The organism is Mycobacterium sp. (assembly GCF_965229105.1).
In the GTDB taxonomy this organism is placed as follows: Bacteria; Actinomycetota; Actinomycetes; order Mycobacteriales; family Mycobacteriaceae; genus Mycobacterium.
Window position 1 is genome coordinate 1,812,492 of the sequence record NZ_OZ245858.1, and the last position, 57,161, is coordinate 1,869,652.

The following is a 57,161-nucleotide window of genomic DNA, read 5'->3' on the forward strand; positions in this document are numbered from 1 at the left end:
ATGAACTGGGGATGGCGACGGTATGGGCCGGCCATTCCGGGGAAACGCGACGACCACCCTCGTGGGCCTGGACGCACGCATTGCGCGGACTGGCCGGACAGGTCGGCCACCAGGTCAAGGATCTGGGGTTGACCACGGTTCCGCCACCCGATGAGGCAACTGCGAGTTTCGAGAAGTCGGCCTTCGAGATTGCCCAGGCCACCGCGACGGCAGTGACTGAACTGTCAATGAAATGGCCTGCGGTCATCGTGCTCGACGACCTGCATCGCGCTGATCGGCTGACCCGAGATGTGTTGGAACTGCTGGCCGCATCCGTGCATCGCACACCACTGCTGATACTGGCGACCTGGCAGGACGGCGGGGCAGATCGACCGGTCCGGGCCCGCGCCTTCGACCGGTTGCTGAGCCGTTCGGACGTCTCCACGATCACGCTGCGCGGGATTGACGACGAGGCGACTGCGGCGCTGATCGAGGATCTCTGCGGTGCGGTGCCGCGACCGGAGTTTGTCGCCGCCGTACGATCGCGGACCGGTGGAAACCCCTTCTACATCAGGGAATTGACGCGTCTGCTGCACGATGACGGGCGCCTGGATGACACCACCTGCGAGATCGACGGCGATGACGTGCCTGATGCGGTATCGGGGATCATCCGGCGGCGGATGGCCGATCTGCCCAGGGCCACCAGAACCGTGTTGACAGCGGCGGCGGTGCTCGGGATCGAATTCGGCACGTCCCGATTGGCGGCGGCCCTGCACACCACTGTGGTGGCCGTCGCGATTCAACTCGAGGCGGCGCTGGTGGCCGGATTGATCGGCGAGACAGCGGATCATCCCGGCCGCTACCGTTTCAGCCACGGGCTGGTCCGCGATGCCATCGCCGCGCAACTGACCAGCGTCGCGCGCGCGAAGATGCATGCCGATTTTGCCACGGTCTATGCCGAAGACGCCGCCGCGACCACCGCTCAGGACGCCGTCGATGGCGCAGAGCACGCCTGGCGCGCCGGTGCTGAGCTGGATGCGGGTATCTCGCTGCTCCTGGTCGAGCGGGCCCGCAACGATGCCTGGGGCCGCTCGGCGTATTCGGATATCGCCGAGCTCGATCGGCGTGCCCTCGATATCTGTACCCGGCTGCCCGCCGGGGCGGAACGCGTCGACCGTGAGTCCGATCTGCGGCTGCAATTGGCCTCGGTCGAGGCCGTGGTCAATGGGCAGAGTTCGGTCAAGGTGCTCGACGATCTACGTCGCTCGTCCGAAATTGATGCTGATGCAGATCAATTCACGACGGTGGTGGCGATGGGCTGCCTTGAGGCGTGTGGTTCGGGTCGGTACCACGAGGCGACGATCCTCTCGGACGGACTGATCGCGTTCTATGCCAAGACCGGCGATGCGCTGTCCGGGTCCGCCGGGTATTACATCAGGGCGCTGAGCGAGTTCATGCGTGGGCGGTTGGACTCGAGTCTGAAATCACTTGCCGCACTTCATGATGAGGTGCCTGCAGTGGACTGGGAGAAGTACGGGGCGCTGGCGTCGTTCACGGTGATTTCCCACGGCGTGGCCGGCCATGTGCATGCCTTGCTGGGTGATCTGGACAGTGCCGCAGCGTCGATCTCAGCGGGGATCACCCTTGGTGTGGGCCGGCGGGACGCTTTCGGTGTCGCGGTGGTCCGCACCGCCGATATCCAACGCTGCGCGATGCTGGGGGAGTCCGCCGGCCTGGCGCAGCGTGCCGATGAGGTGCTCGAGGAGTTGTCCGGGCTCGGTATCGACCAGTTCGTGCCGGGCGCCCGCATCATCGGGGCCTGGGCCCGCGGAGTGGGTCCCGGCGGGATAGACACCACCGACGAGATGCGGGCCGCGATGGCCGTGCATTCCCAGGGCGGCAGGCGGATATTCTCGCCGCTCTACTATGCGTTGCTCTCCGATATCGAAGCTGCACACCGTGATTCGGGCGCAGCGCGGGCGTCCTTGCGTCAGGCCGAACACATCGCGAGAGCCACCGGGGAAAAGGTCTGGGATACGCAACTGTCGGCGCGCAAACTCAGATTGCGCGCCGACAGTATGCGGTCAGATTCGGTCAGGGCGTGATCTTTGTCTTATCGTCGATGATGTTTGTCGCATCGCCCATGATGCCGGCTTCCGATTCATCGGCAAAGGCGTTGAGCTGCAACACATATACGGCGCCGTCAACGGGAATCACCACAGTTTTCTGGGCGACCATACCGGTTTTGCCGCCATCGGTGTAGGTGCCACCGAGTTGAACCGCATCGAAACCGCTGAGCTTGTCCCGCTCGCCCTCGCCGCCGTTGTAGCCGGGCAGGTTCTTGAGCTCACCTGGGGCCAGCGTCAGGATTTCCTCGGGGTCGACATCGCCGGTCAGTTTGGACAGGATCGCCAGAATCCGCGGTGGGTTGTCCGGCACAGCGCTCTTGGGATAGACGATCGCACCGTAGGGGGCCGACGGCAGACCCTCCTTGGGTTCCCAACCGTCGGGCAACGGTAGGTCGATCGTCGGGCCGGGATCGCCGCGCTTCACATCCACCGCGGTGATCTTGTTCTCTTTGATGTAGTCGACGATCGTCTTGTTGGGGCCGGATGCCTCCGCCGAGGTGGTGGGTTCTTCCTCGGACGTCGTGGTCTCCTCGGCTGACGACGGTGCCTTCGACGAAGACGTCGTCGAGCTGGAACTGGAGGTGGTCGTCTTCTCATCGGAGCCACAGCCCACGAGCGCCAGGCTCAGCGCGAGGACGGTGACTCCCGCACCGGTAGCTGCTGTCAGTTTGTTCATCGGCGGTGTCTCCTTAGAGGGCGTGTTTTATCGCGCAGTCACAGCCGGCAAACTGCCGACGGAAGCCAAACGCAGGCGGAGCCTAGTGGCGTGCGGTTGGAAAGTGGTTGGAATGGCGTGCGCGCGCCCAGAATCAGGGCGTGATGACGGTCTGCGCCCCGATGATATTCATCGCGTCGTTGAGGGCGGGCGCCTCTGACTCGTCGGCGAAGCCGTTGAGTTGCAGCACGTAGACGGCATCGCCGACCGGTATCACGACGGTTTTCTGGGATACCGTGCCCTTCTTGTCACCGTCGGCGAAGTTGCCGCCGAGCTGAACGGCGTCGTAACCGGAGACCTTGACGGGGTCACCTTTGGGATTGCCGGTGAAGCCGGGCAGGTTGTTGAGCTCGCCCGGGGCGTACTTCAACACCTCGGCGGGATCGACGTTGCCGGTCAACTGCGAGAGCACCGCGAGGATCCGGGGCGGGTTGTTCGGCACGGCGCTCCTGGTGTCCACGATCGCACCGTAGGTACCCGCGGGCAGGGCGCCTTGTTTGGCGCCCCAGCCGTCGGGGAGTGGCACGTTGATATTCGGCCCGGGATCGCCGCGTTTCATGCTGATTTCGGTGATCTTGTTCTCGGCGATGTAGTCCGAAATGGTTTTCTGGGCGCCTGCGGCCGGTGCTGAGGTGGTCGGGGCTGCCGCGCTCGAGGACGCCGTCGAACTGGCCGAGTCAGATGAGCTCGATGAGCTGGCTTTGTCATCGGAGCCGCAGCCCACCAGCGCCAGGCTCAGCGCGAGGACGGTGACTCCCGCACCGGTAGCTGCTGTCAGTCTCTTCACGAGCGGTGTCTCCTTTGAAGTGTTGGTCGCCAGGCGCAGCCTACGGTCGGCAAACGGTCGGTGGAAGCCAAAACGCGGGCGGTTCCATCTGGTGTCCGAATGGAAACCGGTTGGAAATGCGAACTTCAGTTGCGTCGAGCAACCTTCTCGACCGACGCCGATCGGCAAATCGGATGGTGGCGGGGGCAAACGCAATGTTATTGCGTTCGCAATCATTCTCGAGTTTCACGCGATCCCTCCCTGATAACGACGTGAACTCCCCCTTGCGTGATGCATTATGCAGCGGTGCAGCGCGTTCAGCACCCCCAGCCTCGGCAAGGTCGTCACACATGTTTTTGAGAATGCGCTGGCTCGCCGTGGTGTCGCTGGCACTGGCGGTACTGGTTGGGCTGGCCTGCTCGACCTCGATGCCCGTCATCGGACTGGTCGCTGCGACGGTATTCATCATGGGTGGCACCGGCAGCCCCCTGGTCAATTCGCACACCATCGATCCGGCATCGCCGGGCAGCTACGTCCTGTACAACTACGACCTGTTCGAGGGACAGGCGACCATCGACTACGTCAATGCGGTGACCGCGCGTTACCTGGTGTCGACCGGGGTCGGCGACTACCACCGCGTGGCCGTTCATACCCCAGAAGAGTTCTGGCCCGTGTTCGGACCGCGCACGTTCGACGCCTCGGTGGCTGACGGCGCGCACAACCTGAGCAACTGCGTTGTCGGCCGGAATTGCATCGCCCACGCCGTCGACCCAGCAGTGGCGCCGGGCACCGGTGACTACATCGTCTTCGGTTACTCGCAGAGCGCCCGCGTCGCCACCGTCGAGAAGCGGAATCTCATTGCGCAGTACCGCAATCCGGATGGCACCTGGCAGCCGATGATCGATGCGGCAGGCGACGAGATCGACGCATCGTTCGTCTTGATCGGAAACCCCAATCGGCCCAACGGCGGCATCCTCGAACGCTTCAACGGGCTCTACCTGCCGATCATCGACGTCACCAACGATGGGGCAACCCCAACCGACAGCTGCGATGGAACCGTCTGTCACCTACCGACCGTCGACATCTCCCGGCAGTACGACGGATGGTCCGACTTCCCTGTCCGCCCGCTCAACGTGCTGGCCACGCTGAACGCGATCGCGGGAACCGCCCTGATCCACACCGACTACACCAGCGCCGCGGTCCCGGACATGCAATACCAGGGCACCACCGGTGATACCACCTACTACCTGATCCCGACGAAGCTGCTCCCGATCCTGATGCCGTTGAAGATGATCGGCATCCCGTCGCCGATCCTCACCGCGCTCGACGCGCCGCTGCGGGTCATCGTCGAGTGGGCCTATGACCGCGATATCGCGCCAGGGGTCCCGACGATCGCGCAAGTGACCGGCCCGCGTGACCCGCTGGCCGATCTCGGTGCCGTCGTCGCGGCAATACCGGTCGGGTTGGACGACGCACTGTCGGAAATCGCCGCCGACGAAGACTTCCGGCCGTTCCACACGACGAAGGTGAACAGTCCATACGGTAATCAGGGCAGTCCGCTACCCGCGGCACCCAGCACCGCGGTCGCCACGCCGATTCCTCATCAGGCCGGCGGCTCGGTCGCGGTGCAGCGCAAAGCGACTCGGTCAGCCGGCCGCCCGGCCGCGGAGTCTCGATCCCAGCCCCGGGCCGCGGCGGCCAAAAAGCCACATGGCGGCGTGAGCGGGCCTCGGCGTGGGTAGTTTGGAAGCATGCGTCTGCCTACCTTGCTCGGAACTGGTCTAGCCACCGCGAGTGCCGCGGTCATCGGAAGTGTGGCAAGTAAGTCGGGTGTCGAAACCTGGTACCGAACGGTAAAAAAGCCGAGCTATGTCCCGCCGAATGCGGTCTTCCCAGTGGCGTGGACCACCCTTTACGCCGACATCGCCGTCACGTCGGCGTCGACGATCGACCGCCTGCGCGCCGAGGGTGACGATGCGAAAACGCGGGCCTACATCGCCGCCCTGGCGTCGAATCTGGTCCTCAACGCCAGCTGGAGTTGGTTGTTTTTCGCCCGCCACAAGCTCGGCGTATCTGCCGTGGCCGCCGGGGTGCTGGCGGCCAGCAGTGCTGACTTGGTCCGGCGGACCGCCCAGGTCAACCCCAAAGCCGGTTTGTCCCTGGCGCCCTATCCGCTGTGGTGCAGTTTCGCCACGGTGATGTCCACCGATATCTGGCGCCTCAACCGGTAGCGCCGGTCAGAAACCCACCTGCTGGGGAGCGAACCTCGCGGTGACATCGCCGACCATCGTCTCGTCGTAAGGATCGATCGCCAGCGGTTCGCCGCCGTCGGGAAGGTCGAGTTCGTCGAACCGCACCCAGATGATGTTCGGGCTCGTGGTCAGCTCGAAGAAGTAGATCCGATTGGTCAGGTCGCAGACCGTGCGGTACTCGGTGTTGTAGACACCGAACTCGCCGTACGGCGCCCCAAACGGCACCGAGACATTGCGCATGATCGCCATCACACCGGCGACGGCCTGGCGGTCGGTTTCGGGCTTGGGTAACAGGTTCGAGTAGTAGGCGGCGCGCTGGAAGCGGTCGACGGCATTGACATTGCCCGGCAGCGGCATATTGCGGTCGGGATGTGAGAAGTCCTGCTGCGAGAGCAGTTCGAGCTGTTCGTCGTAGGTCGGGTCATTGGTCATCAGGGTGTACTCGCGGCCGTGATGGATGACCTGCTTACCGTGGTCGAACTCGATGATGGCCGAGTCCCCGCTGCTGTCCTCGAGCGCCAGATGAATGGTCGCGTCGTGGCCGCGGGCGCTGGCCATCACCACGTCGATATCACCCATCAGTGCCAGCGCTTCGGCGACGCTGCCGGCCTGATCAAGTAGGTACTGCACCCACAATCCCGCGTGCAGGCCCGGCTTGGAGGTGTCCCGGGGGCCGAAATCCGTGGTCTTGAGATACAGACCGTGTACGGCCAGGCCCCGCTCGTTGAACCCGTCGATTCCGCCGAGGCCGTACACCGAGGTGACCACGGTGGCGTAGCGGCTGGTCCAGCGCAGCGGGTTGTCGCCGACGACGTTCGTGCCGGCCAGGGTGCCGCCGTCGCGGTGCTGGCCAGGTGGAAAGGCGATCAGCAGTGGATCGGTGGATTCGGGCCAGTCCATGCTGCGGCCGGTGAGGATGGCAAGGGCGTTGGTATTCCAGAGAACTCGGGTGCACACGGCTCTCAACATAGAGAAGGGGCGCCCTTGAGGACGCCCCTTTGCCTACGTGTTGTCGTGTCTAGCAGTTGACGATCAGGTAGATCGGCTCCAGCACCATCCTGTTGGGCCGCAGATCTGTGGTGTGGTTCGGGCGAACCGAATCAACAGTGCACAGCTCAAGGGGCGCGGCGCCGACCTTGTTCTCCAAGACGGGGTAGCCGTTGCTCTCCAGTGAGCTGCCGGTATCCATGGTGGGTTCTGCTTCCGACGGAGCCGCCAGCGCCAGTGCCGCGGTTCCCGCAGTCAGGCCGAACAGGCTGCCTGCAACTGCTGTAGCTAATATCAACTTCTTCATCTTTTCCTCCGACTTTGTAGCTCCCAACCCGCGCGTAACCTGCGGTTTACATGGGATGCCAGTTGTAACGTCGCAGGTAGTAAGTTTTCTTCCGCATGATTTCATCGTCCTCTGCGCCATCTCTTGGCAGCGTCTAAGGTTTTCTTCAGCGGCCGGCCAAGCGAGCGAATGTGTGAACACAGCAATGAAATTGGCGTGATCTTGAGCTAAGTTGGCAGCGCTGACGGGAATAGTTCAGGATCGGCGTCCCCGCTTTTGTGGCACGCCTGTGATATCAACGGCCCGTGTGGCGACTGGCGCTGAGCCTGATGGTGGTCGCGCTGGCCGCTGGGTGCGGACAATCCGCAGGTCCGACCCCAGCGACGACCGCGCCGACGGCGGCGACATCGCCTTCGCCCGTCGCACTCGCACCTGTCGACCCCGAGCGGATCAAACGTGTCCGCGGCGATCTCCCGGCGGATTACGAAGTGGCCGATATCACCGGGCCCGCATCCTTGTCGGGGTTCTGGGGCTTTCGGGTCGGCTGGACCGCCGAACCAACGCAGTGCGCCGCACTGGTCGAGTCGGCGGCAGACCCGGCGCCACAGGTACGTGGCCTGTCGGGCTCCGGTGCCGGGGGCATCGTCTACGTGGTCGTCCAGACGCCGTCGTCGGGGGCATACGTCTTCGATCCGGCACTTGTCGACCAGTGTGCCCAGTGGACGATGGCCTACGGCCGGTCGTCCGCGTCGGTCAGCTTCGTCGACGCCCCGCCCATCGACGGTGCTGCGACAGTCGGAATGGTCACCGCAATCAGAACGGTCGTCGAGTCCGGAACCGAGACTGACGCACAGGCCGACACCTTTTCGGCCTATGTCGACGGGCACTTCGTCTTCGTGACAGTGGTGACCGACCCGGGATTGCCTGCGCCGCCGCTGCCACCGCAGTTTGCCGCCGAGCTGTTGGTGAAGACGGTGTCAGCGTTGCGCGGCAGGTAGATTGGCCCCCGATGTTCATCACCAGGGCGCCGTTCGTCATCGCATGCGCCGGCTTGGCAGCCGCATGCTCCGCAAGCCAACCGGCCCCTTCGGCGAATCTCGCCAAGGTCGCCGACGTGAAATCGTCGTTCGGTCCGGAGTTCACGGTGACCGACGTCCCCACGACGGGGATTGACCCCAAGGTGCTGGCCGGCCAGAAGTTGCCGGAGGGACTGAAATTTGATCCCGCCGATTGCGCCAAATTCGCCGCAGGTCAGGCCATGCCCGCGGACCTGAAGGGCAATATGGCCGCTGTCAGCGCCGAAGGTGCCGGTAACCGCTTCATCACCATCGCTATGGAGACCTCGGAGCCCATCCCTGTGACCGACCCCGGTGCGGGTTGTCAGAAGGTCGGTTTCACCGGGGGTGCGATGCGCGGTGTCGTCGAGATCGTCCCGGCGCCGCAGATCCCGGATGTCCAGACCCAAGGTGTGCACCGAATTCTGCAGACCACCATCAACGGCGAACCGCAGATCGGCGAGATCTACAGCTATCTTGCGCATTTCGGCAACTACCAGGTGATCGTCAGCGCAAACCCGCTGGTGCTCCCCGACAAGCCTGTCGCACCCGTGGACACCAAGCGCGCCGAGGCACTGTTGACCGCGGCCGTCGCGGCGATCAAGGGCTGAGTCAGCGCACGTCGCGGGGCCGGAACTGGATGCTGATCCGCGGCCCGGTCGGCCTCGTGGTTTTCGGGATCGCATGTTCCCAGGTGCGTTGGCAGGAGCCGCCCATCACCAGCAGGTCGCCGTGGCCGTGTTTGATGCGCAGCGATGCCCCGCCGCCGCGCGGTCGCAGGGCGAACGTGCGGGTGGAGCCCAGGCTCAAGATGGCCACCATGGTGTCCTCGGTGCTGCTGCGGCCAACGGTGTCGCCGTGCCAGGCGACGCTGTCGTTTTCGTCGCGGTACAGGCACAGCCCTGCGGTGGTGAACGGTTCGCCCAGCTCACCGGCGTAGATGTCATTGAGCCGCCTGCGCAATTGTTTGAGCGCGCTATGCGGGACCGGTTCGGTGAGCAGATCGTGGAAGCTGACCAGGCGAGGGACGTCGAGCACGCGGTCATACATCTGCCGCCGCTCGGCACGCCAGGGGATATCGCTCATCAGCTCGTCGAACAGGGTTTCACCGTCGCCGAGCCAGCCTGCTCGCACGTCGATCCACGCACCGCCCGCGAGATGCCGGCGTTCGGCGTGGTCGAACAGCGAACCCTGGACCGCCAGTGACACGTCCGCGAGTTTATCGCACAGACGTTCGATTCTATAGGCGCGCGGCGCCGGGTCCTTTTTCGGCGAGTACATCGCCGGGGTTGGACAGCGTGCAACTCTTCAGGCTGAGGCAACCGCAGCCGATACAGTCCGCCAGGTTGTCCCGCAGGCGCTGCAGATGCAGGATGCGGTCGTCGAGATCTTGGCGCCAGCCGGCGGACAAGCGCGCCCAGTCCTTACTCGTCGGGATCCGATCTGCCGGCAGCGTGCCCAGCGCCTCACGCACCCTGGCCAGTGGGATACCCAGGCGCTGCGACATGCGGATGAAGGCCACCCGACGCAGCGTCTCGCGGGGGTAGCGCCGTTGGTTGCCGCTGGTGCGACGGCTGCTGATCAGACCTTCGCGTTCGTAGAAGTGCAGCGCCGAGACCGCGACGCCAGCGCGTTGCGCCAGGTCGCCCGGGGCCATTTCGAGTTCGTACATAACACCTGAACCATAGTTGAGGTGATGGTCCGGGATACGGTGCTTACTGTGACTGGCATAGCGCTTGGCTCGAATTCCGAGGTGGGAACGTTGCGGGTGGTGATCCTGCACCGCCCTGGCGCCGAGTTGCAGCGACTGACCCCCGGCAACAACGACAAGTTGTTGTTCGACGGTTTGCCATGGGTGGCCAGGGCGCAGGAGGAGCACGATGCGTTTGCTGCCCTGCTGCGCTCGCGCGGTGTCGAGGTGCTGCTGTTGGGCGAGCTGCTGACCGAGGCTCTGGCCAGCGGCGCCGCCCGGATGCACGGTATCGCAGCGGCGGTGGACTCGCGACGGCTCGGTCTTCCTCTGGCGCAAGAGCTTTCGGCTTATCTGCGCACCCTGGAACCGGCCCCGTTGGCGCGCTTGTTGATGGCGGGCATGACCTTCAACGAACTGCCGATCGACGGTGAACTGTCATTGGTGCGACGGATGCATCACGGCGCGGATTTTGTCATCGACCCATTGCCCAATCTGTTGTTCACCAGAGACTCGTCGTTTTGGATCGGGCCACGGGTGGCGATCACCTCGTTGGCGCTGCCTGCCCGGATTCGCGAGACCTCGCTGACCGATCTGATCTACGCACATCATCCGCGGTTCCTCGGCGTGCGCAGGGCCTACGAGTCGCGCTCTGCACCGGTCGAGGGCGGTGACGTGCTCCTGCTGGCGCCCGGTGTGGTGGCGGTCGGGGTCGGTGAGCGAACGACCCCCGCCGGCGCCGAGGCCCTGGCCCGCAGCCTGTTCGACGATGGTCTTGCGCACACTGTCCTTGCGGTGCCAATCGCTCAGGAGCGCGCCCAGATGCACCTCGACACCGTCTGCACGATGGTCGATGTCGACGCTGTGGTGATGTATCCGAACATTGTTGATTCGTTGTCCGCGTTCACCATTCACCACACCGGCTCCGGGGTGCGGATTGATCGGGCCGCACCGTTCGTCGCCGCCGCCGCGGACGCCATGGGGATCGACAAGCTGCGGGTCATCGACACCGGACTCGACCCGGTTACCGCCGAGCGCGAACAGTGGGATGACGGGAACAACACGCTCGCCCTGGCGCCGGGAGTGGTCGTCGCCTATGAGCGGAATACGGAAACCAATGCTCGCCTTGGCGATTCGGGCATCGAGGTGTTGACGATCTCAGCATCCGAACTGGGTACCGGTCGAGGTGGGCCGCGCTGCATGTCATGTCCGGTGGCGCGCGACCCGCTGTAACCTTCTTACGCCGAGATTGCGTCTAGGGTCGCGATTGCAATGAGATAGCAGCCCTAGGCGCAGTTTCGACGGAAGTTGACGGGGTCCCAGCCCCGTTGGCGCCACGCCTGTCGAGTCCTCTCGACGATGAATCGCGGCGAATGCTCTGCGACGACGCGTAGATCGACCCAACCTTGGCCGGTGATCAGCTCGTACCGACCGATATCGTGAACATAGGTGGTGCGCTGACGGTGATGGTCGCCCTCGTAGTCGAGGCCGATCTTCGGCCCCTCCCAACCCATGTCGAGGTAGGTGTCGGTGAACCCATCAGTGACGTGGATCTGGGTCTGGGGCTTCGGAAATCCGGCGTCCATGAGGACCAGCCGCAACCAGCTCTCTTTTGGTGACTGCGCGCCGGCATCACAGTGAGCCAGCGCTGAGCGGGCGCGCGCTACACCACGGGCGCCCGCGTACCGGGTCGTCATGGCCAGCGCGTCGCCGAGGTCAAATGCGGTCGCCCGCGCCAGTGCATCGAGGTTGACGACGGCAGGTAGGCGCTGTTGGTGGCGGCCCAGGTCCAGCGCTGTGCGCGCCGGTGACGTGACGGGAAGGCCGTCAATGTGCATAACCTCGTCGGGTTCGATCCGCTCGTTGCGGGTGATGATTCCGCTGGGTGACCGTGGTGCGCAATCGATCAAGTCGATGGGCACGGTCTCGTCGATCCACAAGGCCCCGTGCAGGGCCGCCGCTGCACGACCCGCCACGATTGCCTGTCTGTCCGACCACAGCCATGCGGCCACTGTTTTGGTCCGCAGCGTCAGTGGTTGGTCTTTCGCAAGGTAGACACCTGGATATATCTGGCGGTAGTTCCACCGCAATTGGCCGCGAGTAAGGGAGCGACGGCCGAGTGCCTCGGTCCCGATGAACGGTCCATGCATGCGGGTGAGCGTGACGCAACGTGCGCCGCGAGGATTCCCGCCGGCCCGAAATTGCTGCCAGGGCTGTGGATAACCCCATCGAAGCAGCCCTCAAAGCAGTCTCGCGCGAAGCGGACTTCAGCGCCAGCTGGGCAGCCAGATCTCCATATTCCAGGTGCCGTGCGAGATGGGCGTACCGGTGAGCACCGGGAACAGCCAGGCGAAGTTCGTCACCACCAACGCGAGGTAGAAGCAGACGACCAGCATTCCGAGCGTTCGTCGTTCGGCGTTCTGTCCCGGTTTGTACAGGATGTCCCCGCAGATCAGGGCTATGGCCATCACCAGGAACGGAGCCATGGTGGTCGCATAGAAGAAATACATCTGCCGGTCGATATCGGCGAACCACGGCAGCCAGCCCGCGCAATAACCGACCAGTACCACCGCGTAGCGCCAGTCGCGGCGGACAAAGGCGCGCCAGGCGGCGTAGAACAGCACCGGCACCGCCAGCCACCACATCGCCGGGGTGCCCACCAGCATCACGGCCTTGACGCAGGACTGTGCGCCGCAGCCGGGCACGTTGTCCTGGTCGATCGCATAGAGCACCGGGCGCAGCGACATCGGCCACGTCCACGGTTTGGATTCCCACGGATGGTGATTGCCTGCGGCGTTGGTCAGGCCGGAATGGAAGTCGTAGGCCTTGCTTGTGTAGTGCCACAGCGACCGGATGGCATCGGGGGGCTGAAACCACTGCCGCTCCCCGATGGTCTGACCTACCTCGTAACGGTCGACGGCCGTCTCCGAGGCGAACCACGGGGCGTACGCGGCGAGATAGACGCCGAACGGGATCAACAGCATCACATAGGCGGTCGGTCCGACATCTCGGCGGATAGTGCCCAGCCACGGCCGCGGCACCCGGTACTGCCTGCGCGCGGCGATATCGAAGGCCAGCGACATCGCGCCGAAGAAGATGATGAAGTACAAGCCAGACCATTTGGTGGCGCAGGCCAGCCCCAGCAGCACACCGGCGCCGAACCGCCACCATCGCACGCCGAGGCGTGGCCCCCACGGTGTCTCGGCGATCCGGCCGTCCAGGAGCGCGTTGTGCATTCGCTCCCGGACCTGGTCGCGGTCGACGATCAGAGCTCCGAACGCCATCACGATGAAAAAGGTGAGATATCCGTCGAGCAGCGCCGTGCGGGCCGTGACGAAGGTGACCGCGTCGGCGCAGAGCAGCAGGCCGGCGATCCCGCCGACCAGCGTCGAGCGACTGATCCGCCGCACGATGCGTGCCACCACCGCGATCAGCACCACGCCGAGCAGCGCGCCCATGAAACGCCAGCCCAGCCCGTTGTAGCCGAAGATGCCCTCGCCGATGGCCATCAGCTGCTTGCCGACCGGCGGATGCACCACCAGACCGAAACCGGGATTGTCCTCGACAAAGTGGTTGTGCCAGACCTGCCAGGCTTGGGGTGCGTAATGCTTCTCGTCGAAGATCGGCGTACCGGCGTCAGTGGGGGACTGCAGGTTGATGAACCGGGTCACCGTGGCCAGCGCGGCGATCACCGCCGTCATCGCCCAGCCCTGGAGCCGATCAAGGGGGCCGAAATCGGTGACGGGGACAAGCGGGCCGGGGCTGATCACAGGTACGGCGCGCTCCGTCATCACAGAGCTGGGAGCGGTCATCACAAGAATCGTAAGCTGGATCGTAGGCTTGCCCACATGAGTGGTGGTCGACTGTTGCTGGGCGCCACCCCGCTGGGACAACCCGGTGACGCTTCGGCACGGCTGATCGAGGCGTTGGCCTCGGCCGATATCGTCGCCGCCGAAGACACCCGCCGGGTTCGCACGTTGGCGTCTGCGCTGGACGTCCGCATCGCAGGCAAGGTGGTCAGCCTGTTCGACCAGAACGAGGCGGTCCGGGCCCCGGCCCTCGTCGAGGAAATGCTCGCGGGTGCGACGGTGCTGGCGGTGACCGACGCGGGGATGCCATTGATCAGTGATCCGGGCTACCGGTTGGTGACCGCCTGCGTCGCCGCGGGGGTGTCGGTCACCTGTCTGCCGGGGCCGTCGGCGGTGACGACCGCGCTGGCCATCTCCGGCCTGCCCTCGGAGCGGTTCTGTTTCGAGGGTTTCGCCCCCCGCAAGGAGTCCGCCCGCCGGACCTGGCTGGCGACACTGGTCGGTGAGCGGCGCACGAGCGTGTTCTTTGAATCACCGCGCCGGCTCGAAGCCTGTCTGCGCGACGCGGTACTTCAGCTCGGCGGGGCCCGCCGCGCCGCGGTGTGTCGGGAGCTGACCAAAACCCACGAAGAGGTCATCCGCGGCACGCTCGACGAACTCGTCGAATGGTCACAGGGCGGTGTGCTCGGTGAGATCACCGTGGTGCTTGCCGGTGCGACGCCGACCACCGATATCGACGAGTTGGTGGCGGAGGTGGCGGCACTGACCGAGGAGGGTCTCGGAGTCAAAGAGGCGTGTCTGCGGGTGATCGAGTCCCATCCCGGCGCCCCGTCGCGCCGGGAGCTCTACGATGCGGTACTTCGGTCGCGGCAGTGACGCTAGGGGAGAGCTCGATCGTCGGCGCCGCCTTGTGTAGGCACTCCTGCCATTCGGCGTCGGGGTCCGAGTCGGCAGTGATCCCGCCGCCCACCCCAAGCAATGCCGCACCCGTGCTATCGAACTCGACGGTGCGGATCGCCACGTTCAGTTCGGTACCGGCCATCGGGGATGCCAAACCGACTGTGCCGCAATAGACCCCGCGTCGATGCTGCTCCCACTGCGAAAGCAGTTCGCGGGCCCGGCCTTTCGGGGTGCCGGTCACCGAGGCCGGCGGGAAGGTGGCCGCCAATAGGTCACGGTTCGTGAGTTCGGCAGGTACCCGGGCCGATACCGTCGACACCAGATGCCAGACGCCAGGCGCGGGTCGCACCGCCAGCAACTCGGGGACGCCGACCGATCCTGTCACCGCGACTCGGCCGAGGTCATTGCGGACCAGATCGACGATCATGATGTTCTCGGCGACATCCTTGACCGATGCCCGCAGTAGGGCCGGGTCGGCGTGCAGCGGTAGCGTGCCCTTGATCGGGCTCGACAGCACGGCGTCGCCGCGCCTAGCCAAGAACAGTTCCGGTGACAGCGACGCCACCGCGCCCCACCGCCCGGCCACATAGGCGGCCCGCGCGGGCGCCGTGCGCGCAACGGCATCAGCGAAGAAGTCGACGGTGGCGCCGGCGATCGTCCCGGTGAACTGGGTGCAGACGCAGGCTTGATAGACCTCGCCGGCGGCGATCGCCTCCAGACAGGCCAGCACAGCGGCCCGATGCGCCTCGCGGTCAGGGGCCGACCAATCGATCTGCCAGGACCGTGCCGGTGCGGGCTGGCCCAATGCCTCGCTCAGCCAGTCCGGCATCGATACACCGGAAAGGCTTTCATACCACCATATTTCGTCGTGGTCCTGACGGAGGACGCAGTCGGTCCACCCGCCAGCCGCCTCAGGGATCCGCCCTGGCAACCCGCCGGCGCCCGCGTCGGGATAGGACAGGTAGCCGAGCCAGCCGCCGCCTACCGCTGCGGAACGCCCGGCGCCACCGGTATCTGGTTTAGCGGCAAAGACTTCCCCGAGTGCGGTCGGATCCGCCTGCACCGACGGTGCGATCACGGCCAGCGAGCCGAACCAATCGCCGATCAGCGCCGCCGGTGGCGCCATCGCGCGGCTTTCCGCTGCCCGCGCGACGGACCGCAGCACCTGGGAGGCTGACCCCAGGGCGCCGAGCCGGTCGATCCGCATCGGCATAGCTTGTCAGACCGGGCTCTGACACCTAGCGGCCGATCTGACGCGGCACCTTCACCGTCGAGAGCTTCTCCGGGTTGCGCATCGCGTAGAAGTTGGTGATCTTGCCGTCGATGACCTCGATGGTGATCACCCCCTCCAGGCTGTCTCCGAGGTAGAGCACCAGCGCGGGCGCGCTGTTGTAGATCGCGGGCTCGACGCGACCGTCGTTGCCGCCCAACCGAGTCAGACCCATCAGCAGCTTGGCCACCTTCTCGGCGCCCACCACCGGTCTGCGGGCGGCGCTGGCCTTACCGTCGCTGTCGGCGGTCCACACCACATCCGGCGCGAGCATCGCCAGCAGCCCCGCCATATCACCGGTAGCGGCCGCGGTGAAGAACTGAGTGGTCAGTGCGACGGACTCCACCGGGTCGACGGGTTCGAAGCGTTTACGCCTGGCCTGCACGTGTTCGCGGGCACGATGGGCCATCTGACGCACCGCGCTTGCGGATTTGCCGACGGCGGAAGCGATCTCGTCGTAACTGAAGCCGAAAACCTCGCGCAGGACGAACACCGCGCGTTCGTCCGGGCTCAGCGTTTCCAGTACCACCATCATCGCCATCGAGACCGACTCCGCGAGCACCACATCGGTGGATGCATCCTGCTCGTCGAGCAGCAGCGGCTCCGGCAGCCACGGGCCGATGTATTCTTCGCGCCTGCGCGACTCGGCCCGCAACGCGTTCAGCGACTGCCTGGTGACCAGTTGCGCCAGGTAGGACTTGGTATCGCGCACCTGCCCCAGCTCGACGTCCGCCCATCGCAGGTAGCTTTCCTGCAGCACGTCATCGGATTCGGTTGCCGAGCCAAGTATTTCGTAGGCGATGGTGAACAGCAACGGCCGAAGCAGGGTGAAACGTTCGGCATGCTCAGCTGTGCCGGTGGTCATTGCGTCGCCGCATTGGCGGCTGCGGCGGCGAGATGCTGTTGGCGCTTGCCGCCTTTGAGCCAGAAGTAGGCCCCTGGTTTGCGGGCCTCCCGCATCAGGAACGAGATGGTGCCCTTGCATACCGCTTCCTTGACGGCGGCGGCCGCGCGGCCGCCGATGTACAGCGGCAGCACGGTGTCGTCGGTCTTGGCCATCTGGATAGTGGCCCCGGTGCGGCCCACGCTGATGCACTGACCGGTGAACGCCTGGTTGATGACGGCCGGCTGCTCGCCGGCGATGCGGCGCAGCACCGTATTGGCGGCCTGCGCACCGAGCGGGAGCGCGGCCTGGCAGCTCATCCGCAACGGTTGGCCCGACGGGGCCGACGCGTCACCCGCCGCGACGATGCGGGGGTCGTCGACGCTGGTCAGGGTTTCGTCGGTGAGTAGACGGCCGAGAGCATCGGTGGTCAATCCGCTGCGGTCCGCCAGGTCGGGCACGCCGAAACCGGCGCTCCAGATGGTGACCGCGCTGGGCAGCTCCCTGCCGTCGGCGAGCGTGACCGCATCCTCGGACACGGCGGTGACGGTGGCGCCTGGCCCGTCGAGGACAGTGACGCCCAGCTTGGTCAGCCGGCGCGCGACGGAGCGCCGGCCAGGCGTGCTCAGGTAAGGGCCGAGCACCGAGCCGCACACCAGGGTGACTTGGCGGCCGATTTCGGCCAGTTCGGCCGCCGTTTCGATACCGGTCGGGCCGGCGCCCACCACCACCAGTGGCGCTTCGGCCGACAGCGCGGCCACGGCGGCGTGTAACCGCTGAGCGTGTTCGAGATCTGAGATCGGGTACGCGAACTGCGCGCCCGGCACCGATGGCGTCGCTCCGGTGCTGCCGACGGCATAGATCAGATAGTCGTAGGCCAGAGTGTCGCCCGAAGCGAGCGCCACGGTGCGGGTCGCGGCGTCGATATGTGTCGCGCTGTCGACCACCAGGCGGATGCCGTCGCCCAGCAGGGTCTGGTAGTCCACCACCGCGTCATCGGAACCGGTCACCAACTGGTGCAACCGGATTCTCTCGACGAAGGACGGGCGCGCATTGACCAGCGTGATCTGGACATCGTCGCGCTGTCGCAGATGGTTGGCTGCCAGTACACCGGCGTAGCCGCCGCCGAGGACGAGGATCTGGGTCCTGGGATGAGAGGGGGTCATCTCAACTCCTTTGTTGGTTGGTGACCTCAAGACACCGACCACGCAGAGAGTGTGACAGGACTTCTCGATATGTGGCGGAGATCACACCGCCTTGGCATTGGCGATAAGGGTCTGCCACTTCGCCAGGGTGTTCGCGTCGAGGGCGGCGATATTGCCGATCTGCAGCTTGCTCAGCGTCACCGCGTTGAGTGTGTAGGTCTGATTGTTGTCGACGATGGTGATGATCGTTGACCCGTTCTTCTGGGTGACGGCGAAATTGCCGGGTTGCATCCAGACGAAATCCAGTTTGTCCTTGGTTACGTCGAAATTCAGCACGGTATTGGTTCCCCAGTGCCATCCCAGGGTTGTGGTGGTACCGCCCTGGATCGGCGTGCCGCCACCACTGCCACCGGTGCTGCCGCCGCCCGAGGGGTACTTGACGACATTGACAGTGCCGTAGTCGCTGTAGACCTTGCTGAAGCTCCCGGCGGGGCTGCTGAGCCCCGAGGCGTTGTGCGATGCCTGGCCGAGCGTGCCGGGGTTGTCCCGCTCCAGCGACCACATCGACAGCATCCCAATACCTTTGGAGCGGGCGAAGTCTTCCAATGCCTGGGCGTCTGCGACGGTGAACACCTCGCTCTGGATGTCGTTGACCCCGAGCATCGCGGTGACGCCGATCTGGCTCCAGACAAACGTCTTGCCGTACTTCGTGTACACCGACGACAGTTGGGTGTACGTCGACTGCGCAGACCTGATCGCATAGGTGCCCATCGTCTGGGCGTTGGCTCCGGTGGTGGGTGCAGCAGATTCGCCGTAGTCCATCGCCATCACGTTGACACCGGCGATGTTGACTCCGGCCTTGACGGCCGACTCCACGACGTACACGCCATCGGCCGTCAGCCCGGTGGGCAGTACCGGCAGTGTGTACCAGATCTTCACCTGCGGGCGGTCCTGTGCAAGGAGCTTGAGTGCCTGGTTGTTCAGATCGACGGCAGCCTTATTGGCGATCGCTGCCCCTTCGATATCGAAGTCGAGATGGTCGACACCGTAGGTGTCGACCACGCTCTTGTAGGTGTTGGCCAACGCTTGCGCGCTAAGACCTTTCGCGGAGTAATACTCCGCCAGACTGGTTCCGGCCTGCCCGCCGAAGGAGATCATCACATCGCCGCCGGCCGCGCGAAACGATGCGATCGAGTCGTTGATCGCCTTGGCCTGGACATCAGTCGACGCGGGCTCCAGCGCGGTAAGACCGCCCCATGCGGGCTTTCCGTTCGGGTCTACCTGCAGGAAGCCCAGCGTCATCAGTGTGGCGCCGGTGGCCTTGGACATCTCGATGAGATTCGGCACGGGCCACCCCGCCATATCCACATACGGTGCGAAGAAGGCGTTGCCCCACTGGGCGGTGGTCCCACTCGGTGGCAGTGTGGCGACGTCGTCGTTGACGATGGTGCCGGTTGCGGTGGTGCTGCCGAGGGTGGCGCCGGTGGGGCTGGACAGGGTGACGGTCAGTGTTTCGTTGGATTCGACGGTGGTGTCGCCGGTGACGGCGACGGTGATGACCTGGGTGGTGACGCCGGGGGCGAATGTGATTGTGCCCGAGGTGGCTTGGTAGTCCTGGCCGGCGGTCGCGGTGCCGTTGGCGGTCACGTATTTGACGGTGACTGCGGTGGTGGAGGCCTTGGACAGCGTGACTGTGAACGCGAGGTTGGCGGTGCCGCTGGTGCCTTCGTTGGCGCTGGAGTTGGCGATCGACACGCTGGGGGGTTGGGCGGCGACGTCGTCGTTGATGATGGTGCCGGTTGCGGTGGTGCTGCCGAGGGTGGCGCCGGTGGGGCTGGACAGGGTGACGGTCAGTGTTTCGTTGGATTCGATCGTGGTGTCGCCGGTGACGGCGACGGTGATGACCTGGGTGGTGACGCCGGGGGCGAATGTGATTGTGCCCGAGGTGGCTTGGTAATCCTGTCCGGCGGTCGCGGTGCCGTTGGCGGTCACGTATTTCACCGTCACCGGCTTCGTCGACGTCTTCGACAGCGTGACCGTGAACGCGAGGTTGGCGGTGCCGCTGGTGCCTTCATTCGTGCTGGCGTTGCCCACTGAGACGGTCGGTGGCACCGAGGTGGTCTGCGCGGTGCTGATGATGTTCTGCCACTTGGCGACCGTGCCCGCATCTTTGGCAACGATGTTGGCTACCTGTAACTGGCTGAGCGTCACGCCGCTGAGCGTGTAGGTGTGGTTGTTGTCGACGACGCTGATCACCGTCGAACCCGCCTTCTCACTGACATCGAACTGATTGGCCCCCATCCAACCGAAGTCGAGTTTGTCGGTGGCCGGCTTGAAATTCACCACGGGATTGGTGCCCCAAGCCCACGTGATGATGGTCGTCGTGCCGGTTGCAGCCGCCGTCGCCGTCGCGGCCTTGACAGGCACAGCCGCGACACGTTGATCGGTCGACTTTTCGAACTCGCGGCGAACGAGTGCCACGACGGCGGCAACGAAATCGATCGGTGTGGCCGGAGCACCGCCGCCGGACTGCGTCGGTGCCAGGCTGACCTGCGCCAGGTTGCCGGACAGCGTCGCGGTCGGGGATGTCGTGGCCACTGGCGCAGTCCGGACTACCGCCGTTACCGCCGGGGTATCGGTCACCGCAGCGGGTGTGTCGGTGTCTTCGACGGCTTTCGGTGCCGGGCGCGCACGTTGCGCCGCCGCGGGTGTGGCTGGGTGGGTGTCCACCAGGTTAACGCCGGCAGTCGTCGCAGTCTTCGAAGAGTGAGATTGCCGCGATGAGCCCGCACTGGCATCGGCACGGTGAGGCCCCGCTGCCGCCGACTTTCGTGATGATGAATTCGTTGGCTGCGATGTCGAATCGGTGTCCGGATTATCGGCCAGCGCAACAACGGGATTGGTGACCACCGCCAGACCCAATCCGACCGCGAACACAGCCGAGCCAACCCGACCTACCGAAACCGAATCCATGAGGCCTCCCGACAAGGCTGAACAAATAGTGTTTGCTCATTATTAGTGCCGGTGCGGGTACTAGCGAGTTGGATTGGTGAAACTCGCTAAGTCGGGTCGGGGCCGCTCACTCGATTTCGGGAGCGATGTACCTCGGGAACACACCTTCCGGCTTCGGCAGCGCGGACCCGGGCATCAGCCGGGTGCCGATCGCCGTGAAATCCCGTTGGTCGACCGGCTGCCCGAGCAGGTCGAGCAGTTTGGCCGCCGAATCCGGCATCACGGGCTGCACCAGAAGCGCGGCGATCCGCACCACTTCCAGCGTCGTATAGAGCACCGTGGAGAACCGCTGCTGATCCGCAGCGGACTCGGACTTGCGCAGCACCCACGGCTCTTGGGCGGAGAAGTACCGGTTGGCGGCGCCGAGCATCAGCCAGATGGTCTCCAGGGCCAGATGCATCGCTTGGGCGTCGAAGTTTGCGCGGACCTTCGCCAGCAGGGCATCGGCCTCGGCCAGCATCGCGGTGTCCTCGGCGGTGAATTCCCCAGGGGTGGGCGCGATCCCGTCAAGATTCTTGTTCACCATCGACAGCGAGCGCTGAGCCAGGTTGCCCAGTTCGTTGGCCAGATCCGTGTTGATCCGGCTGATGATCCCCTCTTCGCTATAGCTGCCGTCCTGCCCGAAGGGCACCTCGCGGAGCAGGAAATAGCGCAGTTGGTCCAGGCCGAACGCGTCGACAAGGTTGAGTGGATCTACTACATTTCCGACCGACTTGCTCATCTTCTCGCCGCGGTTGAACAGGAAGCCATGCGCAAAAACCCTGCGAGGCAACTTGATTCCCGCCGACATAAGGAAGGCCGGCCAGTAAACGGTGTGGAAACGGATGATGTCCTTGCCGATCATGTGCAGATCTGCCGGCCAGTACCGTTGAAACGCATCGGAGTTGGTATCGGGGAACCCGACACCGGTGAGGTAGTTCGTCAGAGCGTCGACCCAGACGTACATCACGTGGTCGGGGTGGCCCGGCACCGGCACCCCCCAGTCGAACGTCGTCCGCGAGATGGACAGGTCGCGCAGCCCACCGGAGACGAAGCTGACCACCTCGTTGCGGCGCACATCGGGGGCAATGAACTCGGGGTGGGCCTCGTAATGGGCCAGCAGTCGATCGGTGTATGCCGAGAGTCGGAAGAAGTAGGTCTGTTCCTCGGTCCAGGTGACCGGTGCCCCGGAGTCAGTGGCGACCCGGATGCCGTCGGCGTTGACTGAGGTCTCCGATTCGGCGAAGAACGCTTCGTCGCGCACCGAGTACCAGCCCGAGTAACTGTCCAGATAGATGTCACCGTTATCGGACATCCGCTGCCAGATCGCCTTGGAGGCCTCGTAGTGGTCAGAGTCCGACGTGCGGATGAACCGGTCGAACGAGACGTTCAACTTCTCCTGCAACTCCTGGAAGACATCGGAGTTACGGCGGGCCAGTTCGGCGGTCGGAATGCCCTCCGCGGCGGCCGTTTGCGCCATCTTCAGCCCATGCACGTCGGTACCGGTCAAAAACCGGACATCGAAACCGTCGAGGCGTTTGAAGCGGGCGATCGCGTCCGTCGCGATGTATTCGTAGGCGTGTCCGACGTGCGGGACGCCATTGGGATAGGCGATCGCCGTCGTGACGTAGTAAGGCTGGTTCATCAGGTACTCCACCTTATTGTGTGGCGGTGAGTTCGAAACGCTCAGCCGGACGCGAGGCTCCGCCCCTTCCCGAGCCGTTGACCCCGCTGATTGACGCCCACACCCACCTCGACGCGTGCGGCGCGCAGGATGCCGACGGGGTCACCGAGATCGTCGATCGGGCCGCCGCTGTCGGTGTCGAGGCCGTCGTGACGATCGCCGATGACCTGGATTCGGCCCGCTGGGCGGTTGCCGCTGCCGACTGGGACTCGCGCGTCTATGCGGCCGTGGCACTGCATCCGACCCGCGCGGACGCACTCGATGGGTCCGCACAGGCCGAATTGGAGCGGTTGGCGGCCCATCCGCGTGTCGTGGCCATCGGGGAGACCGGGATGGACTTGTTCTGGCCGGGCCGGCTCGACGGCTGCGCTACCCCGGCGGTCCAACGGGAGGCGTTCGCCTGGCATATCGACCTGGCCAAACGGACCGGAAAACCGCTGATGATCCACAATCGCGACGCCGACGACGAGGTGCTCGACGTGTTGCGGGCCGAGGGTGCGCCGGACAACGTCATCTTTCACTGCTTTTCGTCAGGCCCGGCGATGGCACGGACCTGTATCGAGGCCGGATGGTATCTGTCACTATCAGGCACCGTCAGCTTCAAAAATGCCACTGACCTGCGAGAAGCGGCGCTTCTGATCCCTGAAGACCAGCTTCTCGTCGAGACTGATGCGCCGTTTTTGACCCCCCACCCGTATCGTGGAGCCCCGAACGAGCCATATTGCCTGCCGTACACCGTGCGGGCGCTGGCCGATCTCACAGATCGGCCCTCTGGCGAACTCGCCCGGCAGTCCGCAGCAAACGCCCGACGCGTGTATGGACTGGACCGGGTGGCGGGTTGAGACACCCGCATAAGGGGCGAAGCGGACCTCGTTGAGTTGTCGCTTTGTCGCAGGGTTCGTTACCGTCTTGTTATCAACAGGCGCCCGACCCGGCCCCTGGCCATGTCACCGAATTCAGGATCGCCTCAACTTTGAACGCACTCACCAAGCTGCATCAGTCCCGGTCGTCGATGCTGCGGATTCTGGTCGCGGCGTTGCTGATTACGCTTGCTTTCGCGGGTGGCTACGCCGTCACCGCGCATAAGACGGTCACGCTGAGCATCGACGGGGCGCCGATGACGGTGACCACGATGAAGTCCCGGGTTATCGATGTCGTGGCCGAAAACGGGTTCGCTGTCAGCGACCGCGACGACCTTTTTCCGGCCGCTGACCAGCAGATAAGCGATTCTGAAACCATAACGCTGCGGCGCAGTCGGCCCATCGACATCTCGTTGGACGGTCGCGACAGCAAGCAGGTCTGGACGACGGCCTCCACCGTTGACGAGGCACTGTCGCAGTTGGCCATGACCGACACGGCGCCTGCCGCCGCCTCCCGCGGTACCCGTCTCCCGCTGAACGGGATGGCGCTGCCGGTCGTCAGTGCCAAGACTGTCCAGATCAACGACGGTGGCGTCGTGCGCACCGTGCACCTTGCCGCCCCCAACGTGGCAGCACTCCTCGCGGCCGCCGGGGCGCCGCTAGAGCAGAGCGACCAAGTGGTGCCCATAGCCACCTCACCGGTGATCGCAGGTATGCAGATCCAGGTGACGCGGATCCGACTGGCGAAGGTCACCGAGCGACTTCCGCTGGCGCCGACGGCACAGCGCATCGAGGACCCCACGATGAACATGAGCCGACAGATCGTCCAGGATCCAGGAACGCCAGGTTTACAGGACGTGACGTTTGCCGTAGCGAGCCGTGACGGTGTGGTGACGGGTCGGTTGCCGGTCGCCAACGTGGTGCTGACCCCCGCCCGCGATGCCGTGCTCCGGGTGGGCACCAAACCGGGAACTGAGGTCCCCCCGGTGTCCAACGGACCCATCTGGGACGCCCTCTCCCGGTGTGAATCGGGTGGCAATTGGGCCATCAATACAGGTAACGGTTTCTACGGTGGCGTGCAATTTGATCAAAATACTTGGGAGCGTCAGGGTGGGCTGCGCTATGCTCCTCGTGCGGACCTGGCAACCCGCGAAGAACAGATAGCCATAGCGGACGTCACACGGGCCAGGCAGGGTTGGGGTGCTTGGCCGGTGTGCAGTGGTAGAGCGGGTGCATCCTGACTATTCGACTTCTCGGGCGGACCGAGATCAGAAACCTGGCCAAGGAGCTTGACTTCCGGCCACGTAAGTCGCTGGGTCAAAACTTTGTCCACGACGCGAACACCGTCCGACGTATCGTCTCGTCGTCCGGGATCAACCGTCATGACACGGTGATCGAGGTCGGACCAGGACTCGGTTCCTTGACCCTTGGGCTGCTGGATCGTGGAGCCACGGTATGTGCGGTCGAAGTCGACCCGGTACTGGCCCAGCGGCTGCCGCAGACCATCGCCGAACATTCGCACAGCGAGATCCACCGGCTGACGGTGATCAACTCCGACATCCTGACCATCCGTCGCGGTGATCTGGACGTCGAGCCCACCGCTTTGGTGGCCAACCTGCCCTACAACATCGCGGTACCTGCGTTGTTGCACCTGTTGGCCGAGTTCCCGTCGATCAAGACGGTCATGGTCATGGTGCAGGCCGAGGTCGCCGAGCGTCTCGCGGCCGAGCCCGGCGGCAAGGACTACGGGGTACCGAGCGTGAAGGTGCGCTTCTACGGCCGGGTCCGCCGCTTCGGCATGGTGTCTCCGACGGTCTTCTGGCCCATCCCGCGGGTGTACTCCGGTCTGGTGCGGATCGACCGCTACGAGACCACGCCCTGGCAGACCGACGAGGAATTCCGCGATCAGGTGTTCAACCTGATCGATATCGCCTTCGCGCAGCGCCGCAAGACGTCGCGGAATGCCTTCCTGGAGTGGGCAGGCTCGGGTAACGAGTCCGCCAGCCGTCTGTTGGCTGCCAGCATCGACCCCGCCCGTCGTGGGGAGACCTTGGCGGTCGCCGATTTCGTCCGGCTGCTACAGCGTTCAGGCGAATCCGAGGAGCAGCGGGCGCACCGCGTCCGGTCCTCCTCCTAAAATACGAGACAACACAGCGCGCCCGGTCGTCATTGACGACCGGGCGCGCTGCGTTACGGTCTTCTATTCGTCAGGCTCGGGATCCTTGGCCTCGGCCGCTTTCTTCTTGGTCGCTGCCATCTTGTCCTTACCGATGAGCTCATCCATCAACGGCGTCTCGGCATACACGGGGTAGTTACCGGTGATCCCCACCCGTTCCTGGGCCATCTCCAGCACCCGACCTCGCACGCCGTACCACCCGCCGATCAGGATCGGGATGATCACCACGATCGCGATGGCATTCCAGTAGTTCTCGATGCACATCAGCAGTGTCACGGCGGCCAGGAACACCAGTGTGGCGTAACTGGTGTACGGAGTGCCGAACAGCCGGAAGGCGGGGCGCTCCAAAATCCCCTTCTGCGACCAGCGGTACAGCTGGATCTGGCAGATGACGATGGTGGCCCAGGACGCGATGATGCCCAGCGCCGAGAGATCGAGGGCGATGTTGAATGCCTCCGCAGGCACGAAGAGGTTCAGGAACACTCCCACCACGGTGAAGCACGCCGTCAACGCGATACCAGCCCAGGGCACACCGCGTTTGGACATCTTTGCGGTGAACTTCGGGGCGCTGCCGTTCATCGACATCGACCGCAGGATCCGGCCGGTGGAGTACAACCCGGCGTTGAGGCTCGACAGTGCCGCAGTCAGCACCACGAAGTTCATGATGTCGCCTGCCGCGGGCACGCCGATACTGGAGAAGAACGTCACGAACGGGCTGGTGCCCGATTTGTACTTGGTAAAGGGCAGTAGCAGTGCCAACAGGATCAGTGATCCGACATAGAACACGGCGATCCGGAAGATCACCGAGTTGATCGCCTTGGGCATCACCTTCGCCGGGTTCTCCGTCTCGCCGGCTGCCGTGCCGACCAATTCGACTGCGGCGTAAGCGAAGATGACACCGGAGGTGATGACCACCAGCGACAGAAGGCCGTTGGGCAGAATGCCGCCGTTGTCGGCGATCACCGAAATGCCCGTCGGCTGACCCTCGACCGTGAACCGGCCGGCCAGGAAGACGATGCCCACCACCAGGAATGTCACCAGGGCGATGACCTTGATCAGCGCGGCCCAGAATTCCATCTCGCCGAACCACTTGACCGAGATCATGTTGATACTCAGCACGATCACCAGGGCGATGAGCGCGATGGTCCACTGTGGAATGGCGTCGAATGCTCCCCAGTAGTGCATATAGAGGGCGATGGCGGTGACATCGACGATCGAGGTGCAGGCCCAGTTGAAGAAGTACATCCAGCCGGCGACGTAAGCCGCCTTCTCGCCGAGGAATTCGCGTGCGTAGGAGACGAAGGAACCCGATGACGGGCGGTGCAGCACCAGTTCGCCGAGCGCGCGCAGGATGAAGAAGACGAAGACGCCGCAGATGGCGTAGACGATGAAAAGCCCTGGGCCAGCGGAGTTTAATCGACCGCCGGCGCCCATGAACAGGCCAGTGCCGATTGCCCCGCCAATGGCGATCATCTGGAGCTGACGAGGTTTGAGGCCCTTGTCGTAGCCCTCTTCCTCGTGCGCGAGCGCAGAGTTGTCATACGCAGTGGGTTGAGTTGGTGCAGCCATGCGCTGACGCTAACTGCGGGGCTCTGAGGCAGAAACTCGGAGCGCGTTAACCTTCTGTTACGGGAAAGCTAAACCAGTTGTCGTGTAACGATTGCTTGAAATCAATCCAACTAACGTAACGCGCGCGTAATGAGTCTTATGAATTCCGAACAGGATTCGTACCTTGCTTCGGGGTCTTTGGCCATCGCCTTGGTCAGGATCGAGTCGAAGGCTCGCGGGATCCACGACACTGAAAACGACACCTTCGGCGGCGCCCGGTGCAGCTGCGCTTCCATCAGCGCGACGGCCGTCGGTGCCACGAACGGAAGGCTGCCGGTGATGAGTTCGACTGCGGTACAGGCGAGGGCGTATTCGTCGGTGGCCGCCGTCGGCTGGTGGCCGAGAAGTAGTTCGGGAGCGGCGTAGGGCAGCGACGCCTGGATGTGGGACGGCCGGTCCGGCAGACGTTGCGCGACCCGCTTCGCCGGGTCCAGTGTCAAACTGTGCGCGGGATGCTGGGCCAGGCGTTGCTGGGCGTCCTCGACCACCGAGTGTGCCACGCCAAAATCGATGAGCACTGCGCCGCCTTGTGAAAAGTCCTCGAAGACAAGGATATTCGATGGCTTGACGTCGCAGTGCACGATGCCTATGCGGTGGGTGTAGTCGAGAGCGTCGGCGATCTGCGCCAGCGCGGCGAGTCGGTTGCCCAGGTTATGCAGAATGCTGGCGTTACCGCCGTCGACATACTGCATCGCCAGCCAGTGCGGCCCGCGGTCATACATCTTGACGATATGGGGGTGCTCCAGACGTCGTGCCAGCTCGAACTCACGCCGCAACTGGGCCAGCTCGAGGGGGTTTCGTCGATCCGCACCCAAAATTTTCAGCGCGACGGGGTCGGCTTTACCGTCAGCGTGAGCCAGGAACACCGTGGCGCTGCCACCGTGTCCGAGCTCGTCGTCGACCGTGTAGCCGTCGACGTCCATATCGACCCGCCCACCAGAACCTGGCACCTTGTCAGACTAGTTACCTGTTCTTTGGTTGGTCCCCCGATAGTCTCGTGCGGTGACCGCATCGGACGGGAGCACCGCCGCTGACTGGGTGCCAACAGGATCGGTATCGGTGCGTGTGCCGGGCAAAGTCAACCTCTACCTCGCGGTGGGGGATACCCGCGATGACGGCTATCACGAACTGACCACGGTGTTTCACGCCGTCTCACTGTTCGACGAGATCACCGTGCGCACCGCGGACGTGCTGTCGCTCGACGTCATCGGCGAGGGTGCCGAGCAGTTGCCGCTCGACGAGCGCAACCTGGCGTGGCAGGCAGCCGAACTGCTGGCCGAGCACGTCGGCCGGACTCCTGAGGTGTCCATCACCATCGAGAAGGCGATCCCGGTCGCTGGTGGGATGGCAGGCGGCAGCGCGGACGCGGCCGCCGTCCTGGTGGCCATGAACGCATTGTGGGAGACCGGCGTGCCCCGCCGCGATCTGCACACCCTGGCCGCACGCCTGGGCAGCGACGTGCCGTTTGCGTTACACGGCGGTACCGCGCTGGGCACCGGGCGCGGTGAAGAGCTGGCCACCGTGCTGGCCAGGAACACCTTCCACTGGGTACTGGCATTTGGGCGCAAGGGGTTGTCGACGCCGGCGGTATTCGCCGAGATCGACCGGCTCCGTGCGGTCGGTGAACCGCCCCGGGTCGACACTGCCGAGCCCGTCCTGGCCGCACTCGCCGCGGGCGACCCCAGGCAGCTGGCGCCGCTGCTGGGCAACGAACTGCAGCCGGCAGCGTTATCCATCGATCCCGAGCTGCGGCGCACGCTGCGTGCGGGCGTCGAGGCCGGTGCGCTGGCAGGCATCGTGTCGGGTTCGGGGCCGACGTGCGCGTTCCTGTGCTCATCGGCATCGTCTGCGGTCGACGTGGGCACCGAACTGGCCGGGGCCGGTGTGTGCCGGACCGTTCGGGTCGCCAGCGGGCCGGTGCACGGCGCCAGGGTGGTTCCTGCGCCGGTGTCATAGCGGGCGCGACCGCTGAAAACTCCGCTAAAGTTTGGCAGTTACTTAAGAGGAGTTTAAGATGATCCGCGGTGACGAGTAACGGTAAGTCAATCGACCCAGACTGGGCACCCGCCGGAATCTACGGTGGGGCCGACAGTGTGGCGTCGACGCGTCGCTCACCAGTCCGTCCAAGACGTCCAATCCGAGACCTAACCGCAGCTCAATTGTGTGCGCGCGCCTCCGCGGGTGCGACCACCGCGGGGCGCAGCATGGGTTCTTGGGTGTTGCCAATGTCGTCACCGCTCCGAAAGCCGAGGAGGTCCTCGTGAGCCGATTTACCGACAAGATGTACTACAACGCCAGGAACAGTACGAAGGGCATGGTGACCGGCGAGCCGGCCGAGCCGGTCCGGCACACCTGGGCGCAAGTGCACGAGCGCGCCCGGCGCGTCGCGGGCGGTCTGGCCGCCGCAGGCGTTGGCCCCGGCGACGCTGTCGGTGTTCTCGCGGGTGCCCCCGTGGAGATCGCCCCGACGGCACAGGCGCTGTGGATGCGGGGCGCCAGCCTGACGATGCTGCACCAGCCGACGCCGCGCACCGACCTGGTGATGTGGGCCGAGGACACCATGCACGTCATCGACATGATCGAGGCGAAAGCCGTCGTCATCTCCGACCCGTTCCTGGTGGCCGCGCCGGTCCTGGAGGAGAAGGGCATCAAAGTCCTCGTCATCGAGGACCTGATGGCCGCCGAGCCGATCGACCCGGTGGAAACCGGGGAAGACGATCTCGCTCTGATGCAGCTGACGTCCGGATCCACTGGATCACCCAAAGCGGTCCAGATCACCCACCGCAACATCCATTCCAACGCCGAGGCGATGTTCATCGGTGCGGAGTACGAGGTCGACCGGGATGTCATGGTCAGCTGGCTGCCGTGCTTCCACGATATGGGCATGGTCGGCTTCCTGACCATCCCGATGTACTTCGGGGCGGAGCTGGTCAAGGTCACGCCGATGGACTTCCTGCGCGACACCCTGCTGTGGGCCAAGCTCATCGACAAGTACAAGGGCACGATGACCGCGGCGCCGAACTTCGCCTACGCGCTGTTGGCCAAGCGGTTGCGTCGCCAAGCCAAACCCGGTGATTTCGATCTGTCGACCCTGCGTTTCGCCCTGTCCGGCGCCGAGCCCGTCGAACCCGCCGACGTCGAGGACCTGCTCGACGCGGGCAAGCCGTTCGGCTTGAAATCCTCGGCCATCCTGCCCGCCTACGGCATGGCGGAGACCACGCTGGCCGTGTCGTTCTCCGAGTGCAATGCCGGCCTGGTCGTCGACGAGGTCGATGCGGACCTGCTGGCCGCGCTGCGCCAAGCGGTGCCGTCCTCGAAGGGCAATACCCGCCGCCTGGCCACGCTCGGCCCGCTGCTGACCGACCTCGAGGCCCGCATCGTCGACGAGCACGGCAATGTGATGCCTGCCCGCGGCGTCGGTGTCATCGAGTTACGCGGTGAGTCGCTGACCCCCGGCTACCTGACGATGGGCGGTTTCATCCCGGCCCAGGACGAGCACGGCTGGTATGACACCGGTGATCTGGGCTACCTGACCGAGGCTGGTCACGTCGTGGTGTGTGGCCGCGTCAAGGACGTCATCATCATGGCCGGCCGCAACATCTATCCGACCGATATCGAACGCGCAGCGGGCCGAGTCGAAGGCGTCCGCCCCGGCTGCGCCGTTGCCGTGCGTCTCGATGCCGGGCACTCACGAGAGACGTTCGCCGTCGCCGTGGAATCGAACAACTTCAAGGATCCGGTCGAGGTTCGCCGGATCGAGCACCAGGTCGCGCACGAGGTCGTCGCCGAGGTCGATGTCCGGCCGCGCAACGTCGTCGTGCTCGGGCCCGGCACCATCCCGAAGACACCGTCGGGCAAGCTGCGTCGAGCCAATTCGGTTGCGCTGGTTACCTAGAGTCGGGCGGTTGGCCCGGCAGTGAGTTGCCCGATCTGCTGATATGACTGCCAGCAGATCGCCTCGTGGTCGAGCTCACTGAGCACGCCTTCGTCGCGTCGGGCGTCAGCCGCCAGCAGGGTGGTGGCCAACGCGCGCACCGCCGCCAGTTGGTTGACGGTGTCGTCGTCATACGGCCCTGTCACCGCAATACCGTTCAAACACCGCACCCTGGACCGTGTTTGGGCAGAGAAGGCGAAGGCGACGGCGCCGGAGAGCAACCAGATCGTGGCCGATATCGCCAGCGCCCACCTCGCTGCCATAGCGTGCGTCAGCCACAGCTGCGAAGCCAGAAACAGTAGCGACCCCCACACCGGCCAGGTGCGCCAGGCCCTCAACAGTCGGCGTTCGTCGGACGATATGCCCGGCGGGAACATCACCAGCCGATACCTGGTGATGCCATAGCGGCTGGGATAGATATCGAATGATCCCCAAGTGCGTCCGCTGCCGATCGAGCGGAGCCGTCGCGTGTGCTCCATACCTTCAACATGTACGCCCCTTCGGCCTGTGCGTACATGGCCTCGGCGCTTTCTTTACGCGACTCAGACGGTCCATGCTGAGTATGGTCTACAATACTCAGAATGGACTCCCGGCCGCCTCTGCCGCCCAAGCTCGCCAATCATCCGACGGTGCAGAAGGTGCGTAGTCGAGATGCGACGCCGACGCCGACCGTCATCGACGCCGACTGGCTGCGGGAGATCTGCCTGGCCGCGGGCGCCGACGATGTGGCGTTCGCCAGCGTCGATGATCCGGCGCTTGCCTCTGAGGTTGAGCATGTCAACACCGGCCTGCCCGGCGCCAAGAGTTACATCGCGCTGGTGGTGCGGATGAACCGGGACAACGTGCGCTCGACAGCGCGCAGTGTCGCCAATCAGGAATTTCACCGGACCGGCGAGATCATCAACGAAGCGGCACATCGGATTACCCGGACCTTGCAGGACCTGGGGCATCGCGCGCTGAATCCGTCGGCAACGTTTCCGATGGAGATGGACAACTTCCCGGGCCGGATCTGGGTGGTGGCGCATAAGCCGGTGGCCGTTGCGGCCGGGCTGGGCGTGATGGGCATCCATCGCAATGTCATCCACCCGAAGTTCGGCAACTTCATCCTGCTGGCGACCGTACTGGTGGATGCCGAGATCTCCAGTTACGGTGCACCACTGGACTACTCGCCGTGTCTGGAATGTAAGTTATGTGTCGCCGCCTGCCCCGTCGGCGCCATCGGCAAGGACGGCGACTTCGATTTCGTCGCGTGTTCGGTGCACAACTACCGCGAATTCATGGGCGGGTTCACCGATTGGGCGCAGACGATCGCGGACAGTTCCGATGCGGCCGATTTCCGGTCGCGGGTGACCGATTCGGAGAATGCGTCGATGTGGCAGAGCCTGTCGTTCAAGGCCAACTACAAGGCGGCATACTGCCTGGCGGTCTGCCCGGCCGGTGAGGACGTCATCGAGCCGTACCTCGATGACCGGAAGGGTTTCATGGATCTGGTGCTGAAACCGTTGCAGGAGAAGAAGGAAACGCTCTACGTGTTACCGAACTCCAAGGCCAAGGCATTCGCCGAGAAGCGGTACCCGCACAAACCCGTCAAAGTGGTCGACAGCGGTATCCGGGGGCGGTAATTACCAGGCGTGCACGGTGTTCTGGGCGGGCTCCAGGCCTACCTGCACCAGCAGTTCGGTGGCATCGGCGGCCTGCTCGCAGATCGTCGGTAGCTCGGCGCGCTCGGTGGTATTGAATGCCTCCAGCACGTACGCCGCCGGGTCCTTACGCCCTGGCGGACGTCCGATCCCGATCCGCACCCGTTGAAAATCCTTGGTGCCCAATGCCGATGCCACGGAGCGCAACCCGTTGTGGCCGCCCTCGCCGCCGCCGAGTTTGAGTCGGATGCGGCCGAACTCGATATCGAGCTCGTCGTGCACCACGATCACATCGCCAGGCGTAATCGAGTAGAAGTTCGCCAACGGGCCGACCTGACGCCCGGATTCGTTCATGTAGACCCGCGGTTTGGCCAGCACCACGGACCGGCCGCCGAGGTGGCCGGTAGCCACCTCGGCGCCAGAACGTTTGTGCACCTTGAACTTCGAGCCCATCCGGTCGGCCAGAATATCGGCGACCATGAACCCGACGTTGTGTCGGGTTTTCGCGTAGTTCGGTCCCGGGTTGCCAAGACCGACCACCAGAAGGGGATCGGCCACGTCGGTCGCTTCCCGTCGCCAGCCGATTACTCGGAAGCGGATTCGCCCTCGCCCTCGGCCGCGTCGCCGGAAGCCTCGGCGGCAGGCGCGTCGGTGGCCTCGCCGGCACCCTCGGCCTCAAGGTCATCGGCGGTCGGGGCCGGAATGACGTTGACGACCAGCAGTTCGGGATCCGAGATCAGGGTGACGCCGTCGGGCAGCGGAACCTGCGCAGCGGTGAACTGTGTACCCGCGGGGATGCCCTCGACCGAGAGCGTGAGCTGCTCGGGGATCGACATGGCGTCGGACTCGATCTCGATGGTGTTGGATTCCTGGTTGACCAGGGTGTCGGGGCCGGCATCGCCTTCGACGACGACGTTGACCTCGACAGTGACCTTCTCGCCGCGACGGACGATGATCAGGTCGACGTGGGTGATCGAGCGGCGGATCGGGTGCACCTCGATCGACTTGGGCAGCGCCAGCGCCTCGGTGCCGTCGATGTCGAGCGTCAGAACGGCGTTGGTGCCGAAGTTACGCAGCACGGCGGCGAACTCGCGGGCAGGCAGCTCAAGGTGCTGCGGATCGGTGCCGTGGCCGTAGAGCACGGCGGGAACCTTGCCGTCGCGACGGGCCTGGCGCGAAGCACCCTTGCCGGTCTTGGTCCGCACCGCTGCGGTCAGGTTGTTTTCTGCGTGAGCAGCTGTCTTGGCCATGGTGTTGCTCCTTGTATCTGGCGGTCCGTGTCGTTCGAAACGTTGGTTCGAAACGTGGGTTCGAGGCACAGCCAGAGCAGACAACCGCAGAAGAATGCGGGATCTCCGTCGATAACGGTGGTCGAACCACCCTCGCCGTGACGCTCGGCAAGGCTAACGCATGGAGGCTCAAAAAGGGAAAACGGTGCCCGTGAGCTGCTCGGAGAGCTGCCAGAGCCCTGCCGCCGACGTCGCATTACTGGCCAGCGGGCTGCGCCCGACGCGCCCGGTCGGGCCCCGCATAAGGAACCGCGGGCCGACGAAGCTGTTGCCGGGCAGATCCTCGGCGACGGCGTAGAGCGTGTGACGGGCTCCGTATTCGGCTTCGGAGCCCACCAGGCGGTTGGCAGCCAACCAGACCTTGGTGCCCAACTGGTTACCGGTCTGACCTTGCAGGTTGGTGCTGGAATAGCCCGGATGTGCGGCGTGGGCCTTCAGCGGTGAACCGGCCCGGTCCAGGCGGCGCTGCAATTCGCTGGTGCACAGCAGGTTCGCCAACTTCGACTGGCCATACGCGGGCCAGGCGAAGTACGGCCTGGACTTCCAGTTCAGATCCTTGAGGCTGAGGTAACCGATCAGGTGCATCATCGACGACACCGTCACCACCCGGTCGGTCAGCTTCGGCAGCAGCTGGTTGGTCAGCGCGAAGTGACCGAGGTGATTGGTGCCGATCTGGCTTTCGAAACCGTCCTTGGTCTGCGCGTGCGGCACGGCCATGATGCCCGCGTTGTTGACCAGCACGTCGACCTGCTCAATACCGTCGGCGAACTCCCGCACCGACGCGAGGTCCTGCAGGTCGAGCCTGCGCACCTGCACCCGCCCCGCTGCGAAACCGGCCATCTCGGCGGCTGCGGCGTCGCCCTTGGCGGTATTGCGGACCGCCAAGATGACCGTGGCCCCCACCCTGGCCAGTTCGGTGGCGGTGATTTTGCCCAGGCCGCTGTTGGCGCCGGTGACGATCACCGTGCGGCCGGCGAACGAGGGCAGGTCTGCGGCGGTCCAGTCGCTCATGGCAGCCACCCTAGTTTTTTCCCGCGAGCAGACGCATAGTGCCCTCAACACGCCGAGCCGAAGTACCCCTTTACGTCTGCTCGCGGGAAAAACGATGGGTCAGGGGACGGTGACCTTGAACCCGTCGATGATGGCCTGGATGTCATCGGAGTCGGCGACGGCCTGATCGGCCAGGCTGGTCACCGTCAGCTGAACCAGGTACCGCTCAAACGCGGGTGCCGGCGTCACCGGGATGACGATGCGGTTGTAGCTGTGCAGGCGGTCGCCCTTGGCGTTGTCGTAGCTGCCCTCGATCATCGCCGACGGGAAGCCGCCGAAGTCGGCGAGGGATTCGTTGAGCTTGGTGAATTTCGTCGACATTTCGGCGTCGGCATTGGCGTGTTTGATCGCGTCGGCCACATCGAAATCGCCGTGCACCTTGAACACCACCAGGGTCGCCGTCGGGTAGGTGTTGTTCCTGGCGATGACCTCGGTCCCTGGGGCTGAGCTGGGGTCGGTGTAGCGCTGCCAGCCCTTGGGGTGCGGCATCGTCACGGTGATACCGGTCAGTTTGTCGGTCGCGATCGGCTCGCCGCGCACGCCGTGGCGTTCCAGGTAGTCCGAAAACGGTATCGGCTTTTCAGTGCTGGTCGTCGTGGCCGGCGCCGATGTGGCGCTGGTACTCCAGATCGACTGGTAGTCAGGCGTTTTCGAGCCACACGCAGTCAGGGTGACCAGCGCGACGACAACGGCCACCGCGCTGGCAGCCGCGGAGCGGCCGGCCGTCACAGAATCTCGCGGACCGACTCGATCGGGCGGGCCAGTCGCGTGCCCTTGCCGGTGACGACGAAGGGCCGCTCGATCAGGATGGGGTTGGCGGCCATGGCGTCGAGCAGTTCGTCGTCAGAGGCCTGCGCCAGGTTCAGTTCGCCATAGAGCGTTTCGCGTTTACGCACCGCGGTGCGGACCTCGATACCGGCATCGGCGATCATCGTCGCGAGCTCGGCACGCGACGGCGGTGTTTTGAGATACTGCACGACGGTCGGTTCGATACCGTTGTCGCGCAACAGATCCAGGGTTTTGCGGGATGTCGAGCACCTGGGGTTGTGATAGATAACCGCCTGCGACACTCAGGCCATCCCGTCGAAAAGCCCAGTCACCGAACCATTCTCGAACACCGCGCGGATGGTGCTGGCCAGCAGGGGAGCGATGGACAACACGGTGAGCGTCGGGAACCGCTTCTCTTCCTCGATCGGCAGGGTGTTGGTGACGATCACCTCACGCGCACCGCAGTCGCTGAGGCGCTGTGCGGCGGGCTCCGACAGCACGCCGTGGGTGGCGGCGATGATGACATCCTTGGCGCCGTCTTCGCGCAGCAGCTTCACGGCGCCGGCGATGGTGCCACCGGTGTCGATCATGTCGTCGGTGAGGATGCAGGTCTTACCGCGGACATCGCCGACCACGCGGTTGGATTTGACCTGGTTGGGCACCAGCGGGTCGCGGGTCTTGTGGATGAAGGCCAGCGGGACGCCGCCGAGTGAATCGGCCCATTTCTCTGCCACGCGCACCCGGCCGGAGTCAGGGGAGACCACCACCAGGTCACCGTCGCCGTAGTTATCGGCGATGTAACCGCACAGCAGTGGCTGCGCGCGCATGTGGTCGACGGGGCCGTCGAAGAAACCCTGGATCTGGTCGGTGTGCAGGTCCACCGACACGATGCGGTCGGCGCCCGCGGTCTTGAGCAGGTCGGCGACCAGTCGCGCCGAGATGGGCTCGCGGCCGCGATGCTTCTTGTCCTGGCGGGCATACGGATAGAACGGCAGGATCGCGGTGATGCGCTTGGCGCTACCGCGCTTGAGGGCATCGATCATCAGCAGCTGTTCCATCAGCCAGTGATTCAGTGGCGCTGGGTTGCTCTGCAGGACGAACGCGTCGCTGCCGCGTACCGACTCGTCGAACCGGACGAAGATCTCGCCGTTGGCGAAATCGCGGGCGGTCTGTGCGGTGACGTGTACGTCGAGTTCTTTGGCCACCTGTTCGGCCAGCTCAGGGTGCGCGCGACCCGAGAAGAGCATCAGGTTCTTGCGGTTGTCGGTCCAGTCGTGGCTCACGGGAATGCCGCCCTCGCAGGTGGGGGATCGATACGGGCCAATGGTACGGAGCGTTTCGGCGTGTCCGTCCGCGGGTTACCAGAATGCCAACTCCTGGCGTCTTTTCAGTCGGTCGGATCCTCGGCTTCAGTAGCCTTGCGCGCCGCGTCGGCAGCGGCACTGCCGGGCCGTTTACGCGCCACCCAACCCTCGATATTGCGTTGCGGACCTGCCGAGACAGCGAGCGCGCCGGGCGGCACATCTTCCCGCAGCACGGTGCCCGCGCCGGTGTACGCGCCGTCGCCGACGGTGACCGGCGCGATGAACATCGTGTCGGATCCGGTCCGGACATGGGAGCCGACGGTGGTGCGGTTCTTGGTCTCGCCGTCGTAGTTGACGAACACGCTCGAGGCGCCGATATTGCTGTGCTCGCCGATATCGGCGTCGCCGACATAGGTCAGGTGCGGCACTTTGGTACCGGTGCCGATGGTCGCGTTCTTGGTTTCGACGAACGCACCCAGTTTTCCGTCGGGTCCCAACGAGGTCCCCGGCCGCAGATAGGTGAACGGGCCCACGGTGGCACCGTCGCCGATCGTCGAGGACGTGCCGTGCGTGCGGATGACCGATGCGCGGTCCCCGACGACGACGTCGTCCAGGGTGGTGTCGGGCCCGACGGTGCAGCGCGCGCCGACGCGGGTGGCCCCCAATAACTGGGTGCCGGGATGGATGACGGTGTCCTGGCCGATGGTGACGTCGATGTCGATCCACGTCGATGCGGGGTCGATGACGGTGACGCCGCTGCGCTGATGGCTCGCGACGATGCGGCGGTTGAGTTCGGCACCGAGTTCGGACAGTTGGACGCGATCGTTGACCCCGGCCACCAACGCGTGATCATCGACATGTTTGGCGTGCACGATCTGGCCGTCCTGGCGCACGATCGAGATCACATCGGTCAGGTACAGCTCCTGCTGGGCGTTATCGGAGCGCAGCCGGTTCAGCGCCGAACGCAGCGCGGCGATATCAAAGGCGTAGACGCCGGCGTTGACCTCACGGATCGCCCGCTGGGACGTGGTGGCGTCGGCCTGCTCGACGATCGAGATGACCTCGCCGTCCTGGGTCCGCAGGATCCGGCCGTACCCGGTCGGGTCGGGCAGTGTGGTGGTCAGGACGGTGACGGCGGCGGGTTCGGAGCTGTGGGTGGAGATCAGCTCGGCCAGCGTCTCGGTATCGAGCATTGGGACGTCACCCGAGGCGACGACCACGACGCCGCCGAAGTCCGCAGGCAGCGCGGTCAGCCCGCACAGCACAGCGTGGCCGGTGCCCAGCTGTTGATCCTGGACCGCGATATCGATGGTGCGGCCGAGTTTGTCGGCCAGCTCGGTCACTGCGGGAGCGATCAGGTCGCGGTTCTTTCCGACCACCACGACCAGATGCTGGGGCGCCACCTTCACCACGGCGGTCAGCGAATGTGCCAGCATGCTGCGCCCCGCCAGCGGATGCAGGATCTTCGGAATATCCGATCTCATGCGGGTGCCTGCACCTGCGGCCAGCACCAGGACGGCGGATTCACCTTGTGTTGTCATGTCGCTCCGTGCCTCAAGTCGCAAGGCTCGCTCGTCCCTCGCTTGCTTGCTCCGTCGCCAGGACTCGAACCTGAACTATCTGAACCAAAATCAGAAGTGCTGCCGATTACACCACGACGGACTATCGCGGCACGGAGTCTAGTGCACCCGGATAGGGTTGCCCCCGTGGCAGCTCCCGAAAAAGAGGTGCGTGCGCCCAGAGCCAGGATGACTGGCAGCGAGCGCAGGCACCAACTCATCGACATCGCACGCGCGTTGTTCGCCGAACGAGGCTATGACGCGACGTCGATCGAGGAGATAGCGCAGCGGGCCAATGTCTCCAAGCCGGTGGTCTACGAGCATTTCGGCGGTAAGGAAGGCCTGTACGCCGTGGTCGTCGACCGTGAGATGTCGGCCCTGCTCGACGGGATCACGTCTTCGTTGACGATGAACCGCTCGATCGTCCGCGTCGAGCGGGTGGCGCTGGCGCTGCTGACCTATGTCGAGGAGCGCACCGACGGTTTCCGGATCATGATCAGGGACTCGCCCGCATCGATCAGCTCGGGGACTTATTCGAGCCTGCTCAACGACGCCGTCAGCCAGGTCGCCTCGATCCTGGCCGGTGATTTTGCCCGCCGCGGGCTCGACCCGGATCTGGCGCCGCTGTATGCCCAGGCGCTGGTCGGCTCGGTATCGATGACGGCGCAGTGGTGGCTCGACACCCGGGAACCCAAGAAGGAAGTCGTGGCCGCGCACCTGGTCAACCTGATGTGGAACGGTCTGACCCATCTGGAGGCGGACCCGCACCTGCAGGACGAATAGGTCTTTTTGCATCGAGTCAGAACTCAGCGCGAGAATTCGGCGAGAATTTCACGCTGAGTTCTGACTCGGCAGCGCAGCCACCAGATTTCGACCCGATTCGTGGCGTCGCGGTCTCGCATTAGACTGGGACGCATCATGACCGCACCGGGGCAGACCCATGTCCAGACCCCGATCGCGGGGCTCGTCGAGTTGGCGCTCACCGCTCCGACCTTTACCGATCTGATCGAACGCGCCGCGGAAGCGCCCGCCGAAATGGCGTTGGTCGGACCGCCGAGTGCCAAGGTGTTCGTCGCCGCCGCGCTCGCCCAGCAGGGCCCGCTGCTGGTGGTCACGGCCACCGGCCGCGAGGCCGACGACCTCACCGCCGAGCTGCGCGGTGTGTTCGGTGACGCGGTCGCGATGTTCCCGTCGTGGGAGACGCTGCCCCATGAGCGGCTGTCGCCGGGGGTGGACACCGTCGGCGCCCGGTTGATGCTGCTGCGCAGGCTCTCCCACCCCGACGACGAGCGCCTGGGCCCGCCACTGCGGGTGGTGGTCACCACGGCGCGGTCGTTGCTGCAGCCGATGACGCCCGATGTGGCCAAGGTCGAGCCGGTGACGTTTCGCCTCGGCGCTGAGATGGGTTTCGACGAGACCATCGAGCGCCTGGTCGAGCTGGCCTATACCCGGGTGGACATGGTCGGCAAGCGCGGCGAGTTCGCGGTGCGCGGCGGCATCCTCGATATCTTCGCGCCGACCGCCGAGCATCCGGTCCGGATCGAGTTCTGGGGCGACGAGGTCAGCGAGATGCGGATGTTCTCCGTCGCCGATCAGCGCTCGATCCCCGAGATCCCCGTCGACACCGTGATCGCGGTGGCCTGCCGCGAGCTGCTGCTGACCCCAGAGGTGCGGGCCAGGGCAGCGGCGCTGTTGACCGATCATCCGGTCGCCGAACATCACGTCACCGGCACGGTGGGGGAGATGCTGGCCAAACTCGCCGAGGGCATTCCCGTCGACGGGATGGAAGCGCTGCTGCCGGTGCTGCGGCCCGACGATCTGGCACTGCTGACCGATCAGCTGGCGCCGGGCACCCCGGTGTTGGTGTGCGATCCCGAGAAGGTGCGCACCCGCGGTGCCGATCTGATCAAGACCGGCCGGGAGTTCCTCGAGGCGTCGTGGTCGGTGGCGGCGGTCGGCGGCGACGCACCCATCGACGTCGAACAGCTCGGCGGTTCCGGATTCCGCGAACTGGGCGAGGTGCGCGCCGGTGCTAGGGCCGGTGGTCACCCGTGGTGGACGCTGAGCCCGTTGGCCGACGGATCCGCCGTGGAGCTCGACATCCAGGCCGCGCCGTCGGTTCGGGGCCCCAAGGGGGTCGACGGGATCGAGACCCTCTTCGCGATGCTGCGCGCGCACGTCGCGACCGGTGGCTACGCCGCGGTCGTCGCCCCCGGCACCGGCACCGCGCACCGGGTCGTCGAGCAGCTGGGCGAAGCTGACACGCCCGCAACATGTTTGGAGCCCGGCGACCCGCTCAAACCGGGAGTCGTCGGCGTGCTGAAGGGCCCGCTGCACGACGGGGTGGTGCTACCCGGCGCGAACCTGGTGGTGATCACCGAGACCGATATCACCGGTAACCGGGTGGCTGCCACCGAAGGAAAGCGGCTGGCCGCCAAACGCCGCAACACCGTCGACCCTCTGGCCCTGGCCGCGGGCGACCTGGTGGTGCACGACCAGCACGGTATCGGCAAGTTCGTCGAGATGACGGAGCGCACCGTCGGCGGCGCCCGCCGGGAATACCTGGTGCTGGAGTACGCATCGTCCAAGCGGGGCGGTGGGTCCGACAAGCTGTTCGTGCCGATGGACTCCCTGGACCAGCTGTCGCGCTATGTCGGCGGACAGGCACCCGGTCTGAGCAAGCTCGGCGGCAGCGACTGGACGAATACAAAGACCAAGGCGCGCAAGGCTGTTCGCGAGATCGCCGGAGAACTGGTCGCGCTGTACGCCAAGCGCCAGGCCGCACCCGGCTACGCCTTCGGGCCGGATACCCCGTGGCAGGCCGAGATGGAAGACGCGTTCGGTTTCACCGAGACCATCGACCAGCTCACGGCCATCACCGAGGTCAAATCCGATATGCAGAAACCGGTTCCGATGGACCGGGTGATCTGTGGTGACGTCGGCTACGGCAAGACCGAGATCGCGGTGCGGGCAGCGTTCAAGGCGGTGCAGGATGGCAAGCAGGTCGCGGTGCTGGTGCCGACCACCCTGCTGGCCGACCAGCACCTGCAGACGTTCTCCGCCCGCATGACCGGCTTCCCGGTGACGGTAAAGGGGTTGTCCCGCTTCACCGATCCTGCCGAATCCCGCAAGGCTCTCGAGGGCATGGCCGACGGGTCGGTCGACATCGTGATCGGCACCCACCGGCTGCTGCAGACCAGCGCGCGGTGGAAGGACCTCGGCCTGGTGATCGTCGACGAGGAACAGCGGTTCGGCGTCGAGCACAAGGAACACATCAAAAGCCTGCGCACCCACGTCGACGTGTTGACGATGAGCGCCACCCCGATCCCGCGCACCCTGGAGATGAGCCTGGCCGGCATCCGGGAGATGTCGACGATCCTGACCCCGCCCGAGGAGCGTTACCCGGTACTGACCTATGTCGGCCCGCACGACAACAAGCAGGTCGCGGCCGCGCTGCGCCGCGAGCTGCTGCGCGACGGCCAGGCGTTCTACATCCACAACCGGGTCAGTTCCATCGATAACGCCGCCGCGCGGGTGCGGGATATGGTGCCCGAAGCCCGTGTGGTCGTCGCCCACGGGCAGATGCCCGAGGAGCGGTTGGAGCGCACCGTCGAAGGGTTCTGGAACCGCGAATACGACATCCTGGTCTGCACCACGATCGTCGAGACCGGCCTGGACATCTCCAATGCCAACACGCTGATCGTGGAACGCGCCGATACGTTCGGGCTGTCGCAGCTGCACCAGCTGCGGGGCCGGGTCGGTCGAAGTCGGGAACGCGGGTACGCGTATTTCCTTTACCCGCCTGACGTTCCGCTGACCGAGACGGCCTATGACCGGCTGTCCACCATCGCCCAGAACAACGAACTGGGCGCCGGGATGGCCGTGGCGATGAAGGATCTGGAGATCCGTGGCGCGGGCAACGTGCTGGGTGTCGAGCAGTCCGGTCACGTCGCCGGGGTGGGTTTCGACCTGTATGTGCGGCTGGTCGGTGAGGCCGTCGAGGCATACCGCGCGGCCGCCGACGGCGAAACCGTCACCAGCGCAGAAGAACCCAAGGACGTCAGGATCGATCTGCCGATCGATGCCCACCTGCCGCCGGAATACATCGCCAGCGACCGGCTGCGTTTGGAGGGTTACCGCCGCCTGGCCGCCGCTGATGATGTGGACGCGATCACCGCCGTCATCGAGGAGCTGATCGACCGGTACGGGCCGCTGCCCGAGCCGGCTTTGCGGCTGCTCGCCGTGGCCCGGTTGCGACTGCTGTGCCGCAGTTATGGGGTGACCGAGGTATCGGCGACCGGCGCCGCCGGCCAGCCGTCGACATTGCGGTTGTCGCCACTGACGCTGCAGGACTCCGGGCAGCTGCGCCTGAACCGGATGTTCCCCGGCGCGCAGTACCGGGCCACCACCTCCACCATTCAGGTGCCGATCCCGCGGGAAGGCAAGGCGATCGGGTCCCCACGCATCCGCGACCTCGAGCTGGCGCAGTGGGTGGCCGACCTGCTCATCGCGTTGGACGGGAAACCACAAGGCGCCGTTGACATCGCCGGCCGCAGTACCGGGCAGGACACGTGACCGTCATCCTGGTCGACCCGCGTCGTCCCACCCTGGTTCCCGTCGAGGCGATCGAACTGCTCAACGGCGAGGTGCAGTACACCGAGGAGTTGCCGGTAAAGGTGCCGTGGTCGTTGCCGTCGGCACGACCGGTGTTATCCGGGGCCACAGCGGATCTGGCGCCGGTGTTGTTGTCGTCAGATCCCGGTCATCCCGCTGTGGTGGCTCGAGTGGCCGCTGGCGAGCGAGTGATCGCAGTGCCCGCACCGCAACCCGGTGAGCGGCTGGTCGATGCCGTGGCGATCATGGACACGCTGCGCTCCACGGGCCCGTGGGAAAGCGAGCAGACCCATGATTCGTTGCGGCGCTACCTGCTTGAGGAAACCTACGAATTGTTCGACGCCGTTCGCAGCGGCGACGCCGATGAGCTGCGCGACGAGCTCGGCGACGTGCTGCTGCAGGTGCTGTTCCACGCCCGCATCGCCGAAGACGCCCCCGCCAACGCGTTCAGTATCGACGATGTCGCCGACGCACTGGTGCGTAAACTGGCCAACCGCGCCCCTGCGGTCCTCGGCGGCGAGACAGTTTCGCTGGACGAACAACTTGCGCAATGGGAGGAGCGCAAAGCCCTTGAGACGACGCGTGATTCGGCGATGGACAACGTGCCGACCGGACAGCCCGCCCTCGCGCTCGCCCAGAAGGTGATTGCGCGTGCGCAGCAGGCCGGGTTACCGGCGGAGTTGATTCCCTCCAGCATGCTCACGGTCAGCGTCGGGGCCGATATCGATGCCGAAAATACTCTGCGCTCAGAGGTTTTGGCGTTCATGGATGATGTGCGGGCCGCGGAGAAGACCGTGGCCGGGCAGCGGCGAGCCGAGATCGACGGGGCGTCGGCCGCCGCGATCAGCGCCGACGAATGGCGGGCCGCCTGGCCCACCGAAGTCGCCGACGATATCGACATCGGTGAGCTCAAAGCCGTAGAGCCCGATCTGGACAGCTAGTCGCGCAAAAGCTGGCGCGACGAGTGTCGTCCTAGCCTAACGCTCGTCCACGAACGTCGGTCCAGCCTAACGTTCGGCCTGTAGAGCCCGACAGCTCAGCCCAATAGGGTAGAACCCCAGTAGGCCGACGTATCACCCTCGCGGATACCCGGCGGGATGGCGAAAAGTGCTGTGCCCGTATGAGTGATGTACTCGTTGAGCGCGTCGCGGCGGGAGAGTTCGAGCTGCATCGGGATGAACGAGGTATCCGGATTACGCACGAAGGCGATGAAGAACAATCCGGCGTCGAGGTGGCCGAAGCCGTCCGACCCGTCGGTGAAGTTGTAACCGCGGCGCAGGATTTCAATACCGCCGAGGTGCTGCGGTGAGGCCAATCGGACGTGCGCATCCTTATCGATCAGCGGGGTCTTCTTATCGTCGGTCAGGTCGAAGTTGAGTTCCTGGAACTCCTGGGTCAGACCGTTGGGCGCGCCGCTGCCCTTCTGCCGCCCGATCACCCGCTCCTGTTCGAGCAAGGTGGTGCGGTCCCAATTCTCGATCCGCATCCGGATGCGCCGGGTCACCAGGTAGGAGCCGCCGGTCAGCCAGTTCGGCCCGTCCCCGTCGGCCACCCAGACATGCTGATTGAGCATGTCGGTTTGGTCGGCCTTGAGATTATTGGTGCCGTCCTTGAACCCGAACAGGTTTCGCGGTGTGCTCTGATCCTTGGTGGTCGACGAGGTGCGGCCGAAACCGAGCTGCGAGTACCGCACCGATGCGGTGCCGAACGCCACCCGCGCCAGGTTGCGGATGGCGTGCACCGCGACCTGCGGATCGTTGGCGCAGGCCTGAATGCAGATATCGCCGCCGCTGCGCGCCGGGTCCATCGTCTCGTTGGGGAACTTCGGCAGCGGTTTGAGCGGTTCGGGTCGCTGACCGGCAATGCCGAAGCGATCCTTACCGTCCTTGAGGAAGAAGTCGGGACCGAAACCGATGGTCAGGGTCAGCTGCGAGGCCGGAAGACCAAGGGCCTCACCGGTATCCAATGGCGGTGCATATGGATTGCGGCCGACCGCGCCCTTTTCGAAGGCTTCTTCACCGGCGGTCATCCGCTCGGCCATATTGGTCCACTGCTGCAGCATCTCGACCAACTCCGCTTTGGAGTCGGTGGTGACATCGAAGGTCGCGAACTGCATGCGGTCCTGCGCCTCGGTGATGATGCCGGCTTGGCGCTCGCCGCGGAACGGCACCGGGCCCTGCAACAGCTGCCCGTGGGTGTTGTCGGCTGCGGTGGCCCGGCCGGCGCTGAACGCAGCCCCGGCGGTACCAGCGATAGCCGCACCCACCCCGGCCGCACCGATCAGCGTGCGTCGTGAAAAGCCTCGCGACGAGCTGACCGGTTCGGCGGGGGTGGACGCTACCGAGCCTTCTGGATTACTGAGGTGCGATGACACCCTGGACCTGGCTTACTTCCTTGGACAGTGCGTCGATGACGTCGGACAGACCCTTGCGCTGCGGCTCGGTGACCTTGTCGTAGAGCACGAAGCCGTCGCCCTCGCGGAACTTGGCCAGCGCGGCCTCGACATCGGCGAAGCGCTGATCGACACGCTTGCCCAGATCGGGGTTGCGCTCGTCGAGGATCGGCCGCACCGAGGCGACCGCGGTCTGCGAACCGTCGACGTTGGCCTGGAAATCCCACAGATCGGTGTGGCTGAAGATGTCCTCTTCGCCGCTGATCTTGCTGGACGCGATCTCGTCGAGCAGGCCTTGGGCGCCGCCGGCGATCTGCGTGGAGTCGACGCTGAAGTCTGGTTTCTTGACGCCGTCGTTCAGTTCTTTGACATCGGCAACCAGCTGGTCGGCGATCGCGTTGGTATCGGGCTGCAGGCCGCTGACCCACAGATCCTTTTCCAGACGGTGGAAGCCGGTCCATTTCTGGCCGGGCTCCAGGTCGGCTTCGCGGAGGTCGATGCGGGGATCGAGGTCATCGGGGAACGACTCCGCCACCGGCTCGATGCGCTCGTAGTAGGTGCGGGCGATCGGGAACTGGGCCTTGGCCGCGGCGATATCACCGGATTTGACCGCTGCGGTGAATGCCTCGGTGGCCGTGACCAGTGCCTCGGTCTGGCTGTTCACGTAGCGCTTGTAGCTGTCGGAGGCTTCCTTGAACTTGCCTTCGGTGTCGATCTGCACGGCATCGCCGGTGACCTTGTACTCGCCGCGCAGACCGTCGCCGATCATGCCGGGCTTGCAGGCGGTGGTGTAGGTGCCTGGCTCGGTGAGCTGGACGATCAGCTTGCGCGACAGTCCGGGGGAGATGTTCTCGACCTCACCCATCACCCGGTCGCCCTCGTCGTAGACGTAGAACTCGGTGACCTTGTTGCCGTTGTTGGTGATGGTGAACGTGTTCGCGCCAGTGGCCCCTTCGGTACCGGACAGCGTGCATTCGGTGTCGGTCGCGGCGACGGTGACCTCGGCGGGAGCCGCCTTGCCGTCAGTCGCGGGCGTCGCGGACTCCTTGGCGGTACAGCTGGTCAGGGCGACGCCTGCCAGCAGTGCCGCGGAGGCGGCCAGGACGGGGGTGGTGCGGTTCACGTGGTTGACCTTTCATTGTGTGAGGTATCGGAGGGTGCGACGGTGGGCGCGGGGGCCTTTGTCGCCGGGGCGCCGGATGGGCGCAGGAACAGCGCGAGCACGACGACGAGATAGGCCAGCCAGCAGATCAGCTGCAGCACCGTCGGAGTGGGCGTGACGTTGAAGACGCCCTGGATGATTTCGCCGTACCAGGACGACCAGTTGAACCACGTGCTGATATCGAACGCGCGGTTGGACAATCCGGGCAGCCAGTCGACCGTCTGCAGGGCACCGATGCCGTAGGAGAGGATGCCGGCAGCCACCACGATCAGGAATGCACCGGTGTATTTGAAGAATTTGGCCAGGTCGATCCGTACCGCGCCGGCGTACATTCCGTAGGCCAGCACCACCGCGATCAGCACCCCGACGATGAGACCGATCAGGGGCCAGGCGGTTTGAGCTTCGGCATAGCCGACCATGAACAGTGCGGTCTCGACACCTTCGCGCCCGACCGCCAGAAAGGCCAGCGCCGCCACGGCCCAGCCGCCGGTTTCCAGAGCGCGCGCCATATCGCCGCGCAGTTCGCCGGACAGCCCGGCCGCCGCCTTTTTCATCCAGAGCACCATCGAGGTGACGATCGCGACGGCCACCACTGATGCGATACCGGCGATGGCTTCCGCGGCGAGGCCGGAGATGGTGTTCTCCCCGTACTGGATGACAAGGAACACCGCGATGGTCATGGCAACCGCTGCGGCAACACCGGACCACACCCATTTGAGGGCGTCCCGACGGTCGGATTTGACCAGGAATGCCACGAGAATCGTGACGACGATCCCGGCCTCCAGACCCTCGCGCACACCGATCAACGCGCTGCCGAACAGCTGCGATGAAACGCTTGGACCGGCGGCCAGGAGAGTGACCGGAAGGTCCCCGACGGCAGTCATTGTGTTGTCCTTGCTACGAAATGTGCCTACCTAGTATTGGCTAGCCATAGGTAGGTGTGGCTCACCTTAGCAGCGGGTCCGCACGCACGGTACAGGTTCATCTCGCGGGGTGTCCTGGCTCGCCTGACCGGGCCTGATCCGAACCCGTGGGACGATGGTCTTCGACCAAAGAGGGTTGTAGGGAGTCCTGTGTTGCCGATGCGATGGCTCAGGGCCGTCGCGGTGGTGGGGGCGACGGTCCTGCTCATGGCCTCAAGTTGCTCGTGGCAGCTCGGCATCCCCATTCCCGAAGGTGTGCCACCCCCGGCGGGTGATCCGGTGCCCGCTGTCGATACCTACGCCAAGGGTCGCCCCGCCGATCAGCTGCACGATTGGGCCGCACAGCGGGCGCCTGCGCTCGGCATCCCGGTGACTGCACTCGAGGCCTACGCCTATGCAGCGCGAGTGGCCGAGGTGGAGAACCCGAACTGTCATATCGCCTGGACGACGCTGGCGGGCATCGGAATGGTCGAGAGCCACCACGGCACGTACCGGGGTGCGACCATTGCGCCGAACGGCGACGTGACACCGCCTATCCGTGGTGTCCGCCTCGACGGCACCGCGGGCAACCTGCTGATCCCCGATACCGATGGCGGCGCGATGGACGGCGACAGCCATATGGATCGCGCGATGGGGCCCATGCAGTTCATCCCCGAAACGTGGAAGCTCTACGGCGTCGACGCCAACAACGACGGTGTCATCAGCCCCGACAACATCGACGATGCCGCACTGTCGGCCGCCGGCTACCTGTGTTGGCGGGGTAAGGATCTGGCGACGCCGCGCGGCTGGATGAATGCGCTGCGGGCGTACAACCATTCAGACCAGTACGCGCGCACGGTGCGGGATCTGGCCACCGCGTATGCGGCCGGGCACCCCCTGTAGTTCCCGTCTAGGCTGATGGCTGTTCCAGCCCCACGCCAAAACTGCAAGGAGACGCCAGTGCCCATCATCGAACAGGTAGGCGCACGCGAGATCCTCGATTCCCGCGGCAACCCGACCGTCGAGGTCGAGGTCGCGCTGATCGACGGAACGTTCGCGCGGGCGGCGGTCCCTTCCGGCGCGTCCACGGGCGAGCATGAGGCTGTCGAGCTCCGCGACGGCGCGGCTCGCTACGGCGGCAAGGGTGTGGAGAAGGCCGTGGAGGCGGTTCTCGATGAGATCGCGCCTGCGGTGATCGGGCTCAACGCCGATGACCAGCGCCTCGTCGATCAGGCGCTGCTGGATCTCGATGGCACCCCGGACAAGTCCCGGCTCGGCGCGAACTCGATCCTCGGGGTGTCGCTGGCTGTTGCGAAGGCCGCCGCGGATTCGGCGGGACTGCCGCTGTTCCGCTACATCGGTGGCCCGAACGCCCACATCCTGCCGGTGCCGATGATGAACATCGTCAACGGCGGCGCCCACGCCGATACCGGCGTCGACGTCCAGGAGTTCATGGTCGCACCCATCGGTGCGCCCTCCTTCAAGGAAGCGCTGCGCTGGGGTGCCGAGGTGTACCACTCGCTCAAATCCGTGTTGAAGAAGCAGGGTCTGTCCACCGGCCTCGGCGACGAGGGTGGCTTCGCGCCCGATATCGCCGGCACCAAGGCTGCGCTGGATCTGATCCTGTCGGCCATCGAGCAGGCCGGTTTCAAACCCGGCGCTGACGTGGCGCTGGCACTTGATGTGGCGGCCACCGAGTTCTACACCGAGGGAACGGGTTACGCCTTCGAGAAGCAGACCCGGACCGCCGAGCAGATGACCGCGTTCTATGCCGAACTGCTCGACACCTACCCGCTGGTGTCCATCGAGGATCCGCTGTCCGAAGACGACTGGGACGGCTGGGTCTCGCTGACCACCGCTATCGGTGACCGGATCCAGATTGTCGGCGACGACCTGTTCGTCACCAACCCCGAACGCCTCGAGGACGGTATCGAGAAGGGCGCCGCCAACGCCCTGCTGGTGAAGGTGAACCAGATCGGCACGCTGACCGAAACCCTCGACGCGGTCGCGCTGGCCCATAACAGCGGCTACCGCACCATGATGAGTCACCGCTCCGGCGAGACCGAGGACACCACCATCGCCGATCTCGCGGTGGCGGTGGGCAGCGGCCAGATCAAGACCGGTGCCCCGGCCCGCAGCGAACGCGTCGCGAAGTACAACCAGCTGCTGCGGATCGAAGAGGCGCTCGGCGACGCCGCGCGCTACGCAGGTGACCTCGCCTTCCCGCGCTTCGCAGTCGAGGGAAAGTAACCTCATCCGTTAGATGTCTGACGCGAAACGGGAACGACGATCCCCGACGTCCCGACCAGGCCGGGCCGGCGAGGCCAAGGGGCGACCGCGAAAGGCGGTCAAGCCGTCGGCCGTCACCGGCCGGGAGCCGCGCAAAGATGTTTCGGCTGCGTCGGGGACGGAGGCTCCCGACGAGGTCGACGTCGAGCCGACTGAATCAGTTTTACAGTCGATCTCGGCGGCCATCGCCGAACAGGCCGAGCAGCAGTCCGAACAGCGGCTGGGTTTCACGGCGCGGCGGGCGGCGATCCTGGCGGCGGTGGTCTGCGTCCTGACGCTGACGATCGCAGGACCGGTCCGGACCTTTTTCGCCCAGCGCACCGAGATGAAGCAGCTGGCGGCCACCGAGTCGTCGCTGCGCAGTCAGATCGCGGAACTCGAAGAGCAGAAGGTGAAGCTGGCCGATCCGGTGTTCATCGCCGCGCAGGCGCGTGAGCGGCTGGGTTTTGTGATGCCCGGCGATATTCCGTATCAGGTGCAGCTGCCGCCGTCGGAGGCCTTGCCCCCGACGCCGGGGGATCAGCCCGCCGCCACGGTCAGCACTGATCCCTGGTACACCTCGCTGTGGAAGACCATCGCCGACGACCCGCACGGTGCGCCGGCTCCCGTCCTGTTGCCACCCGAGCCGGCGCCACCCGCACCGCCGGTGGATCCGCCCCCACCGGGACAGCCCGGTGGTTGATCCCGCCGATCTCGACGCGGTAGCCCAGCAGCTCGGTCGTGTCCCCCGCGGTGTGCTCGAGATCGCCTACCGCTGTCCGAACGGCACCCCCGCTGTGGTGAAGACGGCGCCGAAACTCCCTGACGGAACACCTTTTCCGACCCTGTACTACCTGACGCTGCCTGCGCTGACCGCGGCGGCGAGCCGCCTGGAGTCCTCGGGGCTGATGAAGGAGATGACCGAACGGCTGGCGCTGGACCCGGAGCTGGCCGCCGCTTACCGCCGGGCGCACGAGGACTACCTGGCCGAGCGTGACGCTATCGAACCGATGGGCACGACGTTCACCGGCGGCGGAATGCCCGACCGGGTCAAATGCCTGCATGTGCTGATCGCGCATTCCCTGGCCAAGGGGCGCGGCGTCAACCCGTTCGGAGACGAAGCGTTGGCAATCTTGGCGCAGGAGCCTGGGATGGCCGGAATTCTGGTGCGGGAAGAGTGGGTATGACACGAGTTGCTGCCGTCGACTGCGGAACGAATTCGATCCGACTGCTGATCGCCGACGTCGAGAACGGCCAGGTGCGTGACGTGCACCGCGAGATGCGCATCGTGCGGCTGGGCCAGGGCGTGGATGCGACGGGTCAGCTCGCGCCTGATGCGATCGCACGCACCAGGGAAGCATTGAGTGCGTACGCAGATCTTCTTGTGGTGCATGGTGTTTCGCGGGTCCGGATGGTTGCGACATCGGCCACCCGCGATGCCGGCAACCGTGATGACTTTTTTGCGATGACGGCCGAGGTGCTCGGCTCGGTGGTGCCGGGTGCGGTCGCCGAGGTGATCACCGGTCACGAGGAGGCGGCGCTGTCGTTCCGCGGCGCGGTCGGTGAATTGGATTCCGCGGGAGCACCTTTCGTGGTTGTCGATCTCGGTGGCGGGTCGACCGAGCTGGTGCTGGGCAATATCGAAGGCGTACACGCCGCGTTCTCAGCCGATATCGGCTGCGTCCGGCTGACCGAACGGTGCCTGCATACCGATCCGCCGACCGCCGACGAGGTGGCCGCGGCCCGTGCTGTGGTGCGGGAAAGGCTGGGGGAGGCGCTGCGGGTGGTGGCCGTCGAACGCGCGCACACCTGGGTGGGGGTGGCGGGCACCTTCACGACCATCGCCGCGCTGGCGCAGAACATGACCACCTACGACTCCGAGGCGATTCACCTGTCGCGGGTCCGGTTCGACGACCTGCTGCCGGTGTGTGCACAGTTGATCGGTATGACGCGCAAGCAGCGCGCCGCGCTCGGCCCCATGCACGAGGGTCGGGTCGACGTGATCGGTGGCGGCGCGATCGTCGTCGAAGAGCTGGCGGCTGCACTGGGTGACCGGGCCGGTATCGATACGCTGACGGTCAGCGAGCACGACATCCTCGACGGCATCGCGCTCTCACTCGCCGACCCCGTCCACTAGTACGCCCAAACTCACAGTGTCGATCTCGGCGCGGGTAGGCGGTGTTCTTGCCGCAGCCGCCCTGGTGGTCGCGACCGTCGTCATGCTCGGATACCCGGTGTTCGTCCGGCCGCAGATCGATGCGCTGCGCAAGGCCGATGCGATCCTGATCGTCGGCGGTGCTGACCCCGCCCCCCGGTATCGCTATGGATTCGAGCTGGCGCGCCACGGCTGGGCACCGCACCTGGTGGTCTCCGACCCGGACCGGCAGCTGACCAAGGCCTGCAATGCCACCTATCCCGGCTTCACCGTCGACTGCTTTGTCCCTGATCCGCGCACCACCTTGGGCGAGGCCCGTGAGTTACGCCGACTCGCTACCGAAAAGCGTTGGCGGACAGTGATCGTGGTGGCCTATCCACCCCACATCTCCCGCGCCCGTTACATCATGGAGAAGTGTTTCGACGGGGCACTGATCATGTCGGCGGCCCCGTCGGGGCTCTCGGTGACCGAGTGGGCCTGGATGTACGGCTACCAGAGCGCCGGCTATCTCAAATCGGTGCTGGGCGGCGGCTGCTGATCCAACTCATCGGGCAGGACCAGGATTTCGCCGCCCGCACCGGTCGGCACCCGGGCGCCCGCCAGCGTCAGGGCCAGCACGATCATCGTCACGCCGAAGCCCAGGTGCAGCCAGTTGTCGGCGTTGTTCACCGGCAGCAGGTTGGCGCTGCTGTCGCGGTGAACGAGCAGTCCCCACACCCAGAGCCCGAGGAAAAACGCGCCGGCACCAAGGAGATAGGCCCGGGATCTGGCGTAGGTGCGCACAAGAAGCAAGCCCACGATGGCGAGCGCGATGTGAACGAGATTGAGCAGCACCGACACCTGGAAGACGTCGAATAGTCTGGCGCCCGAACGATGCCCGGCGAGCTGCAGCGCATCCAGCTGAGCTGTTATTCCGGGAACGAAGCCCAGCACCCCCACCAGAAACAGTGCCGCCGCGACGACGATGACAGCGCTCTGCACAGCCAGGAGGCCGGTGTACAAACGGCGTCTCGGCCGGGTCGGTTTGGTAGTCATCTCCGCCTCCTCGCAGCAGCCGCGTATTGACGACTCCGCAGATTCAGCGGGCATACCCCACGCGCCGCGGACCTAACCCGTCGGCGCGCTCCTACTCAGGGTTTTATCTTGCAGCCACTCCCGATGTTGTGGCAGTGGTGGCCGCCGTCGCAGGCGTTACAGCGACAGTTACAGCCACCGGTGTGCTTCACGACTTCTACTACTCGCATCACAGACCATCTCCTTGCGATTGGTATCAGGCTGCTTCGACGGTAGGACTGTATGCCGGCAACGCGCGGCGTTACGGCAAAACCAAAAGTCACAAAACTGCAGATTTACAAAACTGCGGAAGCGAACGTGCCGAGCGCACTGAGGTGCTCGTCGAGCGTGGTGAATCCGGCCCGCATCGTGTCGAGCGAAAGATGCGTCGCGCCCGCTGCGCGCCACTGCTCAACTTCGGGCAGGAGGCCGTCCAGGCCACCGTTGCGCCAGGCGACCCGGCCCTCCATGCCGATGGCGGCCGGGTCACGTCCGGCACCGACTGCCGCGGCGTCGACGACAGCCTTCGCGGCGTCGAGGTCCGGGCCGGGATTGACCATCGGGAACCACCCGTCGGCGAGCCGGCCGGCGCGTTTGAAGGCCCGCTCCGAGGCAACGCCGAACCACACCGGGATCGGTCGTTGCACGGGTAGCGGTGCCAGGCCGGCGCCGGTCACCTTTTCGCTGGGCCCGTCGTGGCTGACGGTCTGCTCGGTCCACAGCCGTCGCATGAGCTCGACCTGTTCCTCGCTGCGCTTGCCGCGAGTGGTGAAGTCCATCCCCAGGGCTTCGTATTCGACTGCATTCCAACCTAATCCGATCCCGAGCCGGAAGTTTCCACCCGTCAGGAGGTCCACCTCGGCCGCCTGTTTCGCGACCAGCACGGTTTGGCGCTGCGGCAGGATGATGATGCCGGTGACCAGTTCCAAGGACGTGATCGCCGCGAGATAGCCGAACATCACGAACGGTTCGTGAAATGTGGTGTGCACGTCATAGGGACCCTTCCAGCCCTGATGGACCTCCGGGTCGGCGCCGACGACATGGTCGTAGGCCAGCAGATGGGCATACCCGAGCCGTTCGACTTCTGTCGCGTAGGTCCGGACCGCTGCCACGTCACCGCCGAGTTCGGTCTGCGGGAAGACCACACCAATTTTCATGGTCGAAGCGTAGACGGCGGTGCACTCCGCCCGGCTGCCGCGCAGACCAATATTCCGCGGCTGGCAAACTCCGCAGAGGGCGTCGTGCCGACGGGGCGATGAACCGGGTTAGCGGAAGACAATTTGCGCCTGCAAACTTCTCGCTCTCGGGGTGTGCGCACCGGACAGTGACATGCACGCGCAAATCCCGTCGGCGATGGAAAAGGCCACTCAGGCTACTCAAAAGTAAGTTAGCCCTGTCGCCCAGCAAATTGCCCGATGTTACCCGTCAGTAAGGTCACGACACGGAAACGGGACGAGGCGACGCGCTCATAGCTATCTCTCGCGGGCCCCAGAACATGGCCAAAAATGTCTTGAACAGGCACGTTCATCCGGGCGGCCACGGTATAGACCAGCTATCGAGCGCCAGATCGAGAGGATTTTTATCTTTACAAATCGCAACCGCGTGCCCAGTTCGATGCTCTATCTTCTGTCATTCAGGGGTCAGAATCACTCAAGGAGAGTTCATGCACGCAGCTGTTCGCCCGTATGCCACCGCAGGTGTCGCACTTCTAGGGGCGGGCGTCATCGCAGTTTCCCCGCTGGCACCCCCGATGCCCGACGTTTCGGCGGTGCAGCGAGCGGTCACGTCCGTCAACGTTCAGCTCAGCGCTGCGGTGAACCCGCTCGAGCGCTGGTTCCAGGTGCTCGAGACGACAACAGCAAACGTTGGGGCGATCGGCCAGCAGGTCATCGACAACCCTGCTCCGATCCTGGCTCAGATCATTGCCAACCAGCTCGCCAGTGCCACAGCATTCGGTAACAGCCTGCAGACCAACCTTCAGACGGTCACCCAGATCGTGGAAAGTGTGCCCGGCGTCGTGCAGACCGCGGCGGGCCAGCTTCAGGCCGGTGATATCGCCGGGGCGGTGGCGACGGTGAACAACAGCGTCGTGATCCCGCTGGTGCTGGCGGCCCTCCAGGTCGGGTCTGACGCGTTGGTTCCGCTGGTCAACGTGGTGAACAATTTCGCCAAGGCCTTCGCCACCCTCCCCAACGCCGTGTTCGCGGTGGCTCTGCCCATGACCTTCCCGCTGCTCTCGGCGGTGAACGTCATCGTCCAGACCACGCAGGACGTGGTCGACGGCGCCGTCGCCGGCGACGCGGGTGCTGTGATCAATGCACTGGTCAACGCGCCTGCGAATCTGGTGGACGGCGTCCTCAACGGTTACGGCACAGTGCTCGGACTTCTTCCCGCCGCGGGCATCCTGACGCCGTATAGCCCCGACTTCGGTTTCTTGGCCAGTGGACCGATCGCGAGCCTGATTGCGCTGCGGGAAACGATTGCCGAGGCGCTCGGGGCCACCCCGCCGACCGCGGCCGCGGTTACCAGTGCGGTGGCGACGGTGCCCACCGCGACCAAGACGGTCACTCTTGCGGTCGCACCGCCGGAGGTTGTCAGCTCGGCTCCGGCCAGCGGTGCCACCAAATCGCCATCGGTGAAGAGCACGACAGATGACGCGGCTGCGGCTGCTGCTGCGGCTGATTCGACGACGAGCACGCAGGGCGGATCCTCGGATAGCCCGGCGCCGACGGAGGGTACCAATTCCGGGTCGGACGCCGGTGGCACGGATTCCAGTTCGACGGGCACGTCGGCCGAATCATCGTCCAGCCCAGCCGCTTCGGGGGTCAAGGGCACTCATGGTGCGGCCAAGCCGGGGGTGAAGAAGAGCGGGTCGTCGGCGAAGGCCGGCAAGTCAGCTTCGTCTGGCAGCCAGGACTAACTGATGCGCCGATCGGCCCCCGTCATCGGCGGGGGCCGATCGCCGCGTCATTCCTGGAAGCGGTATCCCATGCCGGCTTCGGTCAGCAGATGTTTCGGGTGCGACGGGTCGGCCTCGAGCTTGCGGCGCAGTTGGGCCAGGTACACCCGCAGATAATGTGTCTCCTTGGCATACGCCGGACCCCACACCTCTTTGAGTAACTCCTCGCGGCCGACCAGCTTGCCGCGGTTGCGGACCAGCATCTCCAACATGCCCCATTCGGTGGGGGTCAGGTGCACCTCGACGCCGTTCTTGGTCACCTTCTTGGCCGCCAAATCGACAGTGAACGAGGATGTTTCGATCACCGGCTGGTCGGTGTCGGAGGCTGCCGCGCCGCGTCGGACCGCCGCCCGCAGCCGGGCCAGGAACTCGTCCATCCCGAACGGTTTGGTCACGTAGTCGTCGGCGCCGGCATCGAGCGCCTCGACCTTGTCCGAGGAGTCGGTCCTGGCCGAGAGCACGATGACGGGCGCCGTCAGCCAACCCCGCAACCCGCCCAGTACGTCGATCCCGGACATATCCGGCAGACCGAGGTCGAGCACGACCACATCGGGTGGGTGCTCGGCGGCGGCGCGCAGTGCGCCCGCACCGGTGGCCGCGGTGGTGACGTCGTAGCCGCGGACCGACAGGTTGATCCGCAGAGCGCGCAGAATCTGCGGTTCGTCGTCGATCACCAGCACCTTGATCTTGGGCTCCTTCACGACGCACCCTCCTCGGGGGGAGCGGCCAGGTCGACGACCACGGTCAGGCCGCCGCCAGGAGTGCCGGAGGCGGAGATGGTGCCTCCCATCGCTTCTACGAACCCGCGGGCCACCGACAGGCCCAAGCCGACTCCGCTGGTGTTGTCGTGGTCTCCGAGTCGTTGGAACGGTTCGAACATCTGCTCCTCGGTACCCCGTTTGACGCCGGGGCCCTCGTCGACGACCG

General features: G+C 65.3%; 53 protein-coding genes and 1 tRNA gene (2 of these 54 cut by a window edge). 23 read left to right on the top strand and 31 right to left on the bottom strand.

All coding sequences use genetic code 11. The features are described from left to right. Positions 1 to 2,084, top strand: partial view of an ATP-binding protein gene (locus ADBZ9O_RS08805; protein ID WP_526530317.1) — the 3' portion only. 943 nt of this gene lie to the left of the window's left edge; only the last 2,084 of its 3,027 coding nucleotides appear in the window; its start codon lies off the left edge, out of view; the stop codon is at positions 2,082 to 2,084. Here the strand turns inward: ADBZ9O_RS08805 and lpqN (ADBZ9O_RS08810) are convergent. Further along, positions 2,074 to 2,784 carry an envelope biogenesis lipoprotein LpqN gene (gene lpqN, locus ADBZ9O_RS08810; RefSeq protein WP_526530319.1) on the bottom strand — a complete coding sequence of 237 codons (711 nt, stop codon included), beginning with the start codon at positions 2,782 to 2,784 and terminating at the stop codon, positions 2,074 to 2,076. The two genes, ADBZ9O_RS08805 and lpqN (ADBZ9O_RS08810), sit on opposite strands and share 11 nt — an antisense overlap. A gap of 133 nt (positions 2,785 to 2,917) precedes the next feature. Further along, positions 2,918 to 3,610, bottom strand: a complete 693-nt coding sequence (gene lpqN, locus ADBZ9O_RS08815) for an envelope biogenesis lipoprotein LpqN (protein ID WP_526530321.1) — start codon at positions 3,608 to 3,610, stop codon at positions 2,918 to 2,920. Between the two features lie 329 nt (positions 3,611 to 3,939). On the opposite strand from lpqN (ADBZ9O_RS08815), the gene ADBZ9O_RS08820 reads away from it, so the two are divergent. Together ADBZ9O_RS08820 and ADBZ9O_RS08825 are read left to right on the top strand one after the other, a co-directional pair. After that, positions 3,940 to 5,331, top strand: a complete 1,392-nt coding sequence (locus ADBZ9O_RS08820) for a PE-PPE domain-containing protein (RefSeq protein WP_526530323.1) — start codon at positions 3,940 to 3,942, stop codon at positions 5,329 to 5,331. Between the two features lie 9 nt (positions 5,332 to 5,340). Then, on the top strand, positions 5,341 to 5,820 hold the full coding sequence (locus ADBZ9O_RS08825; protein WP_526530325.1) for a TspO/MBR family protein: 480 nt from the start codon (positions 5,341 to 5,343) through the stop codon (positions 5,818 to 5,820). 6 nt (positions 5,821 to 5,826) lie between these two features. On the opposite strand, the gene bsh is transcribed toward ADBZ9O_RS08825, so the two are convergent. Beyond that, positions 5,827 to 6,798 (bottom strand): bile salt hydrolase, encoded by a 972-nt coding sequence (gene bsh / locus ADBZ9O_RS08830; protein WP_526530327.1) that lies wholly within the window; start codon positions 6,796 to 6,798, stop codon positions 5,827 to 5,829. A gap of 61 nt (positions 6,799 to 6,859) precedes the next feature. Beyond that, positions 6,860 to 7,135: a hypothetical protein gene (locus ADBZ9O_RS08835; protein ID WP_526530329.1), complete on the bottom strand. Its 276-nt coding sequence runs from the start codon at positions 7,133 to 7,135 to the stop codon at positions 6,860 to 6,862. Positions 7,136 to 7,419: 284 nt separating this feature from the next. Here ADBZ9O_RS08835 and ADBZ9O_RS08840 point away from each other — a divergent pair, with 284 nt between their 5' ends. Together ADBZ9O_RS08840 and ADBZ9O_RS08845 are read left to right on the top strand one after the other, a co-directional pair. Beyond that, on the top strand, positions 7,420 to 8,112 hold the full coding sequence (locus tag ADBZ9O_RS08840) for a DUF5642 family protein (RefSeq protein ID WP_526530331.1): 693 nt from the start codon (positions 7,420 to 7,422) through the stop codon (positions 8,110 to 8,112). An 11-nt stretch (positions 8,113 to 8,123) separates the two neighbouring features. After that, on the top strand, positions 8,124 to 8,780 hold the full coding sequence (locus ADBZ9O_RS08845) for a DUF5642 family protein (protein ID WP_526530333.1): 657 nt from the start codon (positions 8,124 to 8,126) through the stop codon (positions 8,778 to 8,780). 1 nt (position 8,781) lies between these two features. Here ADBZ9O_RS08845 and ADBZ9O_RS08850 read toward each other — a convergent pair whose 3' ends face one another. Both ADBZ9O_RS08850 and soxR read right to left on the bottom strand, forming a co-directional pair. Beyond that, on the bottom strand, positions 8,782 to 9,378 hold the full coding sequence (locus ADBZ9O_RS08850; protein WP_526530335.1) for an alpha-ketoglutarate-dependent dioxygenase AlkB: 597 nt from the start codon (positions 9,376 to 9,378) through the stop codon (positions 8,782 to 8,784). 31 nt (positions 9,379 to 9,409) lie between these two features. Next, positions 9,410 to 9,841: a redox-sensitive transcriptional activator SoxR gene (soxR, locus tag ADBZ9O_RS08855; protein WP_526530337.1), complete on the bottom strand. Its 432-nt coding sequence runs from the start codon at positions 9,839 to 9,841 to the stop codon at positions 9,410 to 9,412. Between the two features lie 24 nt (positions 9,842 to 9,865). Between soxR and arcA the strand changes: the two genes are divergently transcribed. Next, positions 9,866 to 11,092, top strand: coding sequence for an arginine deiminase (gene arcA, locus ADBZ9O_RS08860; RefSeq protein WP_526532981.1), 1,227 nt, complete (start codon positions 9,866 to 9,868; stop codon positions 11,090 to 11,092). 53 nt (positions 11,093 to 11,145) lie between these two features. Here the strand turns inward: arcA and ADBZ9O_RS08865 are convergent, their stop codons facing one another. Both ADBZ9O_RS08865 and ADBZ9O_RS08870 read right to left on the bottom strand, forming a co-directional pair. Next, positions 11,146 to 12,009: a type IV toxin-antitoxin system AbiEi family antitoxin gene (locus ADBZ9O_RS08865; RefSeq protein WP_526530339.1), complete on the bottom strand. Its 864-nt coding sequence runs from the start codon at positions 12,007 to 12,009 to the stop codon at positions 11,146 to 11,148. A 117-nt stretch (positions 12,010 to 12,126) separates the two neighbouring features. Next, positions 12,127 to 13,650: a dolichyl-phosphate-mannose--protein mannosyltransferase gene (locus tag ADBZ9O_RS08870; RefSeq protein ID WP_526532983.1), complete on the bottom strand. Its 1,524-nt coding sequence runs from the start codon at positions 13,648 to 13,650 to the stop codon at positions 12,127 to 12,129. Positions 13,651 to 13,707: 57 nt separating this feature from the next. Here ADBZ9O_RS08870 and rsmI point away from each other — a divergent pair, with 57 nt between their 5' ends. Then, positions 13,708 to 14,544 (top strand): 16S rRNA (cytidine(1402)-2'-O)-methyltransferase, encoded by an 837-nt coding sequence (gene rsmI / locus ADBZ9O_RS08875; RefSeq protein WP_526530341.1) that lies wholly within the window; start codon positions 13,708 to 13,710, stop codon positions 14,542 to 14,544. Here the strand turns inward: rsmI and ADBZ9O_RS08880 are convergent. From ADBZ9O_RS08880 to metG, 5 genes are all read right to left on the bottom strand, one after another. Further along, a complete protein-coding gene (locus ADBZ9O_RS08880) occupies positions 14,453 to 15,775 on the bottom strand; it encodes an aminodeoxychorismate synthase component I (protein WP_526530343.1) in 1,323 nt (440 codons plus the stop codon). The genes rsmI and ADBZ9O_RS08880 overlap by 92 nt on opposite strands. A 31-nt stretch (positions 15,776 to 15,806) precedes the next feature. Next, positions 15,807 to 16,703, bottom strand: coding sequence for an RNA polymerase sigma-70 factor (locus ADBZ9O_RS08885; protein ID WP_526530345.1), 897 nt, complete (start codon positions 16,701 to 16,703; stop codon positions 15,807 to 15,809). Then, a complete protein-coding gene (locus tag ADBZ9O_RS08890) occupies positions 16,700 to 17,887 on the bottom strand; it encodes an NAD(P)/FAD-dependent oxidoreductase (RefSeq protein WP_526530347.1) in 1,188 nt (395 codons plus the stop codon). The genes ADBZ9O_RS08885 and ADBZ9O_RS08890 overlap by 4 nt, the downstream gene beginning before the upstream one ends. An 81-nt stretch (positions 17,888 to 17,968) precedes the next feature. Then, on the bottom strand, positions 17,969 to 20,839 hold the full coding sequence (locus ADBZ9O_RS08895; RefSeq protein ID WP_526530349.1) for a chitinase: 2,871 nt from the start codon (positions 20,837 to 20,839) through the stop codon (positions 17,969 to 17,971). 106 nt (positions 20,840 to 20,945) lie between these two features. Next, positions 20,946 to 22,502 (bottom strand): methionine--tRNA ligase, encoded by a 1,557-nt coding sequence (gene metG / locus ADBZ9O_RS08900; protein WP_526530351.1) that lies wholly within the window; start codon positions 22,500 to 22,502, stop codon positions 20,946 to 20,948. Positions 22,503 to 22,528: 26 nt separating this feature from the next. Between metG and ADBZ9O_RS08905 the strand changes: the two genes are divergently transcribed. The 3 genes from ADBZ9O_RS08905 (at position 22,529) to rsmA (ending at position 25,538) form a co-directional block, all read left to right on the top strand. Next, positions 22,529 to 23,383 carry a TatD family hydrolase gene (locus ADBZ9O_RS08905; protein WP_526530353.1) on the top strand — a complete coding sequence of 285 codons (855 nt, stop codon included), beginning with the start codon at positions 22,529 to 22,531 and terminating at the stop codon, positions 23,381 to 23,383. A 131-nt stretch (positions 23,384 to 23,514) separates the two neighbouring features. Continuing rightward, positions 23,515 to 24,642, top strand: a complete 1,128-nt coding sequence (locus ADBZ9O_RS08910) for a transglycosylase family protein (protein ID WP_526530355.1) — start codon at positions 23,515 to 23,517, stop codon at positions 24,640 to 24,642. Further along, positions 24,639 to 25,538: a 16S rRNA (adenine(1518)-N(6)/adenine(1519)-N(6))-dimethyltransferase RsmA gene (rsmA, locus tag ADBZ9O_RS08915; protein ID WP_526532985.1), complete on the top strand. Its 900-nt coding sequence runs from the start codon at positions 24,639 to 24,641 to the stop codon at positions 25,536 to 25,538. The genes ADBZ9O_RS08910 and rsmA overlap by 4 nt, the downstream gene beginning before the upstream one ends. Before the next feature lie 63 nt (positions 25,539 to 25,601). On the opposite strand, the gene ADBZ9O_RS08920 is transcribed toward rsmA, so the two are convergent. Further along, complete coding sequence (locus ADBZ9O_RS08920) at positions 25,602 to 27,146, bottom strand: amino acid permease (protein ID WP_526530357.1); 1,545 nt, start codon at positions 27,144 to 27,146, stop codon at positions 25,602 to 25,604. 110 nt (positions 27,147 to 27,256) lie between these two features. Next, positions 27,257 to 28,108 carry a serine/threonine-protein kinase gene (locus tag ADBZ9O_RS08925; protein ID WP_526532987.1) on the bottom strand — a complete coding sequence of 284 codons (852 nt, stop codon included), beginning with the start codon at positions 28,106 to 28,108 and terminating at the stop codon, positions 27,257 to 27,259. 79 nt (positions 28,109 to 28,187) lie between these two features. Here ADBZ9O_RS08925 and ADBZ9O_RS08930 point away from each other — a divergent pair, with 79 nt between their 5' ends. Both ADBZ9O_RS08930 and ADBZ9O_RS08935 read left to right on the top strand, forming a co-directional pair. Next, positions 28,188 to 29,141: a 4-(cytidine 5'-diphospho)-2-C-methyl-D-erythritol kinase gene (locus tag ADBZ9O_RS08930; RefSeq protein ID WP_526530359.1), complete on the top strand. Its 954-nt coding sequence runs from the start codon at positions 28,188 to 28,190 to the stop codon at positions 29,139 to 29,141. Positions 29,142 to 29,445: 304 nt separating this feature from the next. Further along, positions 29,446 to 31,080 carry a fatty acyl-AMP ligase gene (locus ADBZ9O_RS08935; protein ID WP_526530361.1) on the top strand — a complete coding sequence of 545 codons (1,635 nt, stop codon included), beginning with the start codon at positions 29,446 to 29,448 and terminating at the stop codon, positions 31,078 to 31,080. Here ADBZ9O_RS08935 and ADBZ9O_RS08940 read toward each other — a convergent pair. Further along, positions 31,077 to 31,598 (bottom strand): DUF6611 family protein, encoded by a 522-nt coding sequence (locus tag ADBZ9O_RS08940; protein WP_526530363.1) that lies wholly within the window; start codon positions 31,596 to 31,598, stop codon positions 31,077 to 31,079. The genes ADBZ9O_RS08935 and ADBZ9O_RS08940 overlap by 4 nt on opposite strands. A 102-nt stretch (positions 31,599 to 31,700) precedes the next feature. Between ADBZ9O_RS08940 and ADBZ9O_RS08945 the strand changes: the two genes are divergently transcribed. Continuing rightward, positions 31,701 to 32,741, top strand: coding sequence for an epoxyqueuosine reductase (locus ADBZ9O_RS08945; protein ID WP_526530365.1), 1,041 nt, complete (start codon positions 31,701 to 31,703; stop codon positions 32,739 to 32,741). Here the strand turns inward: ADBZ9O_RS08945 and pth are convergent, their stop codons facing one another. From pth to ADBZ9O_RS08985, 8 genes are all read right to left on the bottom strand, one after another. Further along, the gene (pth, locus tag ADBZ9O_RS08950) at positions 32,742 to 33,317 is read right to left on the bottom strand and encodes an aminoacyl-tRNA hydrolase (RefSeq protein ID WP_526530367.1); all 576 of its coding nucleotides are present in this window, start codon (positions 33,315 to 33,317) and stop codon (positions 32,742 to 32,744) included. Positions 33,318 to 33,343: 26 nt separating this feature from the next. After that, positions 33,344 to 34,009, bottom strand: coding sequence for a 50S ribosomal protein L25/general stress protein Ctc (locus ADBZ9O_RS08955; protein WP_526530369.1), 666 nt, complete (start codon positions 34,007 to 34,009; stop codon positions 33,344 to 33,346). Positions 34,010 to 34,177: 168 nt separating this feature from the next. After that, a complete protein-coding gene (locus tag ADBZ9O_RS08960) occupies positions 34,178 to 35,059 on the bottom strand; it encodes an oxidoreductase (protein WP_526530371.1) in 882 nt (293 codons plus the stop codon). Positions 35,060 to 35,158: 99 nt separating this feature from the next. After that, positions 35,159 to 35,827: an LpqN/LpqT family lipoprotein gene (locus ADBZ9O_RS08965; RefSeq protein WP_526530373.1), complete on the bottom strand. Its 669-nt coding sequence runs from the start codon at positions 35,825 to 35,827 to the stop codon at positions 35,159 to 35,161. Beyond that, entirely contained in the window at positions 35,824 to 36,168 is a 345-nt protein-coding gene (arsC, locus tag ADBZ9O_RS08970; protein WP_526530375.1) for an arsenate reductase (glutaredoxin), read from the bottom strand. The genes ADBZ9O_RS08965 and arsC overlap by 4 nt, the downstream gene beginning before the upstream one ends. Beyond that, positions 36,169 to 37,149: a ribose-phosphate diphosphokinase gene (locus tag ADBZ9O_RS08975; RefSeq protein WP_526530377.1), complete on the bottom strand. Its 981-nt coding sequence runs from the start codon at positions 37,147 to 37,149 to the stop codon at positions 36,169 to 36,171. It lies immediately after the preceding gene. Positions 37,150 to 37,253: 104 nt separating this feature from the next. Next, positions 37,254 to 38,711, bottom strand: coding sequence for a bifunctional UDP-N-acetylglucosamine diphosphorylase/glucosamine-1-phosphate N-acetyltransferase GlmU (glmU, locus tag ADBZ9O_RS08980; RefSeq protein ID WP_526530379.1), 1,458 nt, complete (start codon positions 38,709 to 38,711; stop codon positions 37,254 to 37,256). A gap of 49 nt (positions 38,712 to 38,760) precedes the next feature. Beyond that, positions 38,761 to 38,832 (bottom strand) — tRNA-Gln (locus tag ADBZ9O_RS08985). Between the two features lie 86 nt (positions 38,833 to 38,918). On the opposite strand from ADBZ9O_RS08985, the gene ADBZ9O_RS08990 reads away from it, so the two are divergent. The 3 genes from ADBZ9O_RS08990 (at position 38,919) to ADBZ9O_RS09000 (ending at position 44,284) form a co-directional block, all read left to right on the top strand. Continuing rightward, positions 38,919 to 39,512: a TetR/AcrR family transcriptional regulator gene (locus tag ADBZ9O_RS08990; protein ID WP_526532989.1), complete on the top strand. Its 594-nt coding sequence runs from the start codon at positions 38,919 to 38,921 to the stop codon at positions 39,510 to 39,512. Positions 39,513 to 39,647: 135 nt separating this feature from the next. Beyond that, positions 39,648 to 43,304, top strand: coding sequence for a transcription-repair coupling factor (gene mfd, locus ADBZ9O_RS08995; protein WP_526530381.1), 3,657 nt, complete (start codon positions 39,648 to 39,650; stop codon positions 43,302 to 43,304). Beyond that, positions 43,301 to 44,284, top strand: coding sequence for a nucleoside triphosphate pyrophosphohydrolase (locus ADBZ9O_RS09000; RefSeq protein ID WP_526530383.1), 984 nt, complete (start codon positions 43,301 to 43,303; stop codon positions 44,282 to 44,284). The genes mfd and ADBZ9O_RS09000 overlap by 4 nt, the downstream gene beginning before the upstream one ends. Before the next feature lie 95 nt (positions 44,285 to 44,379). Here ADBZ9O_RS09000 and efeB read toward each other — a convergent pair whose 3' ends face one another. The 3 genes from efeB to efeU are packed head-to-tail and all read right to left on the bottom strand — an operon-like array spanning position 44,380 to position 47,781. Further along, on the bottom strand, positions 44,380 to 45,717 hold the full coding sequence (efeB, locus tag ADBZ9O_RS09005; protein ID WP_526530385.1) for an iron uptake transporter deferrochelatase/peroxidase subunit: 1,338 nt from the start codon (positions 45,715 to 45,717) through the stop codon (positions 44,380 to 44,382). After that, entirely contained in the window at positions 45,698 to 46,858 is a 1,161-nt protein-coding gene (gene efeO, locus ADBZ9O_RS09010; RefSeq protein WP_526530387.1) for an iron uptake system protein EfeO, read from the bottom strand. The genes efeB and efeO overlap by 20 nt, the downstream gene beginning before the upstream one ends. Further along, the gene (efeU, locus tag ADBZ9O_RS09015) at positions 46,855 to 47,781 is read right to left on the bottom strand and encodes an iron uptake transporter permease EfeU (RefSeq protein ID WP_526530389.1); all 927 of its coding nucleotides are present in this window, start codon (positions 47,779 to 47,781) and stop codon (positions 46,855 to 46,857) included. Before efeU ends, efeO begins: the two co-directional genes overlap by 4 nt. Positions 47,782 to 47,970: 189 nt before the next feature. On the opposite strand from efeU, the gene ADBZ9O_RS09020 reads away from it, so the two are divergent. Genes ADBZ9O_RS09020 through ADBZ9O_RS09045 form a run of 6 tightly spaced genes read left to right on the top strand, consistent with a single transcriptional unit; the run spans position 47,971 to position 52,760 of the window. Continuing rightward, complete coding sequence (locus tag ADBZ9O_RS09020) at positions 47,971 to 48,702, top strand: lytic transglycosylase domain-containing protein (RefSeq protein WP_526530391.1); 732 nt, start codon at positions 47,971 to 47,973, stop codon at positions 48,700 to 48,702. Positions 48,703 to 48,759: 57 nt separating this feature from the next. After that, on the top strand, positions 48,760 to 50,049 hold the full coding sequence (gene eno / locus ADBZ9O_RS09025; protein ID WP_526530393.1) for a phosphopyruvate hydratase: 1,290 nt from the start codon (positions 48,760 to 48,762) through the stop codon (positions 50,047 to 50,049). Between the two features lie 13 nt (positions 50,050 to 50,062). Next, positions 50,063 to 50,770: an FtsB family cell division protein gene (locus tag ADBZ9O_RS09030; RefSeq protein WP_526530396.1), complete on the top strand. Its 708-nt coding sequence runs from the start codon at positions 50,063 to 50,065 to the stop codon at positions 50,768 to 50,770. Next, positions 50,763 to 51,254, top strand: a complete 492-nt coding sequence (locus ADBZ9O_RS09035; RefSeq protein ID WP_526530398.1) for a DUF501 domain-containing protein — start codon at positions 50,763 to 50,765, stop codon at positions 51,252 to 51,254. Before ADBZ9O_RS09030 ends, ADBZ9O_RS09035 begins: the two co-directional genes overlap by 8 nt. Continuing rightward, positions 51,245 to 52,204, top strand: a complete 960-nt coding sequence (locus ADBZ9O_RS09040; protein ID WP_526530400.1) for a Ppx/GppA phosphatase family protein — start codon at positions 51,245 to 51,247, stop codon at positions 52,202 to 52,204. Before ADBZ9O_RS09035 ends, ADBZ9O_RS09040 begins: the two co-directional genes overlap by 10 nt. A 16-nt stretch (positions 52,205 to 52,220) precedes the next feature. Continuing rightward, positions 52,221 to 52,760: a YdcF family protein gene (locus tag ADBZ9O_RS09045; RefSeq protein ID WP_526530402.1), complete on the top strand. Its 540-nt coding sequence runs from the start codon at positions 52,221 to 52,223 to the stop codon at positions 52,758 to 52,760. Here ADBZ9O_RS09045 and ADBZ9O_RS09050 read toward each other — a convergent pair. Both ADBZ9O_RS09050 and ADBZ9O_RS09055 read right to left on the bottom strand, forming a co-directional pair. Next, positions 52,727 to 53,257 carry a DUF4383 domain-containing protein gene (locus tag ADBZ9O_RS09050; RefSeq protein ID WP_526530404.1) on the bottom strand — a complete coding sequence of 177 codons (531 nt, stop codon included), beginning with the start codon at positions 53,255 to 53,257 and terminating at the stop codon, positions 52,727 to 52,729. The genes ADBZ9O_RS09045 and ADBZ9O_RS09050 overlap by 34 nt on opposite strands. A 314-nt stretch (positions 53,258 to 53,571) precedes the next feature. Then, positions 53,572 to 54,432 (bottom strand): LLM class F420-dependent oxidoreductase, encoded by an 861-nt coding sequence (locus ADBZ9O_RS09055; protein WP_526530406.1) that lies wholly within the window; start codon positions 54,430 to 54,432, stop codon positions 53,572 to 53,574. A 506-nt stretch (positions 54,433 to 54,938) separates the two neighbouring features. Here ADBZ9O_RS09055 and ADBZ9O_RS09060 point away from each other — a divergent pair. Then, positions 54,939 to 56,195, top strand: coding sequence for a hypothetical protein (locus ADBZ9O_RS09060; protein WP_526530408.1), 1,257 nt, complete (start codon positions 54,939 to 54,941; stop codon positions 56,193 to 56,195). A gap of 47 nt (positions 56,196 to 56,242) precedes the next feature. Here ADBZ9O_RS09060 and ADBZ9O_RS09065 read toward each other — a convergent pair whose 3' ends face one another. Beyond that, complete coding sequence (locus tag ADBZ9O_RS09065) at positions 56,243 to 56,920, bottom strand: response regulator transcription factor (protein WP_526532991.1); 678 nt, start codon at positions 56,918 to 56,920, stop codon at positions 56,243 to 56,245. An 11-nt stretch (positions 56,921 to 56,931) separates the two neighbouring features. Continuing rightward, on the bottom strand, positions 56,932 to 57,161 hold the end of the coding sequence (locus ADBZ9O_RS09070) for a DUF4118 domain-containing protein (protein ID WP_526532993.1). Its footprint extends 2,326 nt past the window's final position; 230 of the gene's 2,556 nt are visible here — the last part of the coding sequence; its start codon lies beyond the right edge, outside the window; its stop codon occupies positions 56,932 to 56,934.

Excerpts from the sequence above, each read along its gene's own strand:
- lpqN (WP_526530319.1), bottom strand. The coding sequence starts at position 2,784 with ATGAACAAACTGACAGCAGCTACCGGTGCGGGAGTCACCGTCCTCGCG.
- ADBZ9O_RS08820 (WP_526530323.1), top strand. The coding sequence starts at position 3,940 with ATGTTTTTGAGAATGCGCTGGCTCGCCGTGGTGTCGCTGGCACTGGCG.
- ADBZ9O_RS08825 (WP_526530325.1), top strand. The coding sequence starts at position 5,341 with ATGCGTCTGCCTACCTTGCTCGGAACTGGTCTAGCCACCGCGAGTGCC.
- ADBZ9O_RS08835 (WP_526530329.1), bottom strand. The coding sequence starts at position 7,135 with ATGAAGAAGTTGATATTAGCTACAGCAGTTGCAGGCAGCCTGTTCGGC.
- ADBZ9O_RS08845 (WP_526530333.1), top strand. The coding sequence starts at position 8,124 with ATGTTCATCACCAGGGCGCCGTTCGTCATCGCATGCGCCGGCTTGGCA.
- soxR (WP_526530337.1), bottom strand. The coding sequence starts at position 9,841 with ATGTACGAACTCGAAATGGCCCCGGGCGACCTGGCGCAACGCGCTGGC.
- arcA (WP_526532981.1), top strand. The coding sequence starts at position 9,866 with ATGGTCCGGGATACGGTGCTTACTGTGACTGGCATAGCGCTTGGCTCG.
- ADBZ9O_RS08865 (WP_526530339.1), bottom strand. The coding sequence starts at position 12,009 with ATGCATGGACCGTTCATCGGGACCGAGGCACTCGGCCGTCGCTCCCTT.
- ADBZ9O_RS08870 (WP_526532983.1), bottom strand. The coding sequence starts at position 13,650 with ATGACGGAGCGCGCCGTACCTGTGATCAGCCCCGGCCCGCTTGTCCCC.
- rsmI (WP_526530341.1), top strand. The coding sequence starts at position 13,708 with ATGAGTGGTGGTCGACTGTTGCTGGGCGCCACCCCGCTGGGACAACCC.
- ADBZ9O_RS08880 (WP_526530343.1), bottom strand. The coding sequence starts at position 15,775 with ATGCGGATCGACCGGCTCGGCGCCCTGGGGTCAGCCTCCCAGGTGCTG.
- ADBZ9O_RS08885 (WP_526530345.1), bottom strand. The coding sequence starts at position 16,703 with ATGACCACCGGCACAGCTGAGCATGCCGAACGTTTCACCCTGCTTCGG.
- ADBZ9O_RS08890 (WP_526530347.1), bottom strand. The coding sequence starts at position 17,887 with ATGACCCCCTCTCATCCCAGGACCCAGATCCTCGTCCTCGGCGGCGGC.
- ADBZ9O_RS08895 (WP_526530349.1), bottom strand. The coding sequence starts at position 20,839 with ATGGATTCGGTTTCGGTAGGTCGGGTTGGCTCGGCTGTGTTCGCGGTC.
- metG (WP_526530351.1), bottom strand. The coding sequence starts at position 22,502 with ATGAACCAGCCTTACTACGTCACGACGGCGATCGCCTATCCCAATGGC.
- ADBZ9O_RS08920 (WP_526530357.1), bottom strand. The coding sequence starts at position 27,146 with ATGGCTGCACCAACTCAACCCACTGCGTATGACAACTCTGCGCTCGCG.
- ADBZ9O_RS08925 (WP_526532987.1), bottom strand. The coding sequence starts at position 28,108 with ATGGACGTCGACGGCTACACGGTCGACGACGAGCTCGGACACGGTGGC.
- ADBZ9O_RS08940 (WP_526530363.1), bottom strand. The coding sequence starts at position 31,598 with ATGGAGCACACGCGACGGCTCCGCTCGATCGGCAGCGGACGCACTTGG.
- ADBZ9O_RS08945 (WP_526530365.1), top strand. The coding sequence starts at position 31,701 with ATGGACTCCCGGCCGCCTCTGCCGCCCAAGCTCGCCAATCATCCGACG.
- ADBZ9O_RS08955 (WP_526530369.1), bottom strand. The coding sequence starts at position 34,009 with ATGGCCAAGACAGCTGCTCACGCAGAAAACAACCTGACCGCAGCGGTG.
- ADBZ9O_RS08960 (WP_526530371.1), bottom strand. The coding sequence starts at position 35,059 with ATGAGCGACTGGACCGCCGCAGACCTGCCCTCGTTCGCCGGCCGCACG.
- glmU (WP_526530379.1), bottom strand. The coding sequence starts at position 38,711 with ATGACAACACAAGGTGAATCCGCCGTCCTGGTGCTGGCCGCAGGTGCA.
- ADBZ9O_RS08990 (WP_526532989.1), top strand. The coding sequence starts at position 38,919 with ATGACTGGCAGCGAGCGCAGGCACCAACTCATCGACATCGCACGCGCG.
- mfd (WP_526530381.1), top strand. The coding sequence starts at position 39,648 with ATGACCGCACCGGGGCAGACCCATGTCCAGACCCCGATCGCGGGGCTC.
- efeU (WP_526530389.1), bottom strand. The coding sequence starts at position 47,781 with ATGACTGCCGTCGGGGACCTTCCGGTCACTCTCCTGGCCGCCGGTCCA.
- ADBZ9O_RS09030 (WP_526530396.1), top strand. The coding sequence starts at position 50,063 with ATGTCTGACGCGAAACGGGAACGACGATCCCCGACGTCCCGACCAGGC.
- ADBZ9O_RS09050 (WP_526530404.1), bottom strand. The coding sequence starts at position 53,257 with ATGACTACCAAACCGACCCGGCCGAGACGCCGTTTGTACACCGGCCTC.
- ADBZ9O_RS09055 (WP_526530406.1), bottom strand. The coding sequence starts at position 54,432 with ATGAAAATTGGTGTGGTCTTCCCGCAGACCGAACTCGGCGGTGACGTG.
- ADBZ9O_RS09060 (WP_526530408.1), top strand. The coding sequence starts at position 54,939 with ATGCACGCAGCTGTTCGCCCGTATGCCACCGCAGGTGTCGCACTTCTA.